55 protein-coding genes and 2 tRNA genes (2 of these 57 cut by a window edge) are annotated in these 57671 nt (G+C 57.4%); 35 read left to right on the plus strand and 22 right to left on the minus strand.

Translation table 11 applies throughout. The features are described 5' to 3' along the window. From DI396_RS04470 to DI396_RS04485, 4 genes are all read left to right on the plus strand, one after another. Positions 1 to 340: the final stretch of a proteasome-type protease gene (locus tag DI396_RS04470; protein ID WP_110794995.1), read on the plus strand. Its footprint begins 392 nt before the window's first position; the window shows 340 of its 732 coding nt (coding positions 393-732); its start codon lies off the left edge, out of view; the stop codon is at positions 338 to 340. Between the two features lie 156 nt (positions 341 to 496). Continuing rightward, on the plus strand, positions 497 to 1495 hold the full coding sequence (locus DI396_RS04475) for an ArsJ-associated glyceraldehyde-3-phosphate dehydrogenase (RefSeq protein ID WP_110794996.1): 999 nt from the start codon (positions 497 to 499) through the stop codon (positions 1493 to 1495). Continuing rightward, positions 1492 to 2760 (plus strand): organoarsenical effux MFS transporter ArsJ, encoded by a 1269-nt coding sequence (gene arsJ, locus DI396_RS04480; protein WP_110794997.1) that lies wholly within the window; start codon positions 1492 to 1494, stop codon positions 2758 to 2760. The genes DI396_RS04475 and arsJ overlap by 4 nt, the downstream gene beginning before the upstream one ends. Positions 2761 to 3021: 261 nt before the next feature. Next, positions 3022 to 4236, plus strand: coding sequence for a choice-of-anchor F family protein (locus DI396_RS04485; RefSeq protein ID WP_110794998.1), 1215 nt, complete (start codon positions 3022 to 3024; stop codon positions 4234 to 4236). A gap of 631 nt (positions 4237 to 4867) precedes the next feature. Here the strand turns inward: DI396_RS04485 and DI396_RS16395 are convergent. Together DI396_RS16395 and DI396_RS04495 are read right to left on the minus strand one after the other, a co-directional pair. Next, complete coding sequence (locus DI396_RS16395; protein WP_162617157.1) at positions 4868 to 5101, minus strand: hypothetical protein; 234 nt, start codon at positions 5099 to 5101, stop codon at positions 4868 to 4870. Positions 5102 to 5241: 140 nt separating this feature from the next. After that, positions 5242 to 5331, minus strand: a tRNA-Ser gene (locus DI396_RS04495). Positions 5332 to 5537: 206 nt separating this feature from the next. On the opposite strand from DI396_RS04495, the gene DI396_RS04500 reads away from it, so the two are divergent. The 7 genes from DI396_RS04500 to DI396_RS04530 all read left to right on the plus strand — a co-directional run bounded on the left by DI396_RS04500 (position 5538) and on the right by DI396_RS04530 (position 12008). Next, on the plus strand, positions 5538 to 6407 hold the full coding sequence (locus DI396_RS04500; protein ID WP_110795000.1) for a DUF2059 domain-containing protein: 870 nt from the start codon (positions 5538 to 5540) through the stop codon (positions 6405 to 6407). Between the two features lie 496 nt (positions 6408 to 6903). Continuing rightward, positions 6904 to 7554, plus strand: coding sequence for a 50S ribosomal protein L21 (locus DI396_RS04505; RefSeq protein ID WP_110795361.1), 651 nt, complete (start codon positions 6904 to 6906; stop codon positions 7552 to 7554). A gap of 6 nt (positions 7555 to 7560) precedes the next feature. Beyond that, entirely contained in the window at positions 7561 to 7830 is a 270-nt protein-coding gene (gene rpmA, locus DI396_RS04510) for a 50S ribosomal protein L27 (RefSeq protein WP_110795001.1), read from the plus strand. Positions 7831 to 7959: 129 nt separating this feature from the next. Further along, on the plus strand, positions 7960 to 8496 hold the full coding sequence (locus DI396_RS04515; RefSeq protein ID WP_110795002.1) for a GNAT family N-acetyltransferase: 537 nt from the start codon (positions 7960 to 7962) through the stop codon (positions 8494 to 8496). A 31-nt stretch (positions 8497 to 8527) separates the two neighbouring features. Then, positions 8528 to 9565 (plus strand): GTPase ObgE, encoded by a 1038-nt coding sequence (gene obgE / locus DI396_RS04520; RefSeq protein WP_110795003.1) that lies wholly within the window; start codon positions 8528 to 8530, stop codon positions 9563 to 9565. Next, positions 9553 to 10659: a glutamate 5-kinase gene (gene proB, locus DI396_RS04525; protein WP_110795004.1), complete on the plus strand. Its 1107-nt coding sequence runs from the start codon at positions 9553 to 9555 to the stop codon at positions 10657 to 10659. The genes obgE and proB overlap by 13 nt, the downstream gene beginning before the upstream one ends. Before the next feature lie 83 nt (positions 10660 to 10742). Next, entirely contained in the window at positions 10743 to 12008 is a 1266-nt protein-coding gene (locus tag DI396_RS04530) for a glutamate-5-semialdehyde dehydrogenase (RefSeq protein WP_110795005.1), read from the plus strand. Between the two features lie 67 nt (positions 12009 to 12075). On the opposite strand, the gene DI396_RS04535 is transcribed toward DI396_RS04530, so the two are convergent. After that, a complete protein-coding gene (locus DI396_RS04535; RefSeq protein ID WP_110795006.1) occupies positions 12076 to 12678 on the minus strand; it encodes a histidine phosphotransferase family protein in 603 nt (200 codons plus the stop codon). Between the two features lie 29 nt (positions 12679 to 12707). Between DI396_RS04535 and DI396_RS04540 the strand changes: the two genes are divergently transcribed. From DI396_RS04540 to DI396_RS04550, 3 genes are all read left to right on the plus strand, one after another. Continuing rightward, a complete protein-coding gene (locus DI396_RS04540; RefSeq protein ID WP_110795007.1) occupies positions 12708 to 12890 on the plus strand; it encodes a DUF3553 domain-containing protein in 183 nt (60 codons plus the stop codon). A 140-nt stretch (positions 12891 to 13030) separates the two neighbouring features. Then, positions 13031 to 13810, plus strand: coding sequence for an L-ornithine N(alpha)-acyltransferase (locus tag DI396_RS04545; RefSeq protein WP_110795008.1), 780 nt, complete (start codon positions 13031 to 13033; stop codon positions 13808 to 13810). Then, positions 13807 to 14640, plus strand: a complete 834-nt coding sequence (locus DI396_RS04550; RefSeq protein WP_110795009.1) for a lyso-ornithine lipid O-acyltransferase — start codon at positions 13807 to 13809, stop codon at positions 14638 to 14640. The genes DI396_RS04545 and DI396_RS04550 overlap by 4 nt, the downstream gene beginning before the upstream one ends. Positions 14641 to 14671: 31 nt before the next feature. On the opposite strand, the gene DI396_RS04555 is transcribed toward DI396_RS04550, so the two are convergent. Continuing rightward, a complete protein-coding gene (locus tag DI396_RS04555; protein WP_110795010.1) occupies positions 14672 to 15292 on the minus strand; it encodes a thiamine phosphate synthase in 621 nt (206 codons plus the stop codon). A gap of 145 nt (positions 15293 to 15437) precedes the next feature. Here DI396_RS04555 and DI396_RS04560 point away from each other — a divergent pair, with 145 nt between their 5' ends. The 3 genes from DI396_RS04560 (at position 15438) to DI396_RS04570 (ending at position 18923) form a co-directional block, all read left to right on the plus strand. Then, on the plus strand, positions 15438 to 16193 hold the full coding sequence (locus DI396_RS04560; RefSeq protein WP_110795362.1) for an RNA methyltransferase: 756 nt from the start codon (positions 15438 to 15440) through the stop codon (positions 16191 to 16193). A gap of 90 nt (positions 16194 to 16283) precedes the next feature. Then, positions 16284 to 17432 carry a heme A synthase gene (gene ctaA, locus DI396_RS04565; RefSeq protein WP_110795011.1) on the plus strand — a complete coding sequence of 383 codons (1149 nt, stop codon included), beginning with the start codon at positions 16284 to 16286 and terminating at the stop codon, positions 17430 to 17432. Positions 17433 to 17435: 3 nt separating this feature from the next. Beyond that, entirely contained in the window at positions 17436 to 18923 is a 1488-nt protein-coding gene (locus DI396_RS04570; RefSeq protein ID WP_110795012.1) for a carboxypeptidase M32, read from the plus strand. A 298-nt stretch (positions 18924 to 19221) separates the two neighbouring features. On the opposite strand, the gene gyrA is transcribed toward DI396_RS04570, so the two are convergent. The 3 genes from gyrA to hemB all read right to left on the minus strand — a co-directional run bounded on the left by gyrA (position 19222) and on the right by hemB (position 23927). Then, on the minus strand, positions 19222 to 21996 hold the full coding sequence (gene gyrA, locus DI396_RS04575; RefSeq protein WP_110795013.1) for a DNA gyrase subunit A: 2775 nt from the start codon (positions 21994 to 21996) through the stop codon (positions 19222 to 19224). A gap of 236 nt (positions 21997 to 22232) precedes the next feature. After that, a complete protein-coding gene (locus DI396_RS04580) occupies positions 22233 to 22790 on the minus strand; it encodes a lipid-binding SYLF domain-containing protein (protein ID WP_110795014.1) in 558 nt (185 codons plus the stop codon). A gap of 135 nt (positions 22791 to 22925) precedes the next feature. Continuing rightward, positions 22926 to 23927, minus strand: coding sequence for a porphobilinogen synthase (gene hemB / locus DI396_RS04585; RefSeq protein ID WP_110795015.1), 1002 nt, complete (start codon positions 23925 to 23927; stop codon positions 22926 to 22928). Between the two features lie 158 nt (positions 23928 to 24085). On the opposite strand from hemB, the gene DI396_RS04590 reads away from it, so the two are divergent. After that, positions 24086 to 24607: a component of SufBCD complex gene (locus DI396_RS04590; protein WP_110795363.1), complete on the plus strand. Its 522-nt coding sequence runs from the start codon at positions 24086 to 24088 to the stop codon at positions 24605 to 24607. A 25-nt stretch (positions 24608 to 24632) separates the two neighbouring features. Continuing rightward, a complete protein-coding gene (mfd, locus tag DI396_RS04595) occupies positions 24633 to 28091 on the plus strand; it encodes a transcription-repair coupling factor (protein ID WP_110795016.1) in 3459 nt (1152 codons plus the stop codon). Positions 28092 to 28094: 3 nt separating this feature from the next. Here mfd and DI396_RS04600 read toward each other — a convergent pair whose 3' ends face one another. From DI396_RS04600 to DI396_RS04610, 3 genes are read right to left on the minus strand one after another with little or no spacing between them, the layout of a single operon-like run. Beyond that, the gene (locus DI396_RS04600; RefSeq protein WP_110795017.1) at positions 28095 to 28694 is read right to left on the minus strand and encodes an HD domain-containing protein; all 600 of its coding nucleotides are present in this window, start codon (positions 28692 to 28694) and stop codon (positions 28095 to 28097) included. Then, entirely contained in the window at positions 28691 to 28951 is a 261-nt protein-coding gene (locus tag DI396_RS04605; RefSeq protein ID WP_110795018.1) for a hypothetical protein, read from the minus strand. Before DI396_RS04605 ends, DI396_RS04600 begins: the two co-directional genes overlap by 4 nt. Before the next feature lie 4 nt (positions 28952 to 28955). Then, complete coding sequence (locus DI396_RS04610) at positions 28956 to 29609, minus strand: alpha/beta hydrolase (protein WP_110795019.1); 654 nt, start codon at positions 29607 to 29609, stop codon at positions 28956 to 28958. A gap of 168 nt (positions 29610 to 29777) precedes the next feature. On the opposite strand from DI396_RS04610, the gene iscR reads away from it, so the two are divergent. The 10 genes from iscR to DI396_RS04660 all read left to right on the plus strand — a co-directional run bounded on the left by iscR (position 29778) and on the right by DI396_RS04660 (position 38335). Next, entirely contained in the window at positions 29778 to 30239 is a 462-nt protein-coding gene (iscR, locus tag DI396_RS04615; RefSeq protein ID WP_110795020.1) for a Fe-S cluster assembly transcriptional regulator IscR, read from the plus strand. Continuing rightward, positions 30236 to 31279, plus strand: a complete 1044-nt coding sequence (locus DI396_RS04620) for a cysteine desulfurase family protein (protein ID WP_110795021.1) — start codon at positions 30236 to 30238, stop codon at positions 31277 to 31279. The genes iscR and DI396_RS04620 overlap by 4 nt, the downstream gene beginning before the upstream one ends. 118 nt (positions 31280 to 31397) lie before the next feature. Next, complete coding sequence (gene sufB / locus DI396_RS04625; RefSeq protein ID WP_110795022.1) at positions 31398 to 32921, plus strand: Fe-S cluster assembly protein SufB; 1524 nt, start codon at positions 31398 to 31400, stop codon at positions 32919 to 32921. Positions 32922 to 32972: 51 nt separating this feature from the next. Beyond that, positions 32973 to 33287, plus strand: a complete 315-nt coding sequence (locus DI396_RS04630) for a heavy metal-binding domain-containing protein (protein WP_110795023.1) — start codon at positions 32973 to 32975, stop codon at positions 33285 to 33287. Between the two features lie 31 nt (positions 33288 to 33318). After that, entirely contained in the window at positions 33319 to 33930 is a 612-nt protein-coding gene (locus DI396_RS04635) for a hypothetical protein (RefSeq protein WP_110795024.1), read from the plus strand. Between the two features lie 57 nt (positions 33931 to 33987). Continuing rightward, a complete protein-coding gene (gene sufC / locus DI396_RS04640) occupies positions 33988 to 34743 on the plus strand; it encodes a Fe-S cluster assembly ATPase SufC (protein WP_110795025.1) in 756 nt (251 codons plus the stop codon). Continuing rightward, positions 34743 to 36029, plus strand: coding sequence for a Fe-S cluster assembly protein SufD (sufD, locus tag DI396_RS04645; protein WP_110795026.1), 1287 nt, complete (start codon positions 34743 to 34745; stop codon positions 36027 to 36029). The genes sufC and sufD overlap by 1 nt, the downstream gene beginning before the upstream one ends. Beyond that, positions 36029 to 36523 (plus strand): YIP1 family protein, encoded by a 495-nt coding sequence (locus DI396_RS04650; RefSeq protein ID WP_110795027.1) that lies wholly within the window; start codon positions 36029 to 36031, stop codon positions 36521 to 36523. Before sufD ends, DI396_RS04650 begins: the two co-directional genes overlap by 1 nt. Beyond that, positions 36516 to 37121, plus strand: a complete 606-nt coding sequence (locus tag DI396_RS04655; RefSeq protein WP_110795028.1) for a YIP1 family protein — start codon at positions 36516 to 36518, stop codon at positions 37119 to 37121. The genes DI396_RS04650 and DI396_RS04655 overlap by 8 nt, the downstream gene beginning before the upstream one ends. Then, on the plus strand, positions 37118 to 38335 hold the full coding sequence (locus DI396_RS04660; RefSeq protein ID WP_110795029.1) for a cysteine desulfurase: 1218 nt from the start codon (positions 37118 to 37120) through the stop codon (positions 38333 to 38335). Before DI396_RS04655 ends, DI396_RS04660 begins: the two co-directional genes overlap by 4 nt. Before the next feature lie 59 nt (positions 38336 to 38394). Here the strand turns inward: DI396_RS04660 and DI396_RS04665 are convergent, their stop codons facing one another. Beyond that, positions 38395 to 39009 (minus strand): TetR/AcrR family transcriptional regulator, encoded by a 615-nt coding sequence (locus DI396_RS04665; RefSeq protein WP_110795030.1) that lies wholly within the window; start codon positions 39007 to 39009, stop codon positions 38395 to 38397. Between the two features lie 475 nt (positions 39010 to 39484). On the opposite strand from DI396_RS04665, the gene DI396_RS04670 reads away from it, so the two are divergent. Beyond that, positions 39485 to 39561 (plus strand) — tRNA-Arg (locus DI396_RS04670). A 685-nt stretch (positions 39562 to 40246) separates the two neighbouring features. On the opposite strand, the gene dctP is transcribed toward DI396_RS04670, so the two are convergent. From dctP to DI396_RS04695, 4 genes are all read right to left on the minus strand, one after another. Continuing rightward, a complete protein-coding gene (gene dctP, locus DI396_RS04680; protein WP_110795032.1) occupies positions 40247 to 41338 on the minus strand; it encodes a TRAP transporter substrate-binding protein DctP in 1092 nt (363 codons plus the stop codon). A gap of 17 nt (positions 41339 to 41355) precedes the next feature. Then, positions 41356 to 42678 carry a TRAP transporter large permease gene (locus DI396_RS04685; protein WP_204362793.1) on the minus strand — a complete coding sequence of 441 codons (1323 nt, stop codon included), beginning with the start codon at positions 42676 to 42678 and terminating at the stop codon, positions 41356 to 41358. Next, positions 42668 to 43171 (minus strand): TRAP transporter small permease subunit, encoded by a 504-nt coding sequence (locus tag DI396_RS04690; RefSeq protein ID WP_110795033.1) that lies wholly within the window; start codon positions 43169 to 43171, stop codon positions 42668 to 42670. The genes DI396_RS04685 and DI396_RS04690 overlap by 11 nt, the downstream gene beginning before the upstream one ends. Before the next feature lie 740 nt (positions 43172 to 43911). After that, on the minus strand, positions 43912 to 44481 hold the full coding sequence (locus DI396_RS04695; protein ID WP_110795034.1) for a peptidoglycan L,D-endopeptidase MepK: 570 nt from the start codon (positions 44479 to 44481) through the stop codon (positions 43912 to 43914). A gap of 331 nt (positions 44482 to 44812) precedes the next feature. Here DI396_RS04695 and DI396_RS04700 point away from each other — a divergent pair, with 331 nt between their 5' ends. From DI396_RS04700 to DI396_RS04715, 4 genes are all read left to right on the plus strand, one after another. Beyond that, positions 44813 to 46432: a L,D-transpeptidase family protein gene (locus DI396_RS04700; protein ID WP_110795035.1), complete on the plus strand. Its 1620-nt coding sequence runs from the start codon at positions 44813 to 44815 to the stop codon at positions 46430 to 46432. 33 nt (positions 46433 to 46465) lie between these two features. Next, entirely contained in the window at positions 46466 to 47566 is a 1101-nt protein-coding gene (locus DI396_RS04705) for a UDP-3-O-(3-hydroxymyristoyl)glucosamine N-acyltransferase (protein WP_204362803.1), read from the plus strand. 75 nt (positions 47567 to 47641) lie between these two features. Further along, on the plus strand, positions 47642 to 47899 hold the full coding sequence (locus DI396_RS04710) for an acyl carrier protein (protein ID WP_110795037.1): 258 nt from the start codon (positions 47642 to 47644) through the stop codon (positions 47897 to 47899). Continuing rightward, the gene (locus DI396_RS04715) at positions 47896 to 49107 is read left to right on the plus strand and encodes a beta-ketoacyl-[acyl-carrier-protein] synthase family protein (protein ID WP_110795038.1); all 1212 of its coding nucleotides are present in this window, start codon (positions 47896 to 47898) and stop codon (positions 49105 to 49107) included. The genes DI396_RS04710 and DI396_RS04715 overlap by 4 nt, the downstream gene beginning before the upstream one ends. Positions 49108 to 49195: 88 nt before the next feature. Here DI396_RS04715 and DI396_RS04720 read toward each other — a convergent pair whose 3' ends face one another. Next, positions 49196 to 49819: an invasion associated locus B family protein gene (locus DI396_RS04720; RefSeq protein ID WP_110795039.1), complete on the minus strand. Its 624-nt coding sequence runs from the start codon at positions 49817 to 49819 to the stop codon at positions 49196 to 49198. 597 nt (positions 49820 to 50416) lie between these two features. Between DI396_RS04720 and DI396_RS04725 the strand changes: the two genes are divergently transcribed. After that, positions 50417 to 51967 carry a helicase HerA-like domain-containing protein gene (locus tag DI396_RS04725; protein ID WP_110795040.1) on the plus strand — a complete coding sequence of 517 codons (1551 nt, stop codon included), beginning with the start codon at positions 50417 to 50419 and terminating at the stop codon, positions 51965 to 51967. An 82-nt stretch (positions 51968 to 52049) separates the two neighbouring features. Here the strand turns inward: DI396_RS04725 and DI396_RS04730 are convergent, their stop codons facing one another. The 6 genes from DI396_RS04730 to DI396_RS04755 form a co-directional block, all read right to left on the minus strand. Then, complete coding sequence (locus DI396_RS04730) at positions 52050 to 53360, minus strand: branched-chain amino acid ABC transporter permease (protein WP_407936296.1); 1311 nt, start codon at positions 53358 to 53360, stop codon at positions 52050 to 52052. Then, positions 53357 to 54367, minus strand: a complete 1011-nt coding sequence (locus DI396_RS04735) for a branched-chain amino acid ABC transporter permease (RefSeq protein ID WP_110795041.1) — start codon at positions 54365 to 54367, stop codon at positions 53357 to 53359. The genes DI396_RS04730 and DI396_RS04735 overlap by 4 nt, the downstream gene beginning before the upstream one ends. Before the next feature lie 2 nt (positions 54368 to 54369). Beyond that, positions 54370 to 55098 carry an ABC transporter ATP-binding protein gene (locus DI396_RS04740; protein WP_110795042.1) on the minus strand — a complete coding sequence of 243 codons (729 nt, stop codon included), beginning with the start codon at positions 55096 to 55098 and terminating at the stop codon, positions 54370 to 54372. Then, positions 55095 to 55874 carry an ABC transporter ATP-binding protein gene (locus DI396_RS04745; RefSeq protein ID WP_110795366.1) on the minus strand — a complete coding sequence of 260 codons (780 nt, stop codon included), beginning with the start codon at positions 55872 to 55874 and terminating at the stop codon, positions 55095 to 55097. Before DI396_RS04745 ends, DI396_RS04740 begins: the two co-directional genes overlap by 4 nt. Positions 55875 to 55965: 91 nt before the next feature. Further along, positions 55966 to 57162: an ABC transporter substrate-binding protein gene (locus DI396_RS04750; RefSeq protein ID WP_110795043.1), complete on the minus strand. Its 1197-nt coding sequence runs from the start codon at positions 57160 to 57162 to the stop codon at positions 55966 to 55968. 227 nt (positions 57163 to 57389) lie between these two features. Then, positions 57390 to 57671 carry the 3' end of a GlxA family transcriptional regulator gene (locus DI396_RS04755; protein WP_110795044.1) on the minus strand. It continues 723 nt past the right edge of the window, so 282 of the gene's 1005 nt are visible here — the last part of the coding sequence; its start codon lies off the right edge, out of view; it ends in the stop codon at positions 57390 to 57392.

The following is a 57671-nucleotide window of genomic DNA, read 5'->3' on the forward strand; positions in this document are numbered from 1 at the left end:
GATCTATCCCGAAGGCAATTTCATCGAAGCCAGCGAAGACACGCCCTTCTTCCAGATCGGGGAGACCAAATACGGCCGTCCGATCCTGTTGCGGGCCTATGATGCGGCGATGGAATTTGACGAGGCGGTCAAATTGCTTCTGGTGTCCTTCGACAGCACCATAAAGGCAAATCTGTCGGTGTCGCTGCCGCTTGATGTGAAAACCTATGCCGAAGGCAAATTCAGCCCACATCAGCAATTGCGCGTCGAACCCGACGACAACTACTTCCAACAAATATCGCAAGGGTGGGGCGTTGCCCTGCGCACCGCGTTTCAAGAGCTGCCCGACTTCAAATTCTAACGGCCCTGTCGCCCCCCGTCCTTTCGACGGATTTCCGCGCCTATATGAAGTTTTTGCGACAGGGGGATATTTTCCTCGCCTGCGCCGATGTCATCGACTAATTCGGGTTCAAACGCCGCCCTCAAAGCGGCGTGAACACGTCGGACAGGGGGCTATATGACCACTTACGCGCTGAACGGATTGGGCCGGATTGGTAAACTCGCCCTGCGGCCGCTGCTGGAAAGCGGCGCCCATATTGCATGGATCAACGATGCCGTGGGCGACGCGGAAATGCATGCGCATCTTCTTGAATTTGACAGCGTGCATGGCCGTTGGCCCGCCGCGTTCTCCCACGATGATCACAGCATCAGCATCGACGGCACCCGCATCCCCGTGCATGGCACCCGCGATCTGACGGCGCTGCCGTTGGAGGGGGTGGATGTGGTGATCGATTGCACCGGTGCCTTTAAAACCGAAGCCAAACTGGCGCCCTATTTTGCCGCCGGGGTGCGTAAAGTCGTAGTTTCGGCTCCGGTCAAGGACGGCCCGACAGCCAATATCGTTTATGGCGTAAATTCCGATGCTTACAACCCGGATCAGCATCACATCATCACGGCGGCAAGCTGCACCACCAATTGTCTCGCCCCGGTGGTGAAGGTGATCCACGAACACCTTGGCATTCGTCATGGCTCGATCACCACGATCCATGATGTGACCAACACCCAAACCATCGTCGACCGGCCCGCCAAGGATCTGCGCCGTGCGCGATCGGCCTTGACCAACCTGATCCCGACAACCACCGGATCGGCCACGGCCATCACACAGATTTTCCCCGACCTGAAAGACCGGCTCAATGGTCATGCGGTGCGCGTGCCGCTGCTCAATGCCTCGATCACCGATTGCGTTTTCGAGGTCGAGCGCGCCACCACGGCCGAAGAGGTCAATGCCCTGTTCAAAGCCGCCGCCGAAGGGCCGCTGAACGGCATCCTTGGCTATGAAGAACGGCCCTTGGTATCGTGTGATTACACCAATGATGACCGCTCTTCGATCATCGATGCGCCCTCGACCATGGTGGTGGGCGGCACGCAGGTGAAAATCTATGCATGGTATGACAATGAATGGGGCTATGCACAGCGGCTGATCGATGTTGCACGGATGGTGGGTGCCGCGCTGTGAGCGCCCGGGCCGATCCGCGCCCGCAAGGGTTCGGCGCCTACATCGCAGTGACCGCAGCCTATTGGGCCTTTATGCTCACCGATGGCGCCCTGCGCATGCTGGTTCTTTTGCATTTCCACCAGATCGGGTTTTCGCCGGTTCAATTGGCCTATCTGTTTGTCCTTTACGAGATTGCCGGCATCGTCACCAACCTGTCTGCCGGATGGATCGCGGCGCGGTTTGGCCTGACCTCGACGCTCTTTGCGGGGTTGGGTTTGCAAATCTGCGCGTTGCTGGCTTTGGCACAGCTCAATCCCGCGTGGGCGGTGTCCGCTTCGGTCATCTATGTGATGTGTGTGCAGGGCCTGTCCGGTGTTGCCAAAGATCTGGCCAAGATGAGCTCGAAATCCGCTGTCAAACTGCTTGCGCCCAGCGGGGCAGGCGGGTTGTTTCGGTGGGTGGCGCTGCTGACCGGATCCAAGAACGCTGTCAAAGGTATCGGCTTTCTGCTCGGCGCGCTCTGCCTTGGCCTGGCCGGATTCCACGCCGCAGTGATCGGCATGGCGGTTCTGCTTACCGTGATTTTATGCGCCGTGGCCGTCAGCATGCCGCGCGGATTACCGCAGGGACGCAAAGACGCAAAATTCAAAGAGGTTTTCTCTAAGAACCCACAGGTCAATTGGCTCAGCGCCGCGCGGGTGTTCCTCTTCGGCGCGCGCGATGTCTGGTTCGTGGTCGGCATTCCGATCTATTTCTACGCGGTATTGTCGGATGGATCACAGGCCGGCAATCACCGCGCCTTTTTCATCATTGGCAGCTTTATGGCGGTCTGGACCATCCTCTATGGCGCGGTGCAAGCCTATGCCCCGAAGCTGTTGCGCGCCGATCAGCGTGACGATGACGCCCTGCGCCGTGCGGCTCCACGATGGGCGGGGGCATTGGCCGTTGTGCCCTTGGCTTTGGCTGCATTGGTTTGGGGCGCGGGCACGGCGGCGGGCTGGTTGACGGGCGCGCTGATCCTCGGGCTGTTGATTTTTGGGGCGGCCTTCGCAGTAAACTCCGCGCTGCACAGCTATTTGATCCTGGCCGCCACCACCCACGGGCGGGTGACCATGGATGTCGGATTTTATTACATGGCCAATGCGGCGGGGCGGCTTTTGGGCACGCTCATGTCGGGGCTGTGTTATCAACTCGGCGGGGTCGCCCTATGCCTCGCAGCGGCCGGCATAATGTTGATTCTGAGCATGATTTGCGCGCAAAAATTGTCGCGGGTCGTTGTTGAGTGACCCAAGCTCATCCCTGCGACATTTTTCCCCAAAACTTCATTTAAGTAATATATTTCAACATTATATTCCAATATTTTGATATTTTTTCCTTCCAACATTCCTGCGAATGGAATGTGTATTCGAAATACATATTCCCACAGTTAATATTCCATTTACTTTATATTTCGTGGTCGGTTCAAAAGAACGGCCACACCAAAGGGATGTGGCACGTTATGCGCTCCGAAATTGAAGTCCATTTTAGGAAATGAAGGAGTTGGACAGATGACACAACCATTTCACATTACCACCGTCCCACTATGCCTTGGCGTAGGGCTTATGTTTGCGTTGCCCTCGCTTGGCGCGGCGGCGACAATCACCGGGTGGAACACCGACAACATTGCCGTTGCCCCGACTCCCCCCGAGGGCGAAACCGGCTTTAGCGTGGTGTATGACCGTGCCGCCACCGACCCCGACGCCATCAGCAGTGGCGCAATTTCCTTTGCGCCCCCCGAGGCCATTTCGCCCGGCATCACCGTGACGCCGGAAACCTACACTCAAGGCGGCCCGGACGGGGCAACGCTCGATGGATGCATCATGACATCCAATCCCGCCGCCACCTGCACCAGTGAATTCCAATCGGGCAAACGATTAAAGGAAGTGGTCACCGGCACCGGACCGATTGATTTGGTCTTTGATGTGGCCAGCAGCCCTGACACCTCGGTTTATCAAGTGTTCAGCAAACTGATTAACGCGACCGGAACGGCGTTGACCGGGTTCAGCATTGAGCTTGGCTTCGGAACCGGCGATGACTTCGTCGCCGCAACCGGCAGCGAAGGGTTGAGCTTCTCCACCGATTTCGCGGCCAAACCCTCGGGCAGCGGTTCTTCGAGCTCGCAAAACCCGTTTGGCCTGTTTGGCGATGCGTCGACCAACCAGAATTTCGTGATCGACGGTTTCTTCGCCAGCGAACGCACCGGCTTTGACATCGACCAAGGTTTGACCACCCTGAGCAGCGCCGATGTTTACGGACCCTATGCCGATATGTTCGGCGACTGGATGACCCGCGCCGATGTGCCCGAAGGGCTGTTTTGGGATTTCGACAGTGACGAGACGACGGACGGCATGCTGATGGCTTGGGAATACGAGCCCGGCCTGTGGGAATTGCGACGTGACGATATTGCGGTTTGCGATGTGCTCGACCCCGGTTTTTGCGCGCCCGGCTCCAACCTTGACACCTATGTCTCAGGCTTGGATTTGGACGCGCTCTATCTGGCGCTCGGGATCAATCCCGATTTGCTTGCGATCGGCGAGATCGAGGATTTGGCCAATCTCAACGTGAATTACGCCATCGAAGTCGGCGATCTTTTTGGCGCATCAAACTTCACCCTGCGCACCACTGTGATGCCGGCTCCCGTGCCACTCCCGGCAGGGGCACCACTATTGATCGGCGGGTTGGCTGCCTTGGCAATGGCGCGCCGCCGCAAAGCGCGCGCCTGACCTAGTATTCGCCGTTCAAGGCTGCGGGCGCGAGGGCAACTTCGCGCCCGTTTGCATATTAAAGGCCGGAGTTGTGTAAAGGCGCAGGATGCCGGAAAATTGGCCGCTCGGTTCCTGACCGACATGCGCCCCCGGTCCAGCATGCACAGTGACCATCATCTCTCTCGATTGGCCGAATGCGCCGCAAAGCAGCGGCGTTGCGGATAAACTGGCCGACCTTTTCCGGAGATGGCTGGCACACAGATCTAAACGAACTTGGGGCCGCCTTCCGTGGCGAGCGTGGCCCTGAGGCTCAAGGCATTTGGCACAGTAGCGCTTACACCGGTGACGGTACTCATAGCGCAGGAATGTGGCGAGAAATTTGGCGATCCTGTCGCCATCGACGTTATACGATCGCTCCAAGCCTTTGACGCTGGTGGCCGTAGGCGCACTCTGTCTCAGATTATGGAAGCTATGGCGCTGGCAAAAGAGGCGGGCGTTGATCTGGATAAGGCGGCTCAAATCGCAAATTTTGCGCCTGAGCGTGGCAGTCTGTAAATTGAATTTGTGGTGGCTGAGTTTGAGTATTCAGTCCCGCGTGTTCGCCGCCACCAGGTTTGGTTATGTAGCCCCTCGCTGAAATGGTGGAGGGTTATTTTATTGGGGTTAAGGTTCGACCGTCACTGGCGATGTATGTGTCGCCGTGTTTTTTCACGTCTTGCCCGTTCGTAAGTGCGTATTTCGCTACTCCATCTGGTATCCGGGGGATGCTTCCATCCAGATTGGCTTTCCCGTCATACGTGTCGCGATATTTAACTACAGTTTCGGAAGCCCCTAGTTTGTCTGTGCATGAAATCGTTTCAATAATTGCTAAATCACCTGACATCTAAACCTCTCCGTTATTAGACAGGAGAACTATACATTGTTTTGCTGCGGCTATCACGATTTTTTGGACGGCGAATAAGATGGTGGGTGGAGGTTTTCAGTCTGATTCTTACACCTAAAAACAAAGACTTGATGGGGTAGTGGCGGAGAGACAGGGATTCGAACCCTGGGAACCCTTGCAGGCTCAACGGTTTTCGAAACCGTCCCGTTCGACCACTCCGGCACCTCTCCGCGGGGGTCTGTGGGGGGCGTTTAATGGCTTGCGCCGATCATGGCAAGAGCGATTTTTACTCAAAATGGTATCCGTTTACCGCAATGGCACATCACGGCAATTTTCATTGCCCGCGTCCGCGGTTACGATAGGCTGGGCGTAAGGCACGCTGCGCCATCGAGATCGCGTGCCTTAAAAAATTCGTGCCTCAGTCGAAAGAAAAGCCATGTCCCGTTTTACGACCCGTCGCGCCGCACTGTCACCAGTCGCGGTCTTTCGCGCGCTTCTCCTTTTGGGGGCGCTCTTGATATGGGCCGCAAGCGCACCGGGCGCGCGCGGCGCCGACCGCGCCCGGCTCGAAGCGTTTTTGGAGGTTACCGGCTTTGGCGTCGCCCTGGACAGCATCGCTTTATCAGCCAGCAATGCCCCCGCGATGCTTGGCATGGAGGAGGGGGTTTTTGGCACCGATTGGTCCCGCATCGCCGAGGACGTGTTTGACACTGAGTTGATGCGCGAAACCGCGATTGAGATCCTCGCCGCAACGCTCGAGGATGATCTATTGGTCCATGCGGCGGGGTTCTACGCCACGCCTTTGGGATTGAGATTGGTGGAAACCGAAAACGCCTCGCATTTCGATGACAGTGGCGTTGCCGCCACCGAGGGGCAGGAAATCATCGCGGATCTGGTGCAATCAGGCTCGGAACGTATCACCTACTTCAAGCGCATGAACGCCGCGATTGACAGCTCGGACACATCGGTGCGCGCCGTGCAGGAGATCCAGGTGCGGTTCTTGCTGGCCGCCGCCGCCGCAGGCGTGGTGGAAATGACCATGGACGAGCCGGACCTGCGCGCGGCGCTCAAGGCCGACGAGGGCCAAATGCGCCGGCAGATGCAAATGGATGCGCTCATCAACACTGCCTATGTCTACCGCGATTTCACCGATGCCGAGGTGCTTACCTATACCGAAGCCTTGGAAGATGCGCGGATGAAAACCGTCTATGATTTGATGAACGCGGTGCAATACGAGATCATGGCGCAGCGGTTCGAGGTTTTGGCCGGTAGAATGGCGGGGTTGGAACAGGGGCAGGAGCTTTAAACCTGCGCAGCGCAAGAGGGGCATCGAACGAAATAGATGTACTTGGCGCCATTTGATGCGGCACAATCGGAAACGATAAAATGGAACAGATGTGGCTCTTGAAGCGCATCCGTCCGATGGCCTTGATTTTCCAACCATGTCAGGCCACAGAGGACCAAATCCTCGCGCCGGCGGCGATGTCCACATTTCGGCCAGATGGGAATATGGCTTAGGCCCCGGCGGCAAGGACTATGCCGAGACCTTATCCGCCGCATAAACGGGCACCACGACGTTCCACGCCGCGCCATGAAAGGCAGGGTCAAAGGTGCAAATCCCCCTTGACACCTTCCAACAATCCGCCGATAAGCCGCCATCTCGACAGGGGTGATCCCTGTTTCGGGTGATATTGACATGACGCCCGACAGGGGCGCGCAGTTCGCGGCGGCAGATGCCACAACGCCAGATGGATCACGATCCGGACGGGGCCACAGGACGCGACAAGGAAAAGGAAAGACGCATGTTTGCGGTCCTCAAGACTGGCGGCAAGCAGTATAAGGTTCAAGCGGGCGATACGCTCCGCGTTGAGAAACTTGCTGCTGCAGCTGGCGAAAAAATCCAATTCAACGACATTCTGATGCTCGGCGGTGATAAAACCGTTGTTGGCGCGCCGCTCGTCGCAGACGCCGGTGTCCAAGCCGAAGTGATCGACCAGATCAAAGGCGAGAAAGTCATCAATTTCGTAAAACGTCGCCGGAAGCACTCGTCGAAGCGCACCGTGGGCCATCGTCAAAAACTGACGCTGATCCGTGTGACCGACATTCTGGCATCGGGCGCCGACAAATCCGGCGTCAAAGCCGCATTGGGTGCGGGTTCTGTTCCCGCTTCGGCTCTTGCCGCTCAAGACGCTGCAGCCCCGAAAAAAGCCGCCGCAAAGAAACCCGCCGCCAAAGCCGCAGCCAGCGGTTCGGATGACTTGAAAAAGCTTTCCGGTGTTGGCCCCGCGCTCGAGAAGAAATTGCTCGAAAACGGCGTGACAACCTTTGCTCAAATCGCAGCATGGAGCGCAGACGATGTCGCCGCGATGGACGAGAAGCTCTCGTTCAAAGGCCGTATCGAGCGCGAAGGCTGGATCGAACAGGCGAAAACACTCGCCGCAGAACAGGAGTAACACCCCATGGCACACAAAAAAGCAGGCGGTTCCTCCCGTAACGGTCGCGACTCTGCGGGTCGCCGCCTTGGCGTGAAGAAATATGGCGGCGAATCCGTCATTCCCGGCAACATCATCGCACGTCAGCGCGGCACCAAATTTTGGCCGGGCAATGGCGTTGGCATGGGCAAGGATCACACCATCTTTGCAACTGTCGATGGCGCGGTGAAATTTCACACCGGCCTCAAAGGCCGCACGTTTATTTCGGTTCTGCCAGTGGCGGAGGCCGCTGAATAAGCCGACCTGAACGATTAAAGTTTAAGGGGATCGGCAAAATCGCCGGTCCCCTTTCTTGTTTGTCGTGGTGATCCCATATGGGATGTGTAGGCCGCAATGGGGGCGTGAACTCTTGGAGGAGAAGAGCGCATGATGACGCAAATGACAGACCAACCGGTGATCGAGGCCGAGCGTTGTACGCTGCGACCGCTGCGCATGTCCGATAAAGGATTGATCGACCTCTACGCATCCGACGAACGGGTTGCGATGAACACCACGTCGGTTCCGCATCCCTTGCCACCCGGGACAACAGACGCCTTTATCGCGCGCAGCCTTTCGGCCAAGCGTTCCGAAGATGTTTGGGTCATGGATGCGACAAAATCCGGCGGCGCCGAGCTTAAGGGCTTGATTTCGCTAGAGCGTGTCGATGACGATCAATGTGAAATCGGCTATTGGGTCGCACCGGCGTTTTGGAACACCGGCGTTGCCAGCCGCGCGGTCGCCGCGCTTTTGGAGGCCAATCCGCTGAACTGCCGCACCTGTTTCGCATCGGTGTTCCAAGACAACGCCGCATCTGCCCGCGTCCTGACCAATTGCGGTTTTGAATATATTGGGGACGCCGAGACATTCTCGGTGGCCCGAAACGCAAAGGTCGCGATCTGGACCTACAGCCGAACCTTCGGTTGATCCCGCGATGACCTTTGCTTAGGAGAACGTTATGAAGTTTCTTGATCTCGCAAAGGTCTATATCCGGTCCGGTTCGGGCGGCGGTGGCTGTATCAGCTTCCGGCGCGAGAAGTATATCGAATATGGCGGCCCCGACGGCGGCGACGGCGGCAATGGCGGCTATGTCTGGGCGGAGGCGGTTGATGGGCTCAATACGCTCATCGATTTCCGCTACCAGCAGCATTTCTTTGCCAAAAACGGCCAACAAGGCATGGGCAACCAACGCACCGGGGCCTCGGGCGACGACATCGTGTTGCGCGTGCCGGTCGGCACCGAAATTCTGGATGAAGACCAGGAAACCGTTATCGCCGATATGACCGAATTGGGCCAAAAGGTTCTATTGGCCAAGGGCGGCAATGGCGGTTTTGGCAACCTGCACTTCAAATCCGCCACCAATCAGGCGCCACGCCGCAAAAACCCCGGTCAAGACGGGGTGGAGCGCACGTTATGGCTGCGGTTGAAATTGATCGCCGACGCCGGTTTGCTGGGCCTTCCCAATGCCGGTAAATCGACGTTCTTATCGGCCAGCTCCAACGCCCGCCCGAAAATCGCTGATTATCCGTTTACCACCTTGCATCCCAACCTTGGCGTTGTCGGAATTGATGGCGCGGAATTCGTCGTTGCCGATATTCCGGGGCTGATTTCCGGCGCCTCCGAAGGCCGCGGACTGGGCGATCGTTTCTTGGGTCATGTCGAACGCTGCGCGGTTTTGCTGCATCTGGTTGATGGCACATCGGAAAATATTGCCGAGGATTATCAAGAGATCATCGGCGAGCTTGAAGCCTATGGTGGTCATTTGGCCGACAAACCCCGCGTCACCGCGTTGAACAAGATTGATGCGCTGGACGATGACGAACGCGCCGAAGCCAAAGCCACGCTTGAGGCGGCCGCCGGCGCGCCGGTTCTGATGATGTCGGGGGTCAGCGGCGAGGGCCTCAAAGAGGTGCTGCGCGCGGTGCGCGCCGAGATCACCGATGACCGCATCCGGCAAAAGAAGGCCGATGAGGAGATCGAGCCGTGGCGTCCCTAAGCTCCGCGAAACGCATTGTCATAAAAATCGGCTCGGCCCTGTTGGTAGACCGCGCCACGGGGGCCTTGCGCGCCGATTGGCTGCGCGGTCTGGCCCAGGACGTCGCCATGCTCAAAGCGCGGGGCGCGGATGTGATCCTCGTGTCCTCGGGCTCGATTGCCTTGGGGCGAGGGGCCTTGGGCTTGCCGGCGGGGGCACTGCTGCTCGAACAGAGCCAAGCCGCCGCCGCAGTGGGGCAAATCCGCCTTGCCCGCGCCTATGAGGAAGTGCTTGCGCCGCATGGAATCACCACGGCGCAGGTTCTGGTGACCCTCGAAGACAGCGCCGACCGCCGCCGTTACCTCAACAGCCGCGCGACCTTGGAAACATTGGTGACGCTTGGCGCCGTGCCGATCGTCAACGAAAATGACACGATCGCCACCGATGAAATCCGCTATGGTGACAATGACCGTCTTGCCGCACAGGTCGCGGTGACCGTTGGCGCGGATCAATTGATCCTTCTGTCCGATGTTGACGGGCTATATACCGCCAATCCACAGATCAACAACGCCGCAAAACATATTGATATCGTTGAAAAGATCACTCCAGAAATCGAAGCAATGGCGGGCGAGGCAACCTCGGGGCTGAGCAAAGGTGGCATGAAGACCAAACTGGTGGCGGCGCAAACTGCCACGGCGGGTGGATGCGCCATGGCCATCACCGAAGGCTCGCGCCTGCGGCCCTTGCTGGCGCTGCAAAACGGCGCCAAGGCCACGTGGTTCATGGCCGAAGTCGATCCGCAGGCCGCGCGCAAACGCTGGATCGCGGCGATGAAACCCAAGGGGAAATTAACCCTCGACGCTGGTGCCGTGGCCGCATTGGAAAACGGAAACTCTCTTTTGCCCGCAGGCGTTACGGAGGTCGGCGGCCGGTTTGGCCGCGGTGACCCGGTGGCGATTTGCGGCCCTGATGGCCATAAGGTCGCGCAGGGATTGGTGCGATATACGGCCGACGAGGCCAATCAAACCAAAGGTTTGCGCACCGGCGCAATCGAAGCGCGCTTGGGATACCCCGGACGCTCGGTTTTGATCCACCGCGATGACATGGCGCTTTGAGCGCCGTTCCTCTGGCGGCGCCCCTATGTTAACATGCTGATCATGAATCTTTGAGCAGCACGCGAAGTTTGAAAGATAAGCCAATGAAAGATAACGCAGATATCAAATCCATTATGGATGAAATCGGCCGCAATGCCAAAGCCGCTGCTGCCAAACTGGCCTTTGCCAGCAGCGCGGCCAAGGCCAAGGCCCTGACACATGCCGCAGATCGGGTTTGGGCACGCCGCGAGGAAATTATCGCCGCCAATGCAAAGGACCTCGCCTTTGGGCGCGACAAGGGTCTGTCGGATGCGATGATGGACCGGTTGATGCTTGATGCGCCGCGCATTCAAGGCATTTGCGACAGCCTGCGCGCCGTCGCCGGACAAGACGATCCCGTGGGCGAGGTGTTGACCGAATGGGACATGCCGTCCGGGTTGCATATCAAACGCCAACGCACGCCTTTGGGCGTGATCGGTGTGATCTATGAAAGCCGCCCGAATGTCACTGCGGATGCTGCGGCGCTCTGCCTCAAGGCCGGAAACGCCGCGATTTTGCGCGGCGGCTCCGAAAGTTATCATTCCGCGACATTGCTGCGTGATTGCATCCTTGAAGGTCTGCGCGCCGCCGACTTGCCTGAGGCCTCGGTGCAATTGGTGCCGACCCGTGATCGCGCCGCAGTGCAGGAAATGTTGACCATGACCGACACCATCGATGTGATTATCCCGCGCGGAGGCAAGGGTTTGGTCGGTTTGGTGCAACGCGAGGCGCGGGTGCCGGTTTTTGCCCACCTTGAAGGCATTGTGCACATTTACATCGACGCCAAAGCCGACGCCAAAAAAACCATGGACGTGGTGCTGAATGCAAAAACCCGCCGGACAGGCATTTGCGGCGCGGCGGAATGCCTGTTGATCCACAAGGACATCGTTGACGGGCTCGGCCGCGCGGTGGTTGAAATGCTGGTGGCGGCGGGCGTGCGTGTGCATGCGGATGCGACCTTGGCCAAGATCGAAGGCACAGTGCCGGCGACCGGCGACGATTGGGGCCGTGAATATCTCGACATGGATATTGCCGCCAAGGTTGTCGATGATGTCGACGGAGCCATCGCCCATATTCGCCAATATGGCTCCAACCACACCGATTGCATTCTCACCGAAACCGACGCCACCGCCGAACGGTTTTTTGAGCGACTCGACAGCGCGATTTTGATGCGAAATGCCTCGACGCAATTTGCTGATGGCGGCGAATTTGGTATGGGCGCCGAGATCGGAATCGCCACCGGAAAACTGCATGCCCGTGGCCCCGTCGGCGCGGCGCAACTGACCTCGTTCAAATACATTGTTGTCGGGGATGGCACTGTGCGCGGCTGACCATCAACAGGCACGAAAAAGGCGGAGGAAACCCCGCCTTTTTTACATTAAAATTGGCATGTAAGCCTCAGCATACGATGCTTATTTCGCTTTCTTCACGCTCCAGCGTGAGGCGTTTTCCGATCCCGTTCAACACCTGCGGCAGCAACGCAAATTGCACCTGCGCCGGCGCCACTCCGGCGCCCTCTTCAGACCGCTCCATCACATTCCACGGTAAATCCTCATGACGCAGTTTCGGTGCCGTACCGACCACCGCCCATCCGGGGCTGCGTTCGGTAACACGGATGGTGCCGCCAAAAGGCATCGCGGATTCGAGACATTGAATGGCCAAGAACACCGCCTGCGCCTCGCTGCGCGCCAAATCGCTTTGCGGCGCCCAATCAAATTCCACCCGCGCGCCTTTGGCAATGCCTGCCAGAATCGAGCACACTTCGTTTTTACCGATCATCTGGCCTTCGCTCGACATGCCAAAAGCCACACGGAAAAACCGGATGCGGGCATTGGCATTCTCGACGCTTTCGGAAATCAACGCCATTTCCGGCGAATTGCCGACCCCGCTGCTCATTGCCAGCAATTCCATGCCATTGCTGATCGCGCCAATCGGGCTGATCAGGTCATGACAGATACGCGATCCTATCAATGCGGCGAGTTCGAGATTAGACTGGCTCATGATAGACCTCCGAGCAGGATGAAAACAGAATGGATGATCTCAATGGATTTTTGGCACCGGGGATGCGGGTGATCCACCCGGCGCAACCCGATTGGGGCATTGGGCAGGTGCAGTCCAACATCGGTGGCAAGATCACAGTAAATTTCCCCGAGGTTGGCAAGATCGTCATCGACGGATCGCGCATTGCATTGAGTCCTGTCTTTGATCCGTGATTTCAGTTACCGAAAGGTTAACGTCGTGGCATCAAGGGGACAACAGGCGTAATTCGCCGCACCAGCGTCCGGTATCTGCGCTTGCTTCATAGGGCACGGGTGCCTAGAAGGCATAACACTTTGCCAAACGGACAGGTAGGATGCGCGCCGAGACCCCACAGCTTCAGGTCAAACTGGCTGAAACAGAGGACGAACTGCGCGCTGCGCAGCGGCTGCGCTATCATGTCTTCGTCGAAGAATTGGGCGGCGGCGGCGAAATGGTGGACCACACGGCGCGATTGGAACGCGATCGGTTTGATCCCTATTTCGACCATTTGATATTGATTGATCCCACCCGCGATGCGGAAAATCTGGACCATGTGGTCGGGGTGTACCGATTGCTGCGCGCCGAGCAGGCCGAAGCCGCAGGGCAATATTACTCCGAAGACGAATATGACATTTCGGTCTTAAAAAACTCGGGGCGCAAATTGCTCGAACTGGGCCGCTCTTGCGTGCATCCGGATTTTCGCGGCGGCATGGCTTTGTTCAAGCTATGGAGCGGGCTCGCGGATTTCATCCTTGCCAATGAAATCGATATTCTTTTTGGCGTGGCCAGCTTCCACGGCACCGATGTTGCGGCCTTGGCACCGGCTTTGTCGCAATTGCACCACCGCCATTTGGCCCCCGAATCCCTACGGGTGCGGGCGCAACCGGCGCATTTTCAACGTATGGACCTGATCCCCGAAGATGAACTGGACCGCGCCGCGACCATGCGGATGGTGCCGCCATTGATCAAATCCTACCTGCGGCTTGGCGGCTATATCGGCGAGGGCGCGTTTATCGATCATGCCTTCAATACGGTCGATGTCTGCCTTGTGGTCGATATGGATCACCTGACCGACAAGAAAAAAAGCCTCTATTCAAAAGACGCGGGGAAATGAGCGACCTCTGGCATCCTGAAAACGAGCCAGAGCCGATCAAAATTACATGGCTCGGCTGGATCCTGGTGCTGCTGCGCGGGGGGGCATTGTTGGTGCTGCTGCTGGGCGGTTTGATGCTCCTGTTGGCGCTGCGCCTTGCAGAGCGCCCGATTTACGGGCTGCACCGGCCATGGACGCCCTGGATTACCCAAATGGTCTGTCGCGCGGGCCTTGCGATCTTTGGCATCCGCCACCGGATTCATGGCGAACGCATGAACCTACGCGGGGCAATTGTCGCCAACCACACCACTTGGTTGGATATTTTTGCGCTCAATGCCCGCAAACGGATTTACTTCGTCTCTAAATCCGAAGTGGCGGGCTGGCCCGGCATTGGATGGTTGGCGCGGGCCACGGGAACGGTGTTCATCACCCGCGACCGTAAACATGCCAAACAGCAACAAGATGTGTTCGAATCCCGTCTGTTGGCGGGACATAAACTCTTGTTCTTTCCGGAAGGGACTTCGACCGATGGGATGCGGGTTTTACCTTTTAAATCAACGCTTTTTCAGGCGTTTTTTACCGAAGATTTGCGCGATCACCTGTATGTGCAACCGGTCTCTGTGGTCTACCGCGCGCCAAAAGGTCGGGACGCGCGGTTCTATGGTTGGTGGGGCGATATGGAGTTTGGCCCGCATATGTTGCAAACCCTTGCCGCGCCGCGTCAGGGATCCGTTGATGTTCACTATCACAGACCGCTCAAAGTGTCGGATTTCAGCGATCGCAAGGCATTGGCTGCTGCCTGCGAAACCGCAGTGCGGGCCGGCATGCCCCCCGAACGCCAGATTCTTTAACGGTTTGTATAACGGTCTGGGCCGCCCGACGTCAGCGCAACGCCGCGGTCAAATCGGCCAAGGCCTGAACCGGATCGTCATGGGACCAGATTTCTTCGCCGATACCAAAGAAATCCGCCGCCGGGGCCAAGGCCGCGATCAACCCGGCATCCAGAGCGCCTTCGGCCACGGCCGGCAATTCGATCACCTCCGACCACCACGTGAGGATTTCAGGGTCGACCACATCGCCGGTGCCAAGCGCCGTCTGCCCGATCGGGCCAAAGCTGATGTAATCGGCACCGGATTCGCCGGCGTTCATTCCCTCGTGACGTGAGGTGCCGCAATAGGCGCCGATAATCGCATCCTCGCCCAGTTCCTTACGTGCATGGCGCACCGTGCGCGCGCCATCGGTCAAATGCACGCCGTCAAGACCAAGACGTTCAACCAACATCAAATGGCGCTCCACCACCAAGGCGACGTCGCGCGCATGGGTCACTTCGCGGCACGCATCCGCTGCGCGGCAAATCACATCCTCATCCTGACTGGCCAGAGCAAGTCGCACGCAAGCGATCTCCTGAGCATCAAGAACGCGCGCTAACACATCTGGAAAGCGAGACAATTCCAATTCGGGCGGCGTGATAAGGTACAGCTGTGGTTGCTCGGTGTCGGCCATGATGCGGCTCCTGATCTTGAACGTGGCCTTTGCTATAGCGCAGGGCGCGGCGCGGGGCCAGCGGCATTGCACCGCGCAGGCGCCCGAATGCTTGCCCCGCTTGGACCAACCGCGTATCAGGCGGCATCGACAAAGGAAGCCCGACATGTCTCGTTCCACGCCCAGCACCGCCCCCCAACCTACGTTTGTTTTGATCCGTCCGCAGATGGGCGAGAATATCGGCGGCGCAGCCCGCGCCATGTGGAATTTCGGTCTTGACCGAATGCGCATTGTTGCGCCCCGCGACGGTTGGCCAAACGGGCGTGCCGTGGCCATGGCCAGCGGTGCAGGGCGGCTTTTGGATGATGCAGGGTTGTTCGAGGGCACGGCGGAGGCTTTGGAAGATTGCCACTATGTTTTCGCCACCACGGCGCGGCAACGCGGATTGACCAAACCCATCGTCAGCCCCGAACGTGCCATGCAAATGGCCGCCGAAAAAATCGCGGCGGGCCAAAAGGTTGCGGTCATGTTCGGCCCGGAACGCGCCGGTTTGGAGAATGACGATATCGCCCGCGCCAATGCGATTATCTCGGTGCCGGTGAACCCTGAATTTGCCTCGCTGAATCTGGCGCAATGTGTGCTTTTGACCGCCTATGAATGGCAACGCACCAGCGGCGAGATCACCCATTATACCGACGAGATGGCCAAAACCGAATGGGCCAGCAGCATGGATGTTGAAAAGCTTGCGGAACATTATGAAGACCGGCTCACTCAATCGGGTTTTTTCTTTCCCGAAGAGAAATCCGAAGGCATGAAAATCAACCTGCGCAATTTGTGGAGCCGGATGCCCTTGACCCGCGCAGATGTGCAAATGCTGCATGGTGTGATGCGGCAAATGGTGCGTTGGAAAGAGCGCGGTTGAACCGCTCTTGAAGGGGCAGGGCGCGCGCCCTAATCTATCCAGACCTAATCTTCCTAGACACGGCAAAATAACAGACCCGAGGCAGAGCACATGAGCCAGAAACGCAGCATTTTCGAAGAGGTCACCGAGACCGCGCAGGATCAGGTCGCCGCGCCCAAAGCCGCCGGCATAATCGACCGTGGTCATCGCGGCGCGCGCGGCGCGATCCGGATCTGGTTGATGATGCTCTTTACCTTGGTCGCGTTGATGATCGCGGTGGGCGGGTTGACGCGGTTGACCGACAGCGGGTTATCGATCACCGAGTGGCGCCCCTTGACCGGCGCCTTGCCCCCGATGAATGCAGCCGATTGGCAATCCGAATTCGCCAAATATCAGGAGATCCCAGAATTCCAGGTGCAGAACAAATGGATGGAACTTTCTGATTTTAAACAAATATATTGGTGGGAATGGGGACACCGGCAATTGGGCCGGGTGATTGGCCTTGTTTGGGCGCTCGGTTTTTTCGGCTTTTTGGTTTTGCGTAAAATTCCGACCGGTTGGACCGGACGCCTGTTGGGTATTGGCGTGCTTGGCGGGCTGCAAGGCGCCGTCGGGTGGTGGATGGTCGCCTCTGGACTGACCGGCACGATGACCGATGTGGCCTCTTACCGGCTTGCCACGCACCTCGGGTTGGCCTTTATCATCCTCGGCTTCATCGCGTGGTATGTCTTCATGCTCGGCCGTGAGGAGCGCGATTTGATGCAGGCACGCCGCGCCAAAGAAGTAAAACTTTTTGGCATGGCGACCGGATGGATGCATTTTGCCTTCCTACAGATCCTTCTTGGCGCACTCGTCGCGGGGATCGATGCAGGACGCTCTTACACCGATTGGCCTTTGATGGGCGGGCAATTCCTGCCGCCCGATGCGATGATGATGGAGCCGTGGTGGCGCAATTTCTTTGAGAACCCCGGATTGGTGCAATTCGTCCACCGCATGTCCGGTTATCTGTTGCTGATCTATGGGGTGGTTGTGCTACGGCGCGGGTTGCGCTCGGCGCATCCGCGTACTGTATTTGCATTCAAAGCGGCGTTTATTGCACTGATTGCACAGGTGATTTTGGGTATCTACACCGTCATGACCGCCGCGCCATGGCAGGTCGCCATCGTGCACCAATTGCTGGCCGTTGCCCTATGGGTGTTGATCATCCGCGCCCGGTTTGCGGCACATTACCCGAAAACAACCTCCATTCGCGGGACCTAAATCATGAGCAAAGCAACGGAATCCTATGCGGCATTGATGGCCCATGAGCGGATCAGCCAAGCCTTGGTACAAGTCGCCGGACGGCTGGGCTGGGATCAGGAAACTGTGATGCCACGCGGCGCGGCCGATCAACGCGCCGAAGAGACCGGCGCCATGGAAAGTGTCTTGCATGCGCGGCGCACAGATCCGGGTATCGGAGAATGGCTGGCGGATCTTGAAACGGCCGATTTGACCAATGTGCAATCCGCGAACCTACGCCACATCAGCCGCAGTTACACCCGCGCAAACCGCGTCCCGGCGGATTTGGCGCAGCGGCTTGCCACGCTGACCTCGCGCGCCCAAGGGCAATGGGCCGACGCACGTGAGGCCAATGATTTCGCCGCCTTCGTGCCGGTCCTGTCCGAAGTTGTCGCGCTGAAGCGTGAAGAAGGCGCGGCCTTGGCAGACGGCGGCGATGTCTATGATGCGCTGCTGGATGATTATGAACCGGGCGCGACAGGGGCGGATCTATCGGCGATGTTCGCATCCTTGCGGCCGGCGTTGGTGGATCTACGCGCTCGCGCGCTTGAAGCCGCCGCGCCGGCACCACTGACCGGCACATTCGATGCTGGCAAACAAATGAAATTGGCCCGTAGCATTGCCAAAACCTTTGGCTATGATTTTAAACGCGGGCGGATTGATAAGGCGGTGCATCCGTTTTCCTCCGGCGGCGGCGCAGATGTGCGCATCACCACGCGCACCCAAGAAGACGATCCCCTGAATTGCCTCTATTCCACGATCCATGAGGTCGGCCATGCCTGTTACGAGCAAAATATCGACGCGGCCTATGCGTTGACGCCACTGGGGCAGGGTGTGTCGATGGGCGTGCACGAAAGCCAAAGCCGGATTTACGAAAACCAGCTTGGCCGTTCGCGCGCCTTTACCGAATATCTCTACGGGCAAATGCGCGACAGCTTTGGCGACTTCGGCTGCGCCAGCGCCGAGGATTTCTATCGCGCGGTCAACCGCTTGAATCAGGGGTACATCCGCACCGAGGCCGATGAGGTTCAATATAACCTGCATGTGATGCTGCGGTTCGATCTTGAACGCGCGTTGATCGCCGGAACTCTCGCGGTGGCCGATTTGGAAGAGGCTTGGAACACGCGGTTCGAGGCTGATTTCGGATATCCCGTGGATCAAGCCTCGAACGGATGTTTGCAAGATGTGCATTGGTCCGTCGGTTTGTTCGGTTATTTTGCGACATATAGTTTGGGCAATGTCTATGCGGGATGTTTGAACGAGGCGCTCTGCGCGGCCGTGCCCGATTTGGACGCGCAATTGCGCGGCGGCGATCTCGGCCCCGCGACGGAATGGTTGGCGCAGAACCTGCAACGCCATGGCGGGTTGATGCCCCCGCGCGAGGTCATCACACAGGCCGCAGGAGCCGCGCCCAACGAAGCGCCTCTTCTGGCCTATCTTGAGGCGAAATTTTCCGATATATACCATCTTTAAGAGACATTCTTAAAGTGGATCCATCGCCCCCAAGCACCGTAAATCGGGGGGCGATGCGCGGTCTGTGGCGACATCTGAAATCTACCAAAAAGAGACGCGATAGAACGGTCAGGCCGGCCCATATTGGTGGCGGCCGAGTCTTGATGGCAGTCGGGTCCGAAACGGAACAGCCCAAACCCGGAAGATATGACCTGCGCTGCGCGGGGCCACTGCGGGGAGGCTCTGGGGGTGATCCGCCCCCACCGCAGCCGCGCAATCGCGCCCGCAGTGGGGAAATCAGCCTCTCGAAAGCGGCGCTTTAGCTTTCTGGCGCCTCACCATCCCCATCAAAGATCTCTTGGCCATCCGCCTGATCGTCTTCCTCACCTTGATCGGCGATGCGTGCCACCGACACCACAGTTTCGCCCTTGCCAGTGTTAAACACCCGCACACCGCCCGCCGACCGAGAGCGGAAGGAGATGCCTTCGACCGGCACACGGATCGATTGGCCTTTGGAGGTGGCGAGCATGATCTGGTCCTCCAGCTCAACCGGGAAGGAGGCAATCAGCGCACCGCCGCGCATCGCCTTGTCCATCGCCGTCACCCCCATACCGCCACGCCCGCGCACCGGATAGTCATGCGAGGAGCTGAGCTTACCCGCGCCGCCCGAAGTGATGGTCAAAAGCAGATTCTCTGCGGCCGACATCTCCGCATAGCGTTCTTGCGTGATGGAGGCTTCGACGCCGGTGTCTTCTTCGTCCGACACATCAACATCATCCGCCAACCCTGCAATTGCACGGCGTTTTTTCAAATACGCCTGCCGCTCTTCGGAAGTGGCGTCAAAGTGACGGATCACCGACATAGAGACAACGCGATCCTCGCCATTGAGGCGGATACCGCGCACACCGGTGGAATCGCGGCCCTTGAACACCCGCACATCCGTGGCAGCAAAACGGATCGCGCGACCGCTGTCGGTGACGAGCATAACGTCATCCTCCTCGCTACAGGTGCGCACATCCACAAGCTCGATCCCTTCGGGCAACTTCATTGCAATCTTGCCGTTGGATTTAACGTTGGTGAAATCCGAAAGCGCATTGCGGCGCACATCGCCGCCGGTGGTGGCGAACACCACCTGCAGATCGGCCCATTCTTCTTCGGGCGCATCAATCGGCATGATCGCCGCCACGGAAACGCCCGTCGGAATGGGCAGGATATTGACCACGGCCTTGCCTTTGGCGGTGCGCCCCCCAAGCGGCAAGCGCCAAGTTTTCAATTTATACACCATGCCTTCGGTGGTGAAGAACAACAGTTGCGTATGGGTATTTGCGACAAACAACGTGGTGACCACGTCTTCTTCTTTGGTTTGCATGCCGGACACGCCTTTGCCGCCGCGGCGTTGTGCGCGGAAATCGGCCAGAGGCGTGCGTTTGATATAGCCGCCGGAGGTCACGGTCACGACCATATCTTCACGCTCGATCAGGTCTTCGTCGTCCATATCGCCGGACCAATCGACGATGGTCGTACGGCGCGGCACGGCAAAAAGGTCGCGCACCTCTTTCAACTCGTCTGCGATGATGCTCATGATCCGTTCGCGCGACCCGAGAATGTCGAGATACTCGCGAATTTTCAACGCAAGGTCTTTCAACTCGTCGGTGACTTCCTTGACGCCAATCTGGGTCAGACGTTGCAAGCGCAGTTCAAGAATGGCGCGGGCTTGAATTTCCGACAGATTATAGGTTCCATCATCATTCATCCGGTGGGTCGGATCGTCAATCAATTGAATATATTCGGCAATTTCTGCCGCCGGCCAACGGCGTGTCATCAATCGCTCGCGCGCTTCGGCCGCATCGGCAGAGGCACGAATGGTTGCAACGACCTCGTCCACATTGGTGACCGCCGCCGCCAAGCCGCATAGAATGTGGCTGCGTTCACGGGCCTTGCGCAACAGATAGGCGGTGCGGCGCGCCACGACGTCTTCGCGAAAATCAATAAAGCAGGTCAGGAACCGGCGCAGGGTCAATTGTTCCGGCCGCCCGCCATTCAGCGCCAGCATATTGCAACCGAAATAGGTTTGCATCGGGGTGAAACGATACAGTTGGTTGAGCACCACATCGGGGGTCGCGTCGCGTTTCAATTCGACCACGACACGCACGCCATTGCGGTCGCTTTCATCCTGCACATGGGCGACGCCTTCGATCTTTTTATCGCGTACTTGTTCAGCGATTTTTTCGATCATCGTGGCTTTGTTCACCTGATAGGGAATCTCGTCGACGACGATCGCATAGCGGTCCTTGCGCAATTCCTCGACGCGGGTTTTCGCGCGGATCACGACCGAACCGCGCCCTTCAAGATAAGCCTTGCGCGCGCCGGTCCGGCCCAGCATCACACCGCCGGTCGGAAAATCGGGGCCGGGCACATAATCGATCAACTGCTCTGACGTCAGGTCCGGATCGACAATCAAGGCCAGCGTCGCGTCGATCACTTCGCCCAGATTATGCGGCGGAATATTGGTCGCCATGCCGACCGCGATACCACCGGCACCATTGACCAGCATATTCGGGAACCGCGCCGGAAGCACTGTCGGTTCGCGGTCTTTGCCGTCATAGTTGTCTTGAAAATCAATGGTATCCTTGTCGATGTCTTGCAACATGAAGGCGGCGGGTTTGTCCATCCGCACTTCGGTATAACGCATCGCCGCAGCGTTATCGCCATCCATGGAGCCAAAGTTGCCTTGCCCGTCCAGCAACGGCAAAGACATCGAAAAATCCTGCGCCATACGCACCAATGCGTCATAGATCGCGGAGTCGCCATGCGGGTGATATTTACCCATCACATCGCCAACGGGGCGCGCGGATTTGCGGTAGGGTTTGTCATGGCTGTTGCCGACCTCATGCATCGCATAAAGGATGCGGCGATGCACAGGTTTCAACCCATCGCGAAGATCGGGAATGGCACGGCTGACGATGACCGACATGGCATAATCGAGGTAGGAGGTTTTCATCTCCTGCGTGATCGAAATGCTCGGGCCAGAATAAGCAGGCCGCTGGGGCGGTTTTTCGTCTTCGTTTTCAGGGGATTGCGGCGTGTCGTTCACGTTTCTGGCCCGTTCTTTGCGAGGTCACTATATTTTGTTGAACATGTTATAACAGAGGCAGGATATAGGGTGCAATGGTAGAGACCACCACGAGCATACTCCCGCACCGATAGGGGGATAACCTGCTGTTTTTATAGAAAACTAATTTGGGACAGGGGCGAAAACCGCCCCGCATCAAAATGCAAAAAGGCGCGCCAATCCTGGCACGCCTTTGAAAATCACATTCAAGCCCGGTTTTACGGGATGATCCGCGTATATTTGATGCCTTCGACGGTCGCCCCGACATGCAATCCGGCCTGCCCGAAAACAATCGCCACAATCGGCGCAAGCGAAGTGGTGGTTTCGGCTTTGACGTTCTCGCCGCGATCATTAAAGACATATTCCACATCCGCGCCGGCAGCCCATCCCTGACTACGGCGAAAGCCCATCAAGGCATCATTGGTCATGAAGAACAGCACATGCGCGTATTGCTGCGCGCCGATCTGCAATCCAAAGCTGCCCTTGGTTGCAGAGTAATAATCGACCGTCACGCCACCCACACGCAAAGCGCCGCGCCCATACCCGCCACCAAAGCCGAAACCGGCTTCTGTGACCACGGGCATCACCAACATGCCGGTGGACTTATTCGCCAAATCGACGGTGTTCGGATAACGGCTATACATATGGTTTAAGGTCGCATCGACCCGCGCGTCGACCTTTTCGGCGCCCGAAGAGCCGACGCCATTGCCGCAGGCGGTCAATCCGACCCCCGAAAGCGCCGCGAGCGTAAAGCTGCGTCTGGAAAGTTGTGTCATTGTGCTGTGCCTCAACTAAATCTTGGGTTGGTGCATGCCTCTTGTGGGCATGTCATTATCGCGAACCATACCCTAGACGCGCAGGCCTGTCACTATCACAAAACACCTCCCCTAAGATGCGCGGGATCCCGCGCGTTAAGCGCCGCCCAAAATTCGGGCCGCAGCGGGCGCGAAATAGGTCAGAACCCCATCGCATCCGGCACGTTTAAAACACATCAGACTTTCCATCATCGCACGCTCTTGGTCGATCCAACCGTTTTGCGCGGCGGCCATGATTTGTGCATATTCGCCGGACACCTGATACGCAAAGGTCGGCGCGCCAAAGGCATCTTTGACACGGCGGCAGATATCCAGATACGGCATGCCGGGTTTGACCATCACCATATCGGCACCTTCGGACAAATCCCGTTCAACCAAACGCAGCGCTTCGTCGCTATTGGCCGGATCCATTTGATAGGTTTTCTTATCGCCTTTCAACGCCCCCGATGCACCAACCGCATCGCGGAACGGGCCGTAAAACGCCGAGGCATATTTCGCCGCATAGCTCAGCAACATCACATTGCGGTGGTCTGCGGCCTCCAAAGCGTGCCGAATGGCACGGATACGTCCGTCCATCATATCCGAAGGGCCGATGATATCGACGCCGGATTCGGCCTGCGCCATTGCCTGTTTGACCAAGGCTTCGACCGTTTCGTCATTGATGATTTCGCCGTCCACAACAAACCCGTCGTGACCGGTATCGGAATAGGGATCAAGCGCGACATCAGTCATCACCGCCATGTCCGGCAGGGCGGATTTGATCGCCCGAGTCGCGCGGTTCGACAGGTTCTCGGGATTCCATGCTTCGGCGCAATCGGCGGTGCGTTTGTCGCGGCCGGTATAGGGGAAAAGACAAATACAGCCGACGCCCAAATCATGCGCCTCTTTGGCCGCTTCGACAACACGATCCACCGACCAACGCATCACCCCCGGCATCGAGGCAACCGGCTCTTCGACATTCTCGCCGTCGCGCACAAACACCGGCCAAATCAAATCCCCGACGCTCAGTTCATTTTCACGCACAAGCGCGCGCAACGCGGCACTTTGACGGGTGCGGCGCAAACGGGTGAGCGGGAAGGGGGCTTGGCTCGGACGCATGATCGGGCTCCTCAATGACGCAAGATCAACAGGTGCCACGGAATTTCCACCATCACAAGTCTAGGAATTGCCGCGCCACGCCGCTATGACAGGAAGAAATGCGCAAAATGCGCGCCCTTCCGCCCACCCGAATGCGGCACGAGCATAAGGTCACCCCTTTGGATCTGCACCAAACTGTCTTTGAATTGATCGATATGCGCAGTTTTTCAAACCTGTGGTATTGGATTGCGTTGGCCGTGGTTTGGTCCTCGGCCAGCCATTATGTATTGGGTGTGCCGTGGGATTTGGCGATGCGGGCACGCCGCAAAGGTGGCGATGCCTTGAGTGATTTCGAATCCATGGTGCGCATCAACGTCAACCGCATCCTCTATATCTCTGAAGTGTCTGGACTTTTGATCACCGGCTTTGCTTTCTTTGTGATGACAACTCTGGCGCTTTTGGCCTTTGTCTACGCCAATGAGTTTGCCCAAGCGGTGTTTCTTTTGGCCTTCCCGGTGTCCATCGTCGGCCTGCTGAGCGTCTATACCGCCCGCGCCATCGACCGGCGGGCTTTGACCGGGCATGACCTCTACCGCCGCCTGCATCTGCACCGGATTGCGACGCAGGCCATCGGCATGGTTGCCATTTTCGTAACCGCCCTATTTGGAATGCTGCAAAACCTCAACCTCGGCGCGTTATAATCGCCAGACCCAGCAAAGACCCCATATGAGCGAGACCCAACATATCAAGGTCGGCGGTGCCCCTGAGGGCTATGACGCGCGATTGATTCTCGACGAGATCGACAAACGTGGCGCGCCGGTCTTGCACATCGCCCGCGACGACAAACGTATGGCGGCAATGCGCGCCGCCTTGGCGTTTTTTGCCCCCGAAATGCCGGTGCTTGAATTCCCGAGTTGGGATTGCCTGCCCTATGACCGGGTGTCGCCCAACGCCGATATTTCCGCCGCGCGTATGGCGGTTCTTGCGGGGCTCACTCATGCGATGCCGGCGCAATTCGTCCTGCTGACCACGCTCAATGCCGCAACGCAATATATTCCCGCCCGCGACGTGTTGCGTGAGGCCGCCTTTACCGCCCGCGTGGGTGCCCGTATCGACGAAAAAGCTCTGCGTAACTTCTTGGCCCGCATGGGGTTTTCCCAAGCGCCCACAGTATTGGAACCCGGTGATTACGCCATTCGCGGCGGCATTATTGATATCTATGCACCGGGCGAACAGGGACCGGTGCGGCTTGATCTTTTTGGCGATACATTGGACGGCGCGCGCCGGTTCGATGCCGCCAATCAACGCACCACCGAAAAACTCGACGGGATCGAATTGGCGCCCGTTTCCGAGGTGATCCTCGATGAGGCCGCCATCACCCGTTTTCGGCAAAGTTACCGGATCGAATTTGGTGCGGCGGGCACCGATGATCCGCTATATGAGGCTGTCTCGGCAGGGCGCAAACATCAGGGCGTTGAGCATTGGTTGCCGTTTTTCCATGAGCGGCTCGAAACGCTGTTCGACTATATGCCCGATGCCAGCATCACGCTTGATGATCAACTCGATGCGGCCCGCATCGCCCGTTGGGACAGCGTCGCGGACCAATACGAGACCCGCAAAATCGCTTTTGAAGGCAAACGCCGCGGCGACAGCGTCTATAAACCGGTGCCGCCCGATCTGCTCTATATGAATGATGCCGCATGGCAAAAGGCCGTTGCCGCCAAACGGCTCTTGCGATTCTCGCCGCTGCCACAGGCCTCCGGCCCGAATGTGATTGATGCAGGTGGCCGCATCGGGCGCAGTTTCGCGCCCGAACGGTTGCAAGAAAACGTAAGCCTTTTTAGCGCATTAAAAGACCATATTAACGTAAAACTCGACTCCGGTCCGGTTTTGGTCGCCTCCTATTCCGAAGGGGCACGCGAGCGTCTCGAAGGGCTTCTCGAAGACGAAGGCCTTCGCGGCGCGGTCACGGTCGCCAATGCCGGCCGCATCGGCAAACACGGGCTACATCTTGCGGTTTGGGCGCTAGAAACGGGGTATGAGGCGGGCGGCATGACCGTCATCGCAGAGCAGGACGTGCTCGGCGATCGGTTGATCCGCGCCCCGCGCAAGAAACGCCGCGCCGAGAATTTCCTCACCGAAGCACAATCGCTGAGCCCCGGTGATCTTGTCGTTCATGTCGATCACGGTGTCGGCCGGTATCTGGGTCTTGATGTAATCACCGCCATTGGCGCGGCGCATGAATGCCTCACGCTCGAATATGCCGAAAGCTCAAAGCTTTACCTGCCTGTCGAGAATATCGAACTGTTGTCGAAATATGGCCATGACGAGGGCATGTTGGACAAACTCGGCGGCGGTGCGTGGCAGGCCAAGAAAGCCCGCCTCAAAGAGCGTATTCGTGAGATCGCGAAACGGTTGATCCGTGTCGCGGCCGAACGCGCCCTGCGCCGTGCGCCTGCCTTGGAGGCGCCGCACCACGCATGGGAAGAATTCTCGGCCCGTTTCCCCTATACCGAAACCGACGACCAGCTCAGCGCGATTGAGGATGTCATGGCCGATCTGACCAGCGGGCAACCAATGGACCGGCTGATATGCGGCGACGTCGGCTTTGGCAAAACCGAAGTGGCGATGCGCGCTGCCTTTGCTGCGGCCATGTCCGGCGTGCAGGTCGCGGTGATCGCCCCCACGACCTTGTTGGCGCGCCAACATTACAAGAGCTTCGCCGAAAGATTTCGTGGTTTCCCCATCAATGTCAGCCCCTTATCACGTTTTGTGAGTGCAAAAGACGCCGCCAAAACCCGCGAAGGTTTGGCCCGTGGGCAGGTCGACATCGTCGTCGGCACCCATGCGGTTTTGGCCAAGAATATGCGGTTTGAGAACCTCGGTCTGTTGATCATCGACGAAGAGCAACATTTCGGTGTCGCGCATAAAGAGCGGCTCAAGCAGATGCGATCAGACATCCATGTGCTAACCCTGACCGCGACGCCGATCCCGCGCACGCTGCAATTGTCCTTGTCCGGCGTGCGTGACCTGTCGATCATCGGCACGCCGCCTGTCGACCGTTTGGCCATTCGCACCTATGTCAGCGAATTTGACGCTGTCACCATCCGCGAGGCGCTATTGCGCGAACATTATCGCGGCGGGCAAAGTTTCTATGTGGTGCCTCGGATCTCGGACCTGCCCGAAATCGAAGCCTTTTTACGCGATCAGGTCCCCGAAGTTTCGGTGATTATTGCGCACGGGCAGATGGCCGCAGGCGAGCTTGATGACCGGATGAACGCCTTTTATGACGGCAAATATGATGTGCTTTTGGCCACGACGATTGTCGAATCCGGCCTCGATATACCGACGGCCAATACCATGATCGTGCATCGCTCGGATATGTTCGGGCTGAGCCAACTTTACCAAATCCGGGGCCGCGTGGGGCGTTCGAAAACCCGCGCCTATGCCTATTTGACCACCAAGCCGCGGCAAAAATTGACGCCTGCCGCCGAAAAACGTCTGCGCGTTTTGGGCAGCCTCGACACCCTTGGCGCCGGCTTTACTTTGGCCAGTCAGGATTTGGACATTCGCGGCGCAGGGAACCTTTTGGGCGAAGAGCAATCGGGCCAGATGCGCGATGTGGGGTACGAACTTTATCAATCCATGCTCGAAGACATGATCGCGCGGATCCGGTCCGGCGATATGGATGCCCTCACCGACGAGAGCGACACGTGGTCGCCCAACATCAACCTCAACGTGCCGGTGATGATCCCGGAAAAATATGTGCCTGATCTTGATGTGCGCCTTGGTCTGTATCGCCGTCTGTCCGGTTTGCAGGGCAAAGTTGAAATGGAAGGATTTGCCGCCGAGTTAATCGACAGGTTTGGCAAAATGCCCAAAGAGGTCAATACCTTGCTGCTCATTGTTCGTATCAAGGAAATGTGCAAACGCGCCGGAATTGCGCGATTGGATGGCGGACCCAAGGGCGCGACGATCCAGTTCCATAATGACAAATTCGCCTCACCACAGGGCTTGGTGGAGTTCATCAACGAGCAACGCGGCATGGCCAAGGTTAAGGAAAACAAAATCGTGGTGCGCCGGGATTGGGTCAAGGACAGCGACAAGATCAAAGGTGCGTTTTCCATCGCCCGCGATCTTGCGGTCAAGGTCGCGGAAGAGACCAAACGCAAGGCAGCCAAGTAGAGCCTAGCGGTTCTGCGCGAACCAGTTTTGGATTTTCGGCTTGATATAGGCCCAAAGCCGGGGCGCACCGCGCGCGACCTTGGAGCCGACGCGCGCTTCTATGGTCTCGAAGCTAACGTCATATTCGATCCAACTGCCCCCGCCGGAGGCGAGGTTCTGATTGGGCGGCTGGAACCGATCAAGAGACTTTGCAAACACTGCATCCGGCGTCTTTGCAGCTTCAAATTCGCGCCATAGCGTGATGAATTCATGCGATTGTTCGGCAGGCAGAAGGCCAAAAATTCGCAAGGCGGCCGCGTCTTCTTTGGCCTCGACCGCCGATTGGTCCGCCGCCCCGAAAATCGGGTTATCGCCGCTGTCGATCTCAACAATGTCATGCAAAAGCAACATCTTGATCACGCGATTGATATCGACATCCGCCGCAGCATGTTCGGCCAGTGTCATCGCATAAAGAGCAATGTGCCAACTGTGTTCGCCGGAGTTTTCACGCCGAGATCCATCGCAGAGCGTCGTCGCCCGCACCACGGATTTAAGCCGGTCAACCTCACACAAAAACGCCATCTGCGCTTCGATACGCGCGGCGCCCTGTGGGGGCAATTTCATAGCGACGCGTCGCCTCCGCCCTTGGCTTGTGCTTCAAGCTCGGCGGCAGCCTTACGCAACCGGGCTTCCAAAAACGCCCGCGCGCGGGTTTCCGCACGGCGCGCCCGGACCGAAGACATATAAGCCTCTTGCATGGTGCTAGAGGAGGCTTCGAGCATTTTGTTGATGTGCTCAATCAACGTATCATCGCCCAAAACTTCCGTCGCTTCGATCACATCCTGCGCAAGATCATCCGCGAGAATTAACAGCCGATCCATCGGTTTACCTGCTGCTTTCCGTCAAACGACGTTTCACATAATCGGTCGTATTGCCAATCATCGTATCAAGGTGCGGCTCTTCAAAGAAATGCCCCGATCCCTCGATTTCCTGATGGGTGATGGTGATGCCTTTTTGCTCGTGCAGCTTATTGACCAAAGCCGTCGTATCAGCCGGCGGCGCAACACGATCAGCGGTGCCGTTGATGATCAAACCCGACGCAGGGCAGGGCGCGAGGAAGGAAAAATCATACATATTTGCGGGCGGCGAGACCGACACAAAACCGGTGATTTCGGGGCGGCGCATCAACAATTGCATGCCGATCCATGCGCCGAATGAAAACCCGGCCACCCAGCAATGTTTCGAATTGTTGTTCATCGATTGCAGGTAATCGAGCGCCGAGGCCGCATCGGACAATTCACCGACGCCCTGATCATATTCGCCCTGACTACGACCAACGCCGCGGAAATTGAACCGCAGCACGGTAAAGCCCATATTATAAAAGGCGTAGTGCAGGTTGTAGACCACCTTGTTGTTCATCGTGCCACCAAATTGAGGATGCGGATGCAACACGATTGCGATCGGTGCGTCCTTTTCCTTTTGGGGGTGATAACGGCCTTCTAGTCGCCCTTCAGGGCCGGGAAAAATCACCTCGGGCATTGCCTGTCCTTGTCTCCAACGGTAGGGCCGTCTAAATTCTTGACGAATTCGGTAGGGCACCTTAGAACTATTCTAAACAGACCGAATAAGAACAGCCTGAGTGTAGGCGAAATAAGGCCTGCCGTTCGAAAGGTCAATCAATTCAGCGCTTTTTAGGGGGGCGCATCGATGAAACTTAGCACCAAAGGCCGATATGCTATGGTTGCGCTGGCCGATATTGCGCTACAACCCGCCGATGCGCTCGTCACGCTTGGGGATATCTCCAAGCGGCAGGATATTTCGCTCCCCTATTTGGAACAGCTTTTCGTCAAGTTGCGCCGCGCCGGATTGGTGGCCTCGGTGCGCGGGCCGGGGGGCGGATACCGGCTGTCGCGGCCGTCTTCCGAAATTCGTGTCGTCGACGTTTTGGCCGCAGTGGACGAGTCGATTGATGCCATGCACAAGGGCGCGGGCGCCTCGGGCGGCTTGTCAGGAAGCCGTGCGCAATCGGTGACCAACCGGCTTTGGCAAGGGCTCTCAGCCCATGTCTATGTCTACTTGCACCAAGCGCGCCTGTCTGATGTGGTCGGCAACGGGTTGGCGCCATGCCCTGCGGTGCCCAACCTGTTTGACGTTGTGGATGAAGAATGACCCGTATCTATTTGGATTATAACGCAACAACGCCTCTACGAGAGGAGGCGCGCGCCGCAATGAGCGCGGCGATGGACCTGTGCGGGAATCCGTCATCTGTGCATGCCGAAGGCCGCGCCGCCAAATCATTGGTCGAAAAAGCCCGCGCGCAAATTGCCAGCGCCTTTGGTGCCGATGGCAATGATGTGATTTTCACCTCAAGCGCCACAGAAGCCGCCGCATTGGCGATGGCCGGTACTGCCTTGCAAAGTGCCGGCATTGAGCATGATGCGGTTCTGGCTTGGTCCACCGGTGATTTACCCTGCAATGCCAACGGGATCGTTACTGTCAGCAAACCTGCAAACAGCACGTTGCAAATCGCAAATTCCGAAACCGGTATTTTGCAAACCCTGCCGGAGGGGCTTGCCCTGTCTGATATGACCCAAGGGTTCGGCAAACTGCCCGTCGCCTTTAATTGGGCCGGCTGCACAATGGCGCTGATTTCGGCGCATAAGCTTGGCGGTCCAAAGGGCATCGGCGCTTTGGTGGTCAAACGGGGCACTGACATCGCCGCTCAGATCAAAGGCGGCGGACAGGAAATGGGCCGCCGGTCCGGCACAGAAAATATCATCGGAATTGCCGGTTTCGGCGCCGCCGCCGAAGCCGCCCAACGCGATTTGGAGCAGGGCGTCTGGAGCCGCGTTTCAACCCTGCGTGACCGTTTGGAAAAGGCCATTGCACAAGGCGCGCAGGACACTATCTGTATCGGGGCAAAAGAAAAACGTTTGCCCAACACCTCTTGCCTTTTGACCCCTGGTTGGAAGGGGGAAACGCAAGTGATGCAAATGGATTTGGCCGGTTTCGCGATCAGCGCAGGCAGCGCGTGTTCGTCCGGTAAGGTCAAAGCCAGCCGCGTGCTGCTTTCGATGGGCTATAGCGAGAGCGACGCGGCCAGCGCCATTCGCGTCTCTCTTGGCCCGCAAACCACCGAGGCCGAGATTGACGCCTTTGCCGCCGCGTGGCTTGCCGCGCATAACAAATTCCGCGCGCGCGCCGCATAGGATCTGCTGTGCCCGTGGCACGAAACGAGGCTTGCCCTCGGAACCGACGAGGGCCAAAAGGCCCACAAAGAAGACACCGCCCGCCGATGCGGGCCAAAACGCGAACAGGACCAACGAGATGACCATTCAGGACAAACCCGAGGTTAAGGACGGCGTCGATCAGGAAACCGTGGACGCGGTACGCGAGGTTGGCGGCGCCTATAAATACGGTTGGGAAACCGACATCGAAATGGATTACGCGCCGATGGGCCTCAATGAGGATATCGTGCGGCTGATCTCGTCGAAGAACGAAGAACCCGAATGGATGCTTGAATGGCGTCTTGAGGCGTTCAAACGCTGGCTCACTAAAACCGAGCCCGATTGGGCCATGGTCGATTATCCCGAAATCGACTTCCAAAAGCAATATTACTATGCCCGTCCAAAAAGCATGGAAGTGAAGCCAAAATCCTTGGACGAGGTCGATCCGAAATTGCTGGCGACCTATGCCAAGCTTGGCATCCCATTGAAAGAACAAATGATTTTGGCAGGGGTCGAAGGCGCCGAAGACATCCCCGCCGAAGGCCGTAAGGTCGCCGTGGACGCGGTTTTCGACAGCGTTTCGGTCGGCACCACCTTTCAGGCGGAATTGAAAAAGGCGGGCGTGATCTTTTGCTCGATCTCCGAAGCCATCCGCGAGCATCCCGAATTGGTGAAGAAATACCTCGGCAGCGTCGTTCCGGTGTCGGACAATTTTTACGCGACGCTGAACTCGGCGGTCTTCTCCGACGGCTCTTTCGTCTATGTGCCGCCCGGCGTGCGCTGCCCGATGGAGCTTTCGACTTATTTCCGTATCAACGCCGAGAATACAGGACAATTTGAACGCACCTTGATCATCGCCGACAAAGGCTCCTATGTGAGCTATCTTGAGGGCTGCACCGCGCCGAAACGCGACGTTGCGCAATTGCATGCCGCCGTGGTCGAGATCATCATCGAAGAAGACGCCGAGGTGAAATACTCCACGGTGCAAAACTGGTATCCGGGCGATGAAAACGGCATTGGCGGGATCTATAATTTCGTCACCAAACGCGCCGATTGCCGTGGTGACCGTGCCAAAGTCATGTGGACGCAGGTCGAAACCGGCTCTGCTGTGACGTGGAAATATCCATCCTGCATCCTGCGCGGCAATGAGAGCCAAGGCGAGTTTTACTCCATCGCCATCGCCAACAATATGCAGCAGGCCGACACCGGCACCAAAATGATCCATCTGGGTCGCGACACCAAAAGCCGAATCGTCTCCAAGGGCATCTCGGCAGGCCGCGCGCAAAACACCTATCGCGGGCTTGTGTCGATGCACCCCAAGGCCAAGAATGCCCGCAATTACACCCAATGCGACAGTCTTTTGATCGGCGACAAATGCGGGGCGCATACGGTGCCCTATATTGAGGTCAAAAACAATTCTGCGCGCGTCGAACATGAGGCCACAACATCCAAGGTCGATGACGAGCAACTCTTCTATTGCCGCGCCCGCGGCATGGACGAAGAAGAGGCCGTTGCCTTGGTCGTCAACGGGTTTTGCAAGGATGTGTTGCAGGCCCTGCCAATGGAATTCGCCATGGAAGCGCAGCAATTGGTTGCGATTTCTCTTGAGGGATCCGTGGGTTAAGCCACGTCCTTCAACGATTACGTTTCGGTAAACGCCGCACAGGAGCGCATCATGATCACCACCACGACCAACACCATCGAAGGTTACAAAATCACCGATTACAAAGGTATCGTTGTCGGTGAGGCGATCATGGGGGCCAATGTGGTGCGTGATCTCTTCGCCGGAATCACCGATATCATCGGCGGCCGGTCGGGCGCCTATGAAAGCAAACTGGCCGATGCACGCGAGACGGCGATCGACGAATTGCAACAACGTGCGGCAGACTTGGGGGCCAATGCCGTGGTCGGCGTGGATCTCGATTACGAAGTGGTCGGGAATTCGATGTTGATGGTTTCGGCCTCTGGCACGGCAGTGGTGATCGCATGACACCGGCCCGCCGCGTAACAGGGCAAGGCGCATGACCGTGCCCGCCGCCCAAGAGCGCATTCCGCGCCCTGAATTGACTCTGCCCGAGGCAGAGGCCGAATTGGTGCGTGAGCTCTACACGGCGGCGGACGTTATTTTGGAATATGGCTCTGGCGGCAGCACGGTTTTGGCCGCGCAGTTACCTGACAAACTGGTGTTTTCGGTCGAAAGTGATCTCGAATGGGCGCAGATGATGCGCGGATACCTGGCACAGAACCCGCCCGCCAAGGGCACCGAAGTGGATGTAATTTGGTCCGATGTCGGGCCGACAAAAGAATGGGGCTTCCCGCGCACCGCCAAAGCATGGGACCGCTATGCCCGCTATCCTCTGGAGGTTTGGGATCTCAAGACGTTTCGCGCCCCTGACGTGGTTTTGGTCGATGGTCGCTTCCGCGTTGGCTGTGCGTTGGCCACCGGATTTCGCACTCAAAAACCGGTTACATTGCTGTTTGACGATTACCAGCGGCGCAAACAATACCACGTTGTCGAAGAGTATTTCGGCACGCCCAGTTACACCGGCCGCATGGCGCGGTTCGAAATTATCCCGATGGCAGTGCCAGCAGAACGGCTCTTGCAAATCGTAGAAATGATGTCGCGGCCCTAAGGCCCAAACCGGACAAAGATACGGGCGCGCGCCCGAGACAGGACAAAGGAAGATAAAATGTTGGAAATCAAAAACCTACAGGTCAAACTTGAAGACGAAGACAAGCAAATTCTCAAAGGCGTCGATCTGACCATTGGGGCGGGCGAAGTCCATGCAATCATGGGGCCGAACGGATCGGGCAAATCAACGCTGTCTTATGTGCTTTCGGGCAAGGACGGATATGAGGTCACCGGCGGCACTGCGACACTCGACGGCGAGGATCTGCTCGACATGGATCCCGAAGAGCGCGCGGCCTTGGGCCTTTTTCTTGCGTTCCAATACCCGGTTGAAATCCCCGGCGTCGGCAATATGACCTTCCTGCGCACAGCGGTGAACGCACAGCGCAAGGCCCGCGGCGAAGAGGAAATCAGCGCGGCCGAATTCCTCAAAGTGATCCGCGAGAAAGCCAAAACCCTGAAGATCGACGCCGAGATGCTCAAACGCCCGGTCAATGTCGGGTTTTCCGGCGGCGAGAAAAAGCGGAATGAAATCCTGCAGATGGCTATGCTAGAGCCGAAAATGTGCATTTTGGACGAGACCGATTCCGGTTTGGACGTCGATGCGATGAAATTGGTGTCGGACGGGGTCAATGCACTGCGGTCCGAAGGGCGCAGCTTTTTGGTGATCACGCACTATCAACGTCTGCTCGACCATATCAAACCCGATGTGGTGCACATCATGGCCAATGGCCGCATTATCAAAACCGGCGGGCCGGACTTGGCGCTTGAGGTCGAACAAAACGGCTATGCCGATCTGTTGGAGGAGCATGCATAATGGGCGCTCCCGCAGAAAAACAAACCGCCACGGAGGCGCGCATCGCCGCCCTCGATCTGCCTAAGGGGGCCGATTGGGCGACAGGCCTGCGCAAGGACGCGCTGGCACGGCTGACCACGATGGGCCTTCCGGCGCGGCGCGACGAGTATTGGAAATACACCCGCCCCGACACGTTAACCCAGAGCGACCCGGTGCCCGCGACCGCATTTATCACCGATGAAACGCCGGTATTCGATGCCATTGAACGCGTGAAGATCGTCTTTCGGGATGGGGTGTTTGATGCGAATGCCTCTGATGATTTGACCCTTGCGGGGGTGACACTCGAACGCCTCAGCGATGTGACTCAGACCGATATTCATTGGGCCAAAGACCTTTACGGCAGCTTGGAATCCCAGGGTCAAACGCCGGTCGAACGCCCGCTTGCCGCGCTCAACACAGCCTTTGCCAACGACGGCATCGTGATCCGCGTCACCGGCAAGGCCTCCCAAGCTGTCAACCTGATTTACCACCATGAATCAGAGACTTCCGATGCAATCCTACACCACGTCGTGAAGGTCGAAGAGGGGGCCGAACTGACTTTGCTCGAGAACGGCCCTGCCGCCGCACGCTTCAACAAAGTGCTCGAAGTGGACATTGCGGATAAGGCATCATTCCACCACGTGCGCACCCAAGGCCGGGATCATGACCGCCGCGCCGCGACGCATATCTTTGCGCGCTTGGGCACCGAAAGCACATTCAAAAGCTTCACCATGACGGCCAATGGCGTGATGACGCGCAATGAATGCGTGATCGAATTGACCGGCGACAATGCCTTTGCCCATGTCGCCGGTGCGGCGCTTGGCGATGGGGATTTCCACCATGACGACACGGTATTTATCACCCATGATGCGGTGAATTGCGAAAGCCGGCAGGTGTTCAAGAAAGTGCTGCGCAACGGCGCGACAGGCGTTTTCCAAGGTAAGATTTTGGTCAAGGATGGCGCGCAGAAAACCGATGGCTATCAGATCAGCCAATCGCTTTTGCTTGACGACGACAGCCAATTCCTCGCCAAACCGGAGTTGGAAATCTATGCCGATGACGTGGCCTGTTCGCATGGCTCCACCTCTGGCGCGATTGATGAGGACGCGTTGTTTTATCTACGCTCGCGCGGCGTGCCCGAAGGGCCGGCCACCGATCTTTTGACGCTTTCCTTCCTTGCCGAAGCCGTCGATGAGATCGACGATCCGGTGCTGGCTGCCGAGATTGGGGCGCGGCTCGAATCCTGGCTGGAACGGCGCCGCAGCTGATGGCATTGATCCCCGACATCCTCGCCAGTCACCGCGCCCCGCGCGCGGTGCTTCGCCGCCGGTTGATCGGCGCGGATGAGGTCCATGCCTTGGTCACCTTGATCCTTGGCTGCCTTATGGTTTGGGTCGCGCAATGGCCGATCGCGGCGCGTGCGGCGCATCTCGATCCGTCGATCCCGCTTGGCGGGCGGCTCACCGGCGCAGGGGTCGCATGGATGTTCCTTGCGCCGGTCCTGCTTTACGCTTTGGCTGCGCTCAGCCATGTGATCGCCCGCGCATTCGGCGGTGAGGGCAGCTATTTCAGCGCCCGTCTTGCGCTTTTTTGGGCGCTGCTTGCGGCTGCACCGCTGTTCTTGCTCAACGGATTGGTGGCCGGGTTCATCGGGATGCAGGGCAACATCGGCGCGCAAATTGTCGGGCTTGTTGCCTTTGTGGGGTTTTTGCGTCTTTGGCTTATGGGATTGATTGAAGCGGAAAGCCAACCCCATGAATAGTTCTATTTTCAAAGAGCTTATCTTTCAAAGCTTATCCAATCCGTCCGCCGCCGCCGCGCGGATCATCGGGATGAAACTGTCGCGCGACGTTCTGTGGAGCGGCTTTTTACTGACCGTGGTGCTGAATGTTCTGGTTGTCACACTGTTGACCCCGCCGCCGCCGCCGAACGCCCTGCAACCGGACGAGATGCAAATGATGATTCGTCTGTTCAATGCACCGGTGATGTTGGCGTTGATGTCGGGCGGGGTCTTTGTGATATTGATCTTCCTGCTCGATTGGGTCGGGCGGATCATCGGCGGCAACGGGGATTTCGGCGATATCCTCGCAGCAATCACCTGGATTCAAGTGCTCACGCTGCTCAGCCGGATTGTCATCATCGCATTGCTCTACATCGTTCCGGCAATTGCCTCTCTTGCTCTGATCGCGATTTGGGGGCTCACGCTCTGGATCACGCTCCATTTCCTAAAGGTGGCCCACGGCTTTGCCAACCTCGGCCAAGCCGTGGCAACATTGCTGTTTACCACCTTTGGCCTCGCGTTTGGCATACTCACCTTCCTGACCCTAATCGGGTCTCTCTACAAAGGCTTCGCAGGATGAATATCCAAGATATCCGCGCCGATTTTCCCATCCTCTCGCGCGAGGTGAACGGCCAACCGCTGACCTATCTTGATAATGGCGCATCGGCCCAAAAACCGCAGGTGGTCATCGACGCGATCACCACGGCATATAGCCATGAATACGCCAATGTGCACCGCGGATTGCACACATTGTCGACCATTGCGACCGAGAAATACGAAGCCGTGCGTGGCACCATCGCGCGCTTCCTTGGCGCGCCGGATGAGAATGAAATCATCCTCAATTCCGGCACCACCGAGGCCATCAATATGGTCGCTTATGGGTGGGCGATGCCGAACCTTGGCGCCGGTGACGAGATCCTGCTGACGGTGATGGAGCATCATGCCAATATCGTGCCTTGGCATTTCCTGCGTGAACGCCAAGGTGTGCGGATCAACTGGGTCGACTGCGAAGCGGATGGCTCACTGGAAGCGCAAAAGATCATTGATGCGATCACGCCAAAGACCAAACTGATCGCAATTACGCATCTTTCCAATGTATTGGGAACTGTTGTTGATGTGAAAACCGTCTGCACCGAAGCCCGCAAACGCGGCATTCCCGTTCTCGTCGATGGCAGTCAAGGCGCGGTGCATATGCCCGTCAATGTTGCCGATATCGGCTGCGACTTCTATGCGATCACCGGTCATAAATTATATGGTCCCTCGGGGTCGGGCGCGATTTACGTGCGCCGCGAGCGGATGGCCGAAATGCGTCCCTTTATGGGAGGGGGCGATATGATCCGCGAAGTGAGCAAGGATTCCGTATCCTACGCCGACCCACCGATGAAATTCGAAGCCGGCACCCCCGGTATTGTACAAACCATCGGTTTTGGCGCGGCCTTGGACTACATGATGGGCATCGGGATGGAGGCAATTGCCGCCCATGAGGCGGATCTCGCCCGCTATGCCGCCGCCTCCCTGTCAGGACGCAATTTCCTGACCTTGCAGGGCACCGCCAAGGGCAAGGCCGCGATCTTTTCCTTTACGATGGCGGGAGCGGCACACGCCCATGACATTTCCACCATCCTCGACAAAAAAGGCGTCGCCGTGCGGGCAGGGCATCACTGCGCCGGCCCCCTGATGGAACATTTCGGGGTCAGCGCCACATGCCGGGCGTCCTTTGCGATGTACAACACCCGCGACGAAGTGGACCGATTGGTCCAGGCTCTGGAATTGGCCCATGATTTGTTGGGCTAACCCGACCTGAATTTTCCATTAGACCGATCAGTCCAGCCTTAGAACGCGTCGCAAAGGCGTTATATTTCAAGGCCTTCACCAGCCAATATGCGATCAATCGCCTTGCTGCTACGTTGTAGCGGCATGGTGCTTTGATGCGCGCGGGCAAGCGTGACGCTGCCTTCGAGGGCCGCGAGAATCAATGAGGCCATCTCATCGGCGCGCAGCGACGGCAGGCCCGCATCACGCAGCAAATCCGCCATCGCCATGGTGATCCGCGTGTAGGCGCGATCGAGGGCATCGGTTAATTCCGGTTCTGCCGTTACCGCACCCTGCGCCAACATCGCAAGCATTGCACCTTGGGAAAAATCCTCTGCGGCGAGCCAACTGGCCGTGCCATTGAACAGCCGCGCAAGAAACACCCGCGCCGACAGATTGTCTTCTTTTGCCCGCCGGAACGGGCGCAAGATCGAGTCCGCCAGCCAGTCAATCGCAGCGATCCCAAGGTCCACTTTCCCCCCCGGAAAATGGTGGTAGAGCGAGCCTTTGGACGCCTTGGCCTCTGCCAAGATTTGCGCCAAACCGACCGCGTGATAGCCCCGTTGTTGGAACAATGTGACCGCCACACGCAAAAGCCGCGCGCCGGTCTCGGCGGTCGGTGTGCCATGCGCAGATGAGGAGGGCGAATGCGTCATTGGATATGCAACGTCCCGAGTACAGGCCAAGTCCGGTATATTTTCTCAAAAATATCAAACTCTTGCGCAATGATCTTTACCTGAACTCCCTCACGGCACAAAGACGTCGCAATCGGCGCGCCCTTCGTTGTATCCATTTCTGGGATCACGCCGCGACGCAGAGGGCGGAGCCGGTGTTCTACGCATGGCACTGCCGCCCGCCAGCGACATGCACCACCAAGAACACGGGCCGACGAACCCATGCACCCTTGGGATTTTGATGCCCTGCGCCATACGGCCTTCATAGCCGGAGCTGAGTAGGGTCGCATCCATGTCTCCCGTTACTAAACCAATCGGTCTAATGCTCCGGCAATGACGCCCGCCTGTCAACAAAAAGGCGAGGCGTTGTAGCAGTGAACCCAGTAAAACCGACATGATCCGCGATCATGTCAAAAGCAATTGCAGTGCCCATCATCATCCCATATAGAAGCCGCAGGCACCCATAGCTCAGCTGGATAGAGCGCTGCCCTCCGAAGGCAGAGGCCGTAGGTTCGAATCCTACTGGGTGCACCACAATTTCATCCAAGTTCAACTCACGGCCAATGACTTGAAGTGTCGTGACTCGCAGGCTCTTTGAGTTGGTCAGGCAGGATCCGCGCCGTAGCCTATGCCGAGCCATGATCTGAACGTCACTGCCGGCGGCGACCAAAGGCCGCGACGTGCGCGCGCATTTGTGGTTGGTGCCATTCTTGTCCGGTCTTCGGATAGAAATCTAAAGCTGCGCGTCGATGTGACAGGGCAGACTTTTGACGCGACCGCCAACGGTGCTCAAAGTGTTCCTCGCAACATCGAAGAGTTTTTGAAAGTTACGGGATAGAGCGTGCTGCCTGTCCCATTTGGAGCAATGAGAAATCCGGTCGATGCCGCCGGAGAATGCAAACTCATCTGCGGCACGTTTTCTTTGGCACTCACTAAACACGTCATTCGCGCCCACCGAGAACTTGAATGGACGTGCCTCTGCGCAAGTGTCACGCCGTCTTCCTCTTCTGCGGAGGGAAGGGCGCGCCGCCCCGCTGGACATGGGCGTGGCGCCCCGCATCAGTTTGTTCTTACCACAGATCACATCCGCAAAACCGCACCTACAGAGTTAGAGGAGGTATCCCAAACCACACTTGCCCTGTCCGGGCAGGGTTAGAACTTGGACATAAAAAAGGCCCGCATATTTTGCGGGCCTTTTCCTACTGAGATAAGGTTCAAATCAATTCACGCAGGCGCGAATTTTTTCGATGTCCGGACCATTCGGCGTGCGGCCCAAGTTGAACGGAGCAGAGGCATCGCGCCATTTGGCGTAGTCGGCGAGATACTCGAGCTGGCTCAGATACACCTTGGCGGAATCGGGATTCTCGCAAGCGGTTTGCTCGATCACTTCGTTGGCCATTTCCTGAACCTTGGCCAGCGTTTCGTCGTCATAGCGGGTGATTTCAATGCCCGCGTCTTTGAACTGCTGGTAGGCTTCGGTCGCGCGCTTCTCGGTGAAGGAGAGCGACCAGACCAAGTTTGCCTGAGCTGCGATTTTCAGCGCATCCTGCGTCTCTTCGGACAGCGCGTCCCAAGCCGCCTTGTTGATCATCACACCAAAGGCAGAGGCGGATTGGTGCCAACCGGGGGTCGCCCAGTGGGTTGTGACCTGATGGAAGCCACCGGAGAAATCGACGTTCGGTGTCGAGAATTCTGCGCCATCGATCACGCCACGTTCGAGCGATTGATAAATTTCGCCGCCGGCCATGGAAACTTGGCTGCCACCGAGGTTTTCAAGAAGACGTCCTTGCTCAAGCCCCGAAAGACGCAAACGCATGCCTTGCAGGTCTTCAAGCGTTTCGATCTTCTTGTTGGTGCGGAAGCCGGATTCATTGTTGGTCACACCATAGGGCAGGTAAACCATACCGAATTTGCCGTAGATCTCGCTGTAAAGATCGCCGCCGCCCCATTGTTCGATCCAGTTGACGTAATCAACCGCGTTGAACAGGCTGGCCGTGGTGGCCAAGGGCGAGAAGGCAGAGTTGCGACCAGCCCAATAGCCCGGCCAGTCACCACCGGCCTGAATGGTGCCGGATTCGACCGCACCGAAAACTTCACCTCCGGGCACAAGTGCCCCGCCTTCAAAAAAATCGATGGTCAGGTCATCGCCGGTCAGCTTGTTGGCCAGTTCGACAAAGTGTCTGTCGATTTCGATCAGCTCAAGCGACGAGGGCCATGTCGTTGTCATAGTCCAGGTTTCTTGAGCAAAGGCTTGTGTCGACAGTGCTGCCGCAAGCGCAGCCCCCGCCAGAACGGTTGTTTTATTAGTCATCGAAATTCCTCCTCAGTTTACTTTGTATACAGGGTTTCCGGCAACCAGGTGACCAGTTGCGGGAACAGGGCTATAGCCAGACACATCATCAGGATCAGGCCAATGAACGGCAAAACCCCAACGATGATATGAGTCGTTTTAACAGACGACGGTGCAATCGCGCGCAAGTAAAATAGTGCATACCCAAAGGGCGGGGTCAGGAACGATGTTTGCAACACGACGGACATCAGAACGACGAACCACAACAGATTGACATCCATTTCCTGTACGATGGGCAAAAAGATCGGGAAAGACAGCAAAACAATGCCTGTCCAATCCAGAAATGCACCAAGAATGAACACAATGAACAACATCATAGTGATCAACATCCATGGGGCCATATCAAGGCTTCGGATAATTTCCTGCGTGGCGCGCAGTCCGCCGGTAATATTGAACACGCCGGTAAAGGCCGTCGCGCCGACAACGATAAACAAGATCATCGCCGATGTCCGACCGGTTTCCAACATCGCGCCGTAAAAGCTGGACCATGTGAATTTGCGACGCAAGATCACAATCCCCAAGGCAAGCGCGGCGCCAATGGCCGAAGCTTCGGTCGCGGTGGCAATCCCCGCCAAGAGCGACCCAAGGATACCCAAGATCAAGACCAGCGGCGGAACCGCCTCAATGGCCAACATGCGGGCCAAAGCCGGTTTGCTGATTTGCTCGTCGGGCTCGACAGCAGGGGCCATGTCGGGGCGAATAATGGCCACGACGACCACCCAAACCGCATAGAGCAACCCAAGCAATACGCCCGGCACCATGGCACCCGCGAACAATTCTCCCACCGATAAGGGCGAATAGCTGGCCATCAAGATCAACATGATCGACGGCGGAATCAAGATCCCCAAACATCCGGAGGCCGCAATCACCCCCGTGGTGAGCGTCGGACTATACCCATATTGCAGCATGGGGCGCAGTGCCATCACGCCCATCACGGTGATCGAGGCGCCGATAATGCCCGTCGTCGCCGCCAGCAGGATCGAGATAAACACAACAGCCAAGGCCAATCCGCCCCGCACGTTTGACATCATCAGGCGCAGGGACTCGAACATTTTATCGGTCACGCCACTGTCGGATAAGAACCTTGCCATCAAAATGAACAAAGGAATGGCAATCAAAGTGAAGTTGTCGAGAACATCCCCGAAAATTCTGTTGATCACGATTCCCAGAACCATCGGTTTACCGGCAATAAGTGTGCCCAGAACCGCCGTCCCACCCAATACGAATGCCAAGGGATGCCCCATGAACAGGCCCATCAGAAGAAGGCCGAACATGGCGAGTGCGATATATTCAGGCGCCATTGGGCACGTCCTCACGATAATCAAAGATCAGTTTCAGGAATTCGGAAATCCCTTGCAGCATCAGAAGAGCCGCAGCGACAGCCATCGCCATTTTCAACGGATAAACCGGCAATTGCACCGAACCATACGTGGTTTCGCCTTGCATGTAGGATCGCATCGCGAACTCGTAGGAGCGCGTCATGAACACCCAAGCGAAGGGGAAGAAGAAGATCAGATAACCCAGAGCCTCGACAATACGGCGCTTGGCGGGGCTCAAAGCTTCGGTGACCAGATCGACGCGCACATGCGCTTGGTGGCGCAACGCATAACCGCCCAAAAGCACGAAGTAGAACCCGTACATCATTTTGGTGACATCAAAAGCCCAACGCGTCGGCTCATTCATCGCGTAGCGCATGAAAACATCGTAAATGATGATCGCCGCAAACACGATGGCCACGACCGAAATGACGCGGCCGATAAGTTCATTCAACCCGTCGATTAAGCGAAAAAACATGGTGAGATCCTTTCATGCTCGGGCATATTATCAGCGAGTTTGAGGGATACAAGCGGATAAAAAACCGTAGGATCACGGCCCCGGCGGACACGTTTTCTGGCCACAAATCAACACCATATCGCCCCGCAATTTTGGAATTAAATCATTGAATTTAAATAGATTTAGCGCCCAAAATCCTGCGTTAGATTGACCGATAAATCCGTGCATTATATCGCGAAACTGCGCTTCAATATTGGATCTCATTACCCCCGTGTCAGCGGCACATAAAGAGCAGCCCGCACCGGAGAAAAAGCGCCGCGCGCGCCTGCGCAGCAGCCCCACCCGTAAGCGCCTGATTGTCCGCTAAGCGGCAGACGGACTGACCACCAATCACATGCAATCCGGCGGCAGAATAGAGCACACGATGCGCTTACACCCTCCACGCCGATGCGGCCGTGATGCCAGCGGCACCCGCATGCGATATGCGAGGCGGTGGCGTGTTACACATTCGCCAAAGTTGTAAGCGCGGCAGATCTGCCGCGCAATCGTCGGCACCAACATCAGACTGACGTTGAACCGCATAAGGGAACGGAGTTTAGGAGCGGGATGTCAAAGGCGCCTCATGGCGCGCCGTGATTTTCGAAGAAAGAACGCGGTCTAGACCACGCGCGCATTCACGCCCTTCGAAAACCAAAAAACGCGCCGGAAATGGCGCGCTTTTTCTTAAGAATGCCATGCAAGGCGCTGAAATAAAATGAGAATTACCGACCCCAATTGCGCACCGGACCGCAATCCATATGCACAAAATCCGAACGGGAATATCGTCCGACGCCACCCGCGTGACAGGCGGACGCCGCTTTGGCCACCTGTCCGACCGACCGCGAGGCAAGCCGAAGATCTGCCGCTTGGCCCTTCATATGAAGCGAATTTTTCGCCACACCCGAAGAACGCGCCCGCAGCATCGCATTGGTTTTGGGGCTGCGATACCCGGAAAGCAACATATAGGGTTCGCTCACACCCAGAAGGTTATGCGCCGCCGCCATGATGTCGATGGTGCGCAGGTCGATTTTCTTGACCTGATTGGTGCGCCAATCGCGCATAAAATGGTGGATTTCATCCACGGCGTCCTTGATGTAATCGCCTTCGACCCAATAGATCATGTCGATCTTTTCACCGGTCCGGGGCGAAAACATGCGCACGCGGCGAATATCGCCAGCCCCGCGCAGGAAACCCGCTGCATTGGAAAAATTTGGAGCGGCAACTAAAGTTGTTGCTGCGAATGCACCTAAAAGAGCACGCCTCGAAATGCCCGTCGAGCTTGTATCAGTCATATGTCTGCGCCAGTCCCGTCGCTTACCTGTTGTCGCCGCGACGCTGCGCGGCTCCTGCCATCTCATCCCCAGATGCACAGGTTTTATTACACAGTTAGAATCACGCGCATAGTGCGTTTTGAAATGACAGCCAAATCGCGATGCATTTCGGCAAAAACCTGCGCATCGGGGGCAGGAGGGCGGCGTTTCCCCCCAAATGCGTGGATTTTGGGTCGCGCCCTGCCGGTAGTTATCCAGATGGACAAAATGTGAATGGACAAATACGGCCAAGTTGCAGAAACACATACTACATATAGATTTACGCGCGCAGAAAATTCTTGGGAGTTAGAGTATGTCTTTGGCATATCGTGGCGGAGCAATCCGGTCATTTTTCGCAATTATGGCGATGGTCTTGGGGCTTTTGACCCACGCCGCACCCGCCACGGCACAGGTGACCGCCTTTAAACAGGCCATCGCGGAATCCGCATCGAACGATCGCGATCTGGCCGCCTTTTACAAAGCCAACGATTACAAACCTCTGTGGATCGGGTCGGGCGGGCGGTTCAGCAATCGCCGCAATGCTCTCTTCCGCGCCATAAAAAGCGCCGATGACCACGGATTGCCAGGCAGCCGCTATAAGGGCGACGAACTGAAAGCCTTGGTGAAAACCGCCAAATCCCCGCGTGATCGCGGGCGCTTGGAAGTCGAATTTTCCCGCCGTTTCCTTGATCTGGCCACCTCGATGCAAACCGGCACCTTGGTGCCCAAACGCGTGATCTCAGAAATCAAACGTGACGTGCCCCTGCGCGACCGCAGCTCCTATTTGGTGAATTTCGCCAAAAGCTCGCCTGCGGGGTTCTTCCGCGCCTTGCCTCCCAAAAGCCCCGAATACACCCGCCTGATGAAAGCCAAAATGACCCTCGAACGTCAGCTTGGCAAAGGCGGGTGGGGGCCAACTGTCCCGGCAAAGTCTCTCAAACCCGGCGCATCGGGTCCGGCGGTGGTCGCCCTGCGCAACCGATTGATCGCCATGGGGTATCTGCGCCGCAGCGCCTCGCAAACCTATGACGCCGATTTGCAAAAAGCCGTGCAGCGGTTTCAGGGGGACAATGGATTGTCCGCTGATGGCGTCGCCGGTGCGGGCACGATGGCCGAACTCAACAAAGGTGTGGATGACCGTTTGCGCGCGGTGATCGTCGCGATGGAGCGCGAACGTTGGATGAACCTGCCACAGGGGCGCGGAAAACGTCATATCCTCGTCAATCTGACCGATTTCACCGCCCGTATCATCGACAACAACCGCGAAACATTCCGCACCCGTTCCGTGATCGGTGCAACCGACCGGGATCGCCGCAGTCCTGAATTCTCCGATGTGATGGAATTCATGGTGATCAACCCGACATGGAATGTGCCGCGCTCGATCACCGTCAAGGAATACCTGCCGATGCTCAAGCGGAACCCCAATGCAGCGGGACATCTGCGCATTGTCGATGCGCGCGGCCGCACCGTCAGCCGCAGCGCGGTGAACTTCAATTCCTACACCGCGAAAACCTTCCCGTTCAACCTCAAGCAACCGCCTTCGGACGGCAACGCATTGGGGTTGGTGAAGTTCATGTTCCCGAACAAATATAACATCTATCTGCATGACACGCCGTCCAAAAGCCTGTTCAATCGTGAAGTGCGCGCGTTCAGCCATGGCTGTATCCGGCTCGCGGACCCGTTTGATTTTGCCTATGCGCTTCTGGCCAAACAGACCAATGATCCCAAAGGCGTCTTTCATGCACATTTGAAAACCGGTCAGGAATCGGTGGTGCCCCTCGAAGAACCGGTGCCGGTGCATTTGATTTACCGCACCGCCTTCACCACGGCGAAGGGCGGCGTAGAATACCGCCGCGATATCTACGGGCGCGATGCGACCATCTGGAAGGCACTGGCGCGCGAAGGGGTGGCGTTGCGCGCGGTGGGCGGCTAAACATTCCGCAAGGATGCGGGAGAACGGCCAATGATTTCCTATACGGTAGGACAGATTGCTGAGGCGCTGGGGGCGAAAGCCTTTGGCGCCTTGGATATTGTGATCACCGGCACTGCGGAACCACAAGATGCAAGCGCGACGACGCTGGCCCTCGCCATGAGCCCGAAATACGCCGAACACCTTGCCCATGGCGACGCCCGCGCGGCGATGCTTTGGGAAGGGGCGGATTTCGCGGCTTTGGGCTTGGAGGCAGCCATCATCGCCCCGCGGCCACGGTTTGCGATGTCGGGCCTATCGGCGATGCTGGATGCGGGGCAGGGGTTCGACGCGGGGCATCATGCCTCGGCGGTGATCGACCCAAGCGCCGAGATCGGTGAAGACGTGCGCATCGGACCGCTTTGCGTCATCGCCAAAGGCGCGCGCATCGGCGCGGGCAGCGTTTTGGGTCCGCAGTGCCATATCGGTTGGGATGCCGAAATTGGCGAAGGCGCATATCTGCGCGAGGGCGTCAGCATTGGTGCGCGGGTCCGTATTGGTGCGCGCTTTATCGCCCAACCGGGGGCCCGCATCGGCGGCGACGGATTTTCCTTTGTCACGCCAGAGCCCAGCCATATCGAGGCGGTGCGCGATAGCCTTGGCGCGGATCAAACCGCCACCCAATCCGCCGGACAATCCTATGCCCGCATCCACAGCCTCGGCACGGTCGAAATTGGCGATGACGTCGAAATCGGCGCAAGCGCCTGTATTGACAATGGCACCGTGCGCGCCACCCGCATCGGCAATGGCGTCAAGATCGATAACCTCGCGCAGATCGGCCATAATGTCGTCGTCGGCGATGATTGTTTGATCTGCGCACAGGTCGGCATCGCCGGATCAACCCGTTTGGGCCGCGCCGTGGTTTTGGGCGGTCAAACCGGCGTCTCCGACAACCTGTTTATCGGTGATGGCGCGGTGACCGGCGGGGCGACCAAAGTGCTCGCCAATGTGCCCGCAGGGCGCGTCATGTTGGGGTATCCAGCAATGAAAATGGACAACCATATCGAAACCTACAAAGCCCTGCGCCGATTGCCCCGCATGATGCGTGAATTTGCCACGATTAAGAAATTGGTTTCCAAGAGCGGCGTGAACGACTAAATCTTGCGCGACCTTTCGGACCCAGCAGTGGGCCCCACACGACGGCCCCACCGGACCCTATGAAAAGAGGCCTCCATGGATATTAAAAACACAGTGATCGGCATCATCGCAGAGCAAGCGGTTCTCGAACCCAACGATGTCAAAATGGACAGCACATTAGAAAGCCTCGGCATCGACAGTCTTGGCCTTGTGGAAAGCATTTTCGCCATTGAAGAAGCCTTTGACATCACCGTTCCCTTTAACGCCAATGACCCAAGCGAGAGCGATTTTGATATCTCCTCTGTGGCCTCGATTGTCGCGGGCATCGAGAAATTGGTGAAAGAACAATCGTGAATCGGGTCGTCATCACCGGCGCAGGAACGATCAATGCGCTCGGGCACAACGTGCCGCAAACCCTGGAGGCCATGCGCGAGGGGCAGTGCGGCATTGGCCCATTGGAGTTTCGCGATGTTGATCGTCTGGCCATCACCATCGGTGGTCAGGTCAAGGGATTTGAAGCCGAAGGCCGGTTCAACCGTCAGCAAATCGCGCTCTATGATAGGTTCACCCAATTCACGCTTGAGGCAGCCAAAGAGGCGATTGGCCAATCGGGGTTGGAATTCGTCGGCGATTTGGCGGCGCGCTCGGGTGTCGTGTTTGGCACGGCGGGCGGCGGCGTGTCCACTTGGGATGACAATTACCGCGCCGTTTATGAAGAGGGTAAAAACCGCGTGCATCCTTTCGTGGTGCCCAAATTGATGAACAATTCGGCGGCCAGCCACGTCAGCATGGAATACAACCTCAAAGGCCCGAGCTTCACCGTCTCGACCGCCTGCGCCAGCTCCAACCACGCCATGGCCCAAGCCTTCATGATGGTGCGCTCGGGCATGGCACCGGCGATGGTCACCGGCGGATCGGAAAGCATGCTGTGCTTTGGCGGGGTCAAAGCATGGGAAGGCCTCCGGGTGATGAGCCGCGACGCCTGCCGGCCGTTCTCGGCCAACCGCAATGGCATGGTTCAAGGCGAAGGCGCGGGCGTCTTTGTCTTTGAAGAACTGGAGCACGCCAAAAAGCGCGGCGCAGAGATTTTGGCCGAAGTGATCGGATATTCGATGTCCTCGGATGCCTCCGATATTGTCATGCCGTCCAAACAGGGCGCCGCCCGCGCAATCAGCGGCGCAATGAAAGACGCGGGCGTCAATCCCGAACAAGTCGGCTATATCAACGCCCACGGCACCGGCACAGCGGCCAATGACAAAACCGAATGTGCGGCCGTGGCCGATGCCTTTGGTCCCCATGCGGATAATTTGATGATCTCATCAACCAAATCCATGCATGGCCATTTGATCGGTGGCACGGGCGCGGTGGAATTGCTGGCCTGTATCATGGCGCTGCGCGACGGGGTGATTGCGCCGACCATCGGCTATGAAGAACCCGATCCCGAATGCGCCCTCGACGCGGTGCCCAATGTGGCGCGCGAAACAAAGGTCGAAGTAGCCTTGTCGAATGCGTTTGCCTTCGGCGGGTTGAACGCGGTTCTGGCTCTGCGTAAAGCACCTTAAGAACACGGCATAAACCACAGTAAAAAAAACCGCCGCATCCTTCATAGGTCCGGCGGTTCTTTTTGTGTTCGGTTTGTCGGCGGGATTCTTACTGCGCGACGACCGACGCTTTGTCATATCCGGCAGTGAAACCGGTCAGGGACAGGTCCAAAGTGATCTTTTGATCCGGGGCCACAAACGGCACCAAGGTCACATTGGCTTTGGCGCCCTTTTTAAATTGTGCGATATCCTCGGGGGTCAGGCCGATCCGCGCATAGCATCCGATTTTATTGCAGAAGGAATAGGGGTAAACCTTGGCTTTGCTGCCATCCACCGAAATGCGCAATTGCGCCGTCAACAAGGTTTCGAGCGGCACAACCACCGTCGCACCGGCCACGGCCTTGCCCCCTTCGGGCAGGCGGAACAGGCTGATTTCAGCCACAGCATTGCCCGTCTCATCTTTCAGAAGCTGATAGATGTGGCAGGGATCATCGTCGGATTTCGCATCGGCCTTCGGGAAGCACTGCAAACGCCAATCACCGACCTCCTCCTTGGTATAGGGGCCCGCAGGTGCCTCTTCTTGCCCAACGACCAAACCGCCATCGGCGGTGCCTTCATTGGCCTCTGCGGCGGGCGCAGAATCAGCAGGCGCAGCCGTATCGGCGGATTGGGCAAAAGCCGTGGAGGCCGCCAGCAGAGCAGCAAGAGAAAGACTGGTGAGAAGTTTGGGCATAGATGTCCCCATCTGTTAATACAATTCCCCGACTACCTAACATGGGGCCAAAGCGCTGTCAGGAGCAAAATACCGCGCGGCACGATCGCAAAGGCAGGAATTCGCCAATCCAAACGCCGGCACGCCGCGTTGACAGGGGGGCTTGGCAGTGCTCAACCAGAATACGGCACATTAAACCAAGATGAAGTGTGAGAGGTAACCTATTGGATAAACGTAGAAAAAGGAGCCCGAAAGCTCCCTTTTCACTTTTTCCCTGTCGAACTGGCCGACTTATTATCTACTCCACGCTAGGCGCAGATCAGGAGTCCGTCAATAAAGAATTGCCGTGAATGCGTTGCGGCGCGCAAATCCATCGGATGGGCGGCCCATCTGCATATAATTCCGGCGCAGCAGCTCGCCTGCTGAACAACCGGCCCGATTTGGCGCACCGGTGATAAGAAAAAAGGGCCGCACCAATGCGGCGCGGCCAGTCTGACAGGGAGGAAGTAGTTCAAGATCAAGGAGGACATGCGACCTCGAACAGGGTTTAGACTGGCGTAAATAGGTTAAGGTTGTATTTTCAATGCGACGACTGGTTGCGACAAAGGGGCATTATCCGTGGACAATAGTATTTTCATCGGCGGCGGCGGGCCGGATTATGGCGAAAAACAGGGGCTCAGCCTGAAATACGCCAACCGGCACGGGCTGATCGCCGGTGCCACGGGGACGGGCAAAACCGTCACATTGCAAATCCTCGCCGAAGGGTTTTCCGCCGCCGGCGTGCCGGTCTTCCTATCGGACGTCAAAGGCGACCTCTCCGGCCTTGCCGCCGCAGGCGATCCCAATCACAAGCTCCACACCTCGTTCTCGGAGCGCGCGGCAACAATCGGGTTTGATGATTACAGTTACGATCGTTTTCCCGTGACGTTTTGGGATCTGTTCGGAGCCTCTGGCCATCCGGTGCGCACGACAGTCGCGGAAATGGGGCCGCTTTTGCTCAGCCGACTGTTGGAATTGTCCGAAGCGCAGGAGGGTATTTTAAACATCGCTTTCCGCCTGTCGGACGAACAGGGCCTGCCGCTTCTGGATCTTAAAGATCTGCAATCACTGTTGGTGTGGACCGGCAAAAACCGCGCCGATCTGTCGCTACGCTACGGTAATATTTCGGTGCAATCCATTGGCGCAATCCAACGACGGTTGCTTGTGTTGGAAAATCAAGGCGGCGCCAAACTGTTTGGCGAACCGGCGCTGGATCTGCACGACATGATGCAATGCGATCCGTCGGGGCGCGGCTACATCAACATCCTTGCCGCCGACCAATTGATGGGTGCGCCACGTCTATACGCGACCTTCCTGTTGTGGCTCTTGTCGGAACTTTTCGAAGAACTGCCCGAGGTCGGCGATCCGGACAAACCCAAATTGGTCTTTTTCTTTGACGAGGCGCACCTGTTGTTTGACGACGCGCCAAAGGCATTGACAGATAAAGTCGAGCAAGTCGCGCGGCTGATCCGCTCCAAAGGCGTCGGGGTATATTTCATTACACAAAACCCCGCCGATGTTCCCGAAGACATTTTGGGGCAGCTTGGCAACCGGTTCCAACATGCTCTGCGCGCCTTTACCGCCAAGGACCGTAAGGAATTGCGCATGGCCGCCGAAACCTACCGCGACAACCCGCGTTTCGATACCGAAGAAGCGATCCGTGAAGTCGGTGTCGGCGAAGCGGTGACCTCGATGCTGCAAAAAAAGGGCATCCCCGGAGTGGTCGAACGTACGCTCATTCGCCCGCCCAGTTCGCAACTTGGACCGATCGGTCCAGAGGCGCGTAAAGCTGTGATGGCCGCATCCCCCGTTGCCGGAAAATACGAGGCTATGGTGGATCGTCGTTCGGCGCATGAGGTATTGGCAGAGCGGGCCGACGCCGCCGCCAAAGCCGCAGCAGAGGCTGAAGCCAAGGAAGAAGAAGCGGCCACCGCCGAACGCGAGTATCGCGCAGGGCGGCGTTATTCCGGCAGCCGGGTGGAAAAATCCAGCGCGCGCAGCAAACGTAGCAATTCGCGTGGTGATACCTTTGGAGAAAAGCTCGGAAAAAATATCGTCAAGGAATTGACCGGCACCACGGGTCGCCGCATCGTGCGCGGCATACTCGGAAGCTTGTTCAAAGGCCGCTAGACCATTCGGTCCACAAACAGGGAACGCGATAAAAAAACGCCCTCCGGCACGCAGCAAGAGGGCGTTTGTTATTTATAAGGTTCTATTCCTCTGGGATCAAACCACGTGGGCTGAAGCGTAAAACAAGCAGCAAAATCAAACCCATGGTCAACAATCGCATATGCGCTGCGCTGTCCAATAGATGTGATTTCAATGCGGATCCATCCGCCATGCCGGCCGTGATCAGACCCAATAGGAAATGCCCCATGGGTTCGACTTGAACCCACAGAAACCAAATCAGCATCCCGCCCAAAATCGAGCCCAAATTGTTGCCTGACCCGCCAACAATCACCATCACCCAAATCAAAAAGGTGTAGCGCAAAGGTTGGTAGGATCCCGGGGTCAATTGCCCGTCCAATGTGGTCATCATCGCACCGGCAATGCCGCAAACCGCAGAGCCAAGGATAAACACCTGTAGATGTCGCGCGGTGACATCTTTGCCCATCGCGTTGGCCGCGACCTCATTGTCACGAATGGCCCGCATCATCCGGCCCCACGGGCTATGCAAAGCGCGCTGTGCCATCCAAAACAAGATCAATAGCACCACTGTAAATAGGGCCATATAACCGAGTTTGACATAGAGCGTCGATGCGGTGACCGGATCGATCCCGAGGTTCGCCGCGCTTGCAACGAACGCCGGATCACTTTGCAAATCCACCTCATAGGGCACCGGGCGCGGCAGGCCGATCACGTTCTTCACACCGCGCGCCAACCAGTCTTCGTTTTTCATCACCGCAATAATGATCTCGGCAATCCCGAGTGTTGCAATCGCCAAATAGTCAGACCGCAAACCCAAAGCAGTTTTCCCGATTAGCCAAGCCGCACCTGCGGCCAAAACACCCCCCATTGGCCAAGCTAACAGAACCGGAAGCCCAAGCCCGCCAAGGTATCCGGTCGCCGCCGGATTAACCGCTTCGACAGCCGCCACACCGCCGTCAAAGACAAAGCGAAACAAGAAAAACCCACCGACCAAAATCACCAAAAGAGCCGCCGTGCGTGTGCGTGATTTCTGCATGTGTTTGAAAGTTATAACGGCCAAAGTTAATGTCGCCGCGCCAAGCGCCAGCCCGGCAAGAATACGCAATCCGCCGGCGCTCCATGCTTCGGCCACCGGCGGCATCGAGGTCAGCACCGTCGCCAACCCGCCAAGTGCCAAAAACCCGACGACCCCGACATTAAACAGCCCGGCAAACCCCCATTGCAGATTAACGCCAAGCGCCATCACCGCAGAGACCAACCCCATATTGACGATCAACAAGGCCGAATTCCAGCTTTGCAAAAATCCGGTTCCAAGGATCGCCACAGCGACCAGGCCGAACAAGAACGGCGCGCGATATTTCGACATCTGGTTCATACAGATTTCCCCGCGAACAGGCCCGTAGGCCGGAAAAGGAGCACGATCAGCAAGATCACAAAACTGACCGCAAATTTATAATCGGTAGAGAGGAGTTGTACGAGACCCGTGGGTTCCAACCCCTCTGGCAGAAGGTAAACCAAAACCTTTTTCCATGCATAGGTCACGGTGACCTCGGAAAAGGCGATGACGAACCCGCCCGCAATTGCCCCCAAAGGCGAGCCAAGCCCGCCGACAATCGCAGCCGCGAAAATCGGCAGAAGCAATTGGAAATAAGTGAAAGGTTTGAAGGACTTATCCAGACCATATAATGTGCCCGCGATGGTCGCCAAAGCCGCAACAATGATCCATGTGATCATCACCACACGTTCGGGATTGATCCCCGACAAGAGCGCCAGATCCTCATTATCGGAATAGGCCCGCATCGATTTGCCCGACCGCGTATGGGTCAAAAACCAATAGAGCCATGCCACGACGATCACCGCCGTCAGCACCGTCAGACCTTGGGAGGTTTTAATCACCAAACCTTCGTCGAGTCCCGTCATCTTTTTGAAATCACGGGCCGAAAGGATCAAACGCGCCCCATCGCCAAAGCGCTGGTCATCAACGCCAATGATAAACCGCACCAACCCGTTCAACACGAACATCACCCCCATGGAGACGATGACGAGGATCACGGGTTTGGCCTTTTGCGCACGATAAAACCGGTAGACCAATCGGTCTGTTCCCAAAACAAGGGCGGCGCAAATCGCGATTCCAAAGGGCAGCGCGAGAAGGGCGGTCGGCAAGGGCGCAATCGAAACGCCCATCGCCTGAAACGCCCAGGTCACCATCACCACAGCCATCGTGCCAAAGGCCATCGTATCGCCATGGGCGAAATTCGAGAACCGCAAGATGCCGTAGATCAAGGTCACCCCAAGCGCGCCAAGCGCCAGCTGGCTGCCATAGGCCATCGCGGGGACCACGACGTAATTGGAAAGCGCCACAACGGCGTTGAGAAAATCCATATCTAGCCTCCCAGAAAGCTTTTGCGCACGTTTTCGTCCGCCAGAAGGTCTTTGCCGGTGCCGGTATGGGCATTGGCGCCCTGCACCAGAACATAGGCTTTGTCCGCGATTTCAAGAGCTTGTCGGGCGTTTTGTTCAACCATGAGCACCGGCAATCCGGTGCGTGCCACTTCGATGATGCGGTCAAACAATTCATCCATCACGATCGGGGAAACCCCTGCGGTCGGCTCGTCGAGCATCAAAACCTTGGGCTGGGTCATCAACGCGCGGCCCACGGCCACCTGTTGCCGTTGCCCGCCGGACAATTCGCCCGCCGGTTGGCGGCGCTTGTCCTTCAGGATCGGGAAAAGGTCATAGACCTGTGCCATCGTATCCGAAAAATCATCGCGGCGAATAAACGCGCCCATTTCAAGGTTCTCCTCGACGGTCATCGAGGTGAAAATATTACTGGTTTGCGGCACGAATCCCATGCCTTTGGCCACGCGCTCTTGCGGGCTGAGACGGGTGATATCTTCGCCATCCAACCGGACCATGCCTTTGCGCAGGTCAAGCATGCCAAACACCGCCTTCATTGCGGTGGATTTCCCCGCGCCATTGGGGCCGACGATGACGGCAATTTCGCCCGGATCAACTGCGATGGTGCAATCATGCAAAATATCGGGGCCGGATTTGCCATAGCCACCGGTCATATGTTCACCGATGAGAAAGGGGGCATTATTGGACCCGCTCATGCCAACATTTCCTTATTTTTCAACCCGGTACCGAGATAGGCTTCGATCACCTGCTCGTTGGCCTTGATCTCGTCCAATGTGCCTTGGGCCAACACCTTGCCCTCGGCCATGCAGATCACCGGATCGCAAAGCCGGCCGATGAAATCCATATCGTGTTCGATCACCACAAAGGTATAGCCGCGCTCTTTGTTGAGACGGATAATCGCATCGCCAATAGTGTTGAGCAGGGTGCGGTTTACGCCGGCGCCCACCTCGTCGAGAAAAACGATTTTGGCGTCGACCATCATGGTGCGGCCCAGCTCGAGAAGCTTTTTCTGCCCGCCGGAAATTTGTCCGGCTTTTTGTTCGGCCAAATGGGAAATCGTTAGAAATTCAAGTACTTCATCGGCTTTGGCGCGCAGGGCACGTTCCTCATCCGCGATGCGTTTGCGTCCGAACCATGTGTTCCACAGCACCTCACCGGCTTGTCCGCCCGGCACCATCATCAGGTTCTCGCGACAGGACATCGAGGCAAACTCATGTGCGATTTGAAAGGTCCGAAGCAAACCTTTGTGGAACAGCGCATGCGGGGGCAGGCCGGTGATGTCCAGATCCCCCATAGTCACACGGCCCGACGTCGGTTTAAGAACGCCCGCGATCACGTTGAAAAGTGTGGTTTTTCCTGCGCCATTCGGGCCGATAAGGCCGGTGATAGACCCCGGTTCAATTGTCAGGCTGGCGCCGTCAACGGCATGAAAACCGCCGAAATGTTTGTGCAGGTTCTCGACCCTGATCATATCCGTCCCCAAAAGATGCGTTTGCCGCATTCGTATGACATGGAAAAGCGGCCCGTATGAGGACGGGCCGCTCGTGTTCATTTGCTAGGGATTAGCGATAGGCCACGGTGGTCAACTTGCCACCCTCGACCAATATCTCTTTATAGGATCCAGCGCTTTCGCCGCCGCCAATGAATTCAACCGCTGTCGCGCCGACGTAGTCCACTTCGCCGCCGTCTGCGATGATTTCTAGCGCTTTGGCCAATTCACCAGGATATATTTTTTCGCCGGGGGCATTGGCAACACCCATGATTTTCCCTGCATAATCAGCAGATTCAACGGATCCTGCCGCTTGCATCGCCAGCAGCATCAACGCCGCCGCATCATAGCTCTCGCCGACATAGGGACCTTCGCCGTTGAAGCCCGCAGCCGTCGCCATTTCAAGGATCTTCGATGCGCCTGCGCTTTCCGTGCCTGGAACTGTGCCGATGGATCCGTCGATGTCGGACCCGAAGGTGTCTTCGAGTGCGGCGCCGATCATGCCATCGGGCAGAACAAATGTATCAAACGCACCGCTGTCGAGCGAGGCGCGGATGATACCGGGACCGCCTTGATCCACATAGCCTGCAACCACAAGCGCATCACCGCCCGCAGAGGCCAACGCGCCGACTTCGGCGGAGTAATCCGCTTTGCCATCTTCATGTGCGGCCGTTCCGGTCACGGTGCCGCCCGCGGCCGTATAAGCGGATGAAAAGCTGTCCGCGAGACCTTTGCCGTAATCGTTATTGGTGTAGGTCACTGCCACGGAGTTGAGACCTTTTTCGATCAAGAGATCGGCCAGAACCTGTCCCTGACGGGCATCCGATGGCGAGGTGCGAAAGAACATGCCGGCATCTTCGACATCCGACAAAGCCGGAGACGTCGCCGAGGGCGAGATCATCACAACGCCGTTCGGCATCGCAACAGAGGCCAAAATCGCGCCGGTCACGCCGGAGCAATCGGCGCCCATGATGCCCTTGACCCCCTCGGAGGTGATCAGCCGTTCGGCAGCGGATGTGGCCGCAGCGGCGTCAACGCATGTGCTGTCGGCGCGCACCGGTGTAACGGTCTTGCCATCAAGCAGTTTGCCACTGTCGGAAACTTCTTTCATCGCCATTTCGGCCGATGCGGCCATCGAAGGTGTGAGCGATTCAATCGGGCCGGTGAACCCGAGGATCACGCCAAGCTTCACATCATTTGCGTGGCTCTCGGCCGATGCCGATCCTGCGATCAAGGCCGTCGCGGCGCTTGCCATAAGCAGCTTTTTCATATGTCTAACTCCCATGTTGGAACGATAAGTCCGCTGAGAATCCTATTGCGGAACTTTTAGAATGGAAAGCACAGAGTTCCCCTGCGGCGTAACGGAAGCTACAGCTTGCGCCTGACGGGAATAAATTCAACGCATACGCCCAAAATGCAACCTTTTGGCACAGGGCAGGCACCGCAAAGCGCCGCAAATCATCGAGTGGACCAAACGGTCCACCCGAGAAGAGACACCTATTGTTGATCCGGCGGCCCTTTGATTCCGCGTTCCCGGTAGGGCGTGGTTTCATATTGCGCGCGATAGCATTTGGAGAAATGCGATGGCGAGGTAAACCCGCAAGCCAAAGCGACATTGATCACGGTCATATCGGTTTGCATCAAAAGGTTACGGGCTTTTTGCAATCGCAACTCCATATAATACCGCTTCGGGCTGCGATTGAGATACCTGCGGAACAACCGCTCCAATTGCCGCGTCGACAACCCCACATCCATCGCCAGATCGGCGGGGCTTACCGG

The sequence above is a fragment of the Litorivita pollutaquae genome (assembly GCF_003205515.1).
Classification (GTDB): Bacteria; Pseudomonadota; Alphaproteobacteria; order Rhodobacterales; family Rhodobacteraceae; genus Litorivita; species Litorivita pollutaquae.

Bases quoted from the DNA above. Each gene is read 5' to 3' on its own strand.
- ctaA (WP_110795011.1), top strand. From the start codon at position 16,284: ATGAGCCAGAAACGCAGCATTTTCGAAGAGGTCACCGAGACCGCGCAG.
- DI396_RS04515 (WP_110795002.1), top strand. From the start codon at position 7,960: ATGATGACGCAAATGACAGACCAACCGGTGATCGAGGCCGAGCGTTGT.
- DI396_RS04740 (WP_110795042.1), bottom strand. From the start codon at position 55,098: ATGAGCGGGTCCAATAATGCCCCCTTTCTCATCGGTGAACATATGACC.
- DI396_RS04550 (WP_110795009.1), top strand. From the start codon at position 13,807: ATGAGCGACCTCTGGCATCCTGAAAACGAGCCAGAGCCGATCAAAATT.
- obgE (WP_110795003.1), top strand. From the start codon at position 8,528: ATGAAGTTTCTTGATCTCGCAAAGGTCTATATCCGGTCCGGTTCGGGC.
- dctP (WP_110795032.1), bottom strand. From the start codon at position 41,338: ATGACTAATAAAACAACCGTTCTGGCGGGGGCTGCGCTTGCGGCAGCA.
- DI396_RS04655 (WP_110795028.1), top strand. From the start codon at position 36,516: ATGAATAGTTCTATTTTCAAAGAGCTTATCTTTCAAAGCTTATCCAAT.
- sufC (WP_110795025.1), top strand. From the start codon at position 33,988: ATGTTGGAAATCAAAAACCTACAGGTCAAACTTGAAGACGAAGACAAG.
- DI396_RS04600 (WP_110795017.1), bottom strand. From the start codon at position 28,694: ATGAAATTGCCCCCACAGGGCGCCGCGCGTATCGAAGCGCAGATGGCG.
- rpmA (WP_110795001.1), top strand. From the start codon at position 7,561: ATGGCACACAAAAAAGCAGGCGGTTCCTCCCGTAACGGTCGCGACTCT.
- DI396_RS04735 (WP_110795041.1), bottom strand. From the start codon at position 54,367: ATGGATTTTCTCAACGCCGTTGTGGCGCTTTCCAATTACGTCGTGGTC.
- DI396_RS04560 (WP_110795362.1), top strand. From the start codon at position 15,438: ATGTCTCGTTCCACGCCCAGCACCGCCCCCCAACCTACGTTTGTTTTG.
- DI396_RS04530 (WP_110795005.1), top strand. From the start codon at position 10,743: ATGAAAGATAACGCAGATATCAAATCCATTATGGATGAAATCGGCCGC.
- DI396_RS04545 (WP_110795008.1), top strand. From the start codon at position 13,031: ATGCGCGCCGAGACCCCACAGCTTCAGGTCAAACTGGCTGAAACAGAG.
- DI396_RS04605 (WP_110795018.1), bottom strand. From the start codon at position 28,951: ATGGATCGGCTGTTAATTCTCGCGGATGATCTTGCGCAGGATGTGATC.
- iscR (WP_110795020.1), top strand. From the start codon at position 29,778: ATGAAACTTAGCACCAAAGGCCGATATGCTATGGTTGCGCTGGCCGAT.
- DI396_RS04665 (WP_110795030.1), bottom strand. From the start codon at position 39,009: ATGACGCATTCGCCCTCCTCATCTGCGCATGGCACACCGACCGCCGAG.
- DI396_RS04695 (WP_110795034.1), bottom strand. From the start codon at position 44,481: ATGACTGATACAAGCTCGACGGGCATTTCGAGGCGTGCTCTTTTAGGT.
- DI396_RS16395 (WP_162617157.1), bottom strand. From the start codon at position 5,101: ATGTCAGGTGATTTAGCAATTATTGAAACGATTTCATGCACAGACAAA.
- DI396_RS04505 (WP_110795361.1), top strand. From the start codon at position 6,904: ATGTTTGCGGTCCTCAAGACTGGCGGCAAGCAGTATAAGGTTCAAGCG.
- DI396_RS04535 (WP_110795006.1), bottom strand. From the start codon at position 12,678: ATGAGCCAGTCTAATCTCGAACTCGCCGCATTGATAGGATCGCGTATC.
- mfd (WP_110795016.1), top strand. From the start codon at position 24,633: ATGAGCGAGACCCAACATATCAAGGTCGGCGGTGCCCCTGAGGGCTAT.
- sufD (WP_110795026.1), top strand. From the start codon at position 34,743: ATGGGCGCTCCCGCAGAAAAACAAACCGCCACGGAGGCGCGCATCGCC.
- DI396_RS04730 (WP_407936296.1), bottom strand. From the start codon at position 53,360: ATGAACCAGATGTCGAAATATCGCGCGCCGTTCTTGTTCGGCCTGGTC.
- DI396_RS04710 (WP_110795037.1), top strand. From the start codon at position 47,642: ATGGATATTAAAAACACAGTGATCGGCATCATCGCAGAGCAAGCGGTT.
- DI396_RS04700 (WP_110795035.1), top strand. From the start codon at position 44,813: ATGTCTTTGGCATATCGTGGCGGAGCAATCCGGTCATTTTTCGCAATT.
- DI396_RS04475 (WP_110794996.1), top strand. From the start codon at position 497: ATGACCACTTACGCGCTGAACGGATTGGGCCGGATTGGTAAACTCGCC.
- DI396_RS04720 (WP_110795039.1), bottom strand. From the start codon at position 49,819: ATGCCCAAACTTCTCACCAGTCTTTCTCTTGCTGCTCTGCTGGCGGCC.
- DI396_RS04635 (WP_110795024.1), top strand. From the start codon at position 33,319: ATGACCGTGCCCGCCGCCCAAGAGCGCATTCCGCGCCCTGAATTGACT.
- DI396_RS04485 (WP_110794998.1), top strand. From the start codon at position 3,022: ATGACACAACCATTTCACATTACCACCGTCCCACTATGCCTTGGCGTA.
- DI396_RS04540 (WP_110795007.1), top strand. From the start codon at position 12,708: ATGGATGATCTCAATGGATTTTTGGCACCGGGGATGCGGGTGATCCAC.
- DI396_RS04650 (WP_110795027.1), top strand. From the start codon at position 36,029: ATGGCATTGATCCCCGACATCCTCGCCAGTCACCGCGCCCCGCGCGCG.
- DI396_RS04610 (WP_110795019.1), bottom strand. From the start codon at position 29,609: ATGCCCGAGGTGATTTTTCCCGGCCCTGAAGGGCGACTAGAAGGCCGT.
- DI396_RS04580 (WP_110795014.1), bottom strand. From the start codon at position 22,790: ATGACACAACTTTCCAGACGCAGCTTTACGCTCGCGGCGCTTTCGGGG.
- DI396_RS04690 (WP_110795033.1), bottom strand. From the start codon at position 43,171: ATGTTTTTTCGCTTAATCGACGGGTTGAATGAACTTATCGGCCGCGTC.
- sufB (WP_110795022.1), top strand. From the start codon at position 31,398: ATGACCATTCAGGACAAACCCGAGGTTAAGGACGGCGTCGATCAGGAA.
- hemB (WP_110795015.1), bottom strand. From the start codon at position 23,927: ATGCGTCCGAGCCAAGCCCCCTTCCCGCTCACCCGTTTGCGCCGCACC.
- DI396_RS04500 (WP_110795000.1), top strand. From the start codon at position 5,538: ATGTCCCGTTTTACGACCCGTCGCGCCGCACTGTCACCAGTCGCGGTC.
- DI396_RS04745 (WP_110795366.1), bottom strand. From the start codon at position 55,874: ATGATCAGGGTCGAGAACCTGCACAAACATTTCGGCGGTTTTCATGCC.
- DI396_RS04630 (WP_110795023.1), top strand. From the start codon at position 32,973: ATGATCACCACCACGACCAACACCATCGAAGGTTACAAAATCACCGAT.
- DI396_RS04620 (WP_110795021.1), top strand. From the start codon at position 30,236: ATGACCCGTATCTATTTGGATTATAACGCAACAACGCCTCTACGAGAG.
- DI396_RS04555 (WP_110795010.1), bottom strand. From the start codon at position 15,292: ATGGCCGACACCGAGCAACCACAGCTGTACCTTATCACGCCGCCCGAA.
- DI396_RS04660 (WP_110795029.1), top strand. From the start codon at position 37,118: ATGAATATCCAAGATATCCGCGCCGATTTTCCCATCCTCTCGCGCGAG.
- DI396_RS04685 (WP_204362793.1), bottom strand. From the start codon at position 42,678: ATGGCGCCTGAATATATCGCACTCGCCATGTTCGGCCTTCTTCTGATG.
- DI396_RS04570 (WP_110795012.1), top strand. From the start codon at position 17,436: ATGAGCAAAGCAACGGAATCCTATGCGGCATTGATGGCCCATGAGCGG.
- DI396_RS04750 (WP_110795043.1), bottom strand. From the start codon at position 57,162: ATGAAAAAGCTGCTTATGGCAAGCGCCGCGACGGCCTTGATCGCAGGA.